The organism is Dyadobacter sp. Leaf189, assembly GCF_001424405.1.
Classification (GTDB): Bacteria; Bacteroidota; Bacteroidia; order Cytophagales; family Spirosomataceae; genus Dyadobacter.
Genome location: NZ_LMPS01000005.1, coordinates 576,715 through 634,385, shown reverse-complemented (window position 1 = coordinate 634,385; position 57,671 = coordinate 576,715). Strand labels below are relative to the sequence as shown.

The following is a 57,671-nucleotide window of genomic DNA, read 5'->3' as shown; positions in this document are numbered from 1 at the left end:
GGCTTTTACTACGATGTGGATCTGGGCGAACAGTCGATTTCCCAGGAAGATTTTCCAAAGATCGAGGCTAAAATGCTGGAACTGGCGCGCCAGAAAAATGAGTATGTCCGCAAGCCTATCAGCAAAGCAGAGGCGGTGGAATATTTTACCAAAAAAGGAGATGAATACAAGCTGGAACTGATCGACGGTCTCGAAGATGGTTCCATTACTTTATATGAACAAGGCGGCTTTACCGATTTATGCCGCGGGCCGCATATTCCGAATACCGGCTTTATCAAAGCAGCCAAGCTGACCAACATTGCCGGCGCATACTGGCGCAATAAGCAGGACAACAAAATGCTTACCCGCATTTACGGGATTACTTTTCCAAAGCAAAAAGAGCTGGAAGAGTATGTAACGTTAATGGAAGAAGCAAAAAAACGCGATCACCGCAGACTGGGCAAGGAGCTTGAACTATTTGCCTTTTCCGAGAAAGTGGGCCAGGGCTTGCCATTGTGGCTTCCGAAAGGCGCGATGCTGCGTGAGCGGCTTCAATCTTTCCTGAGCAAGGCACAGTCGCGCGCAGGTTACCTTCCTGTAATTACGCCCAACATCGGCAGCAAGGAACTGTATGTTACCTCCGGGCACTGGGACAAATACGGGAAAGATTCATTCCAGCCGATCAAAACACCAAATTTGGGTGAAGAGTATCTGCTGAAACCAATGAACTGTCCGCACCACTGTGAGATATACAAAACCTCACCTCGCTCCTACAAAGACCTGCCACTGCGATTCTCGGAGTTTGGAACTGTATATCGTTACGAACAAAGCGGCGAGCTGCACGGACTGACGCGCGTGCGTGGCTTTACGCAGGATGACGCGCACATTTTCTGCCGTCCCGATCAGGTGAAAGAAGAGTTTATCCGTGTGATCGACCTGGTATTATATGTTTTCAAATCGCTTGGTTTCGAGGATTACAGTGCACAGGTTTCGTTGCGCGACCCTAAAGACAAGGTAAAATATATCGGAAAAGACGAAGATTGGGAACGTGCTGAAAATGCGATTGTTGAGGCTGCGCAGGAGCGAGGGCTCAGTACCGTGACCGAACTAGGCGAAGCTGCATTCTACGGGCCGAAGCTGGACTTTATGGTACGCGATGCATTGGGCAGAAAGTGGCAGCTGGGTACAATCCAGGTCGATTATCAGATGCCAAAACGTTTCGGACTGGAATATACCGGATCTGACAACCAGAAGCACCAGCCAGTAATGATCCACCGTGCTCCTTTCGGGTCAATGGAAAGGTTCATAGCAATCCTGATCGAAAACACGGCGGGACAGTTCCCGCTTTGGTTATCTCCTGATCAGATAGCGATCTTGCCGATCTCAGAAAAGTTTGCCGATTATGCTGAGGAGGTATTTTTCAAATTGCAAGACAATGATATCCGCGGGTTTGTAGACCACCGTGACGAGAAGATCGGCAGAAAAATCCGCGATGCGGAAGTTACCAAGGTTCCATTCATGCTGATTGTGGGTGAAAAAGAAATGGCAGATGGGAAAATTTCAGTCCGCCGGAAAGGTGAAGGCGACCTTGGAAGCATGACAGTGGACGAATTTGCCAGCTATTTCAAGAAAGAAGCAGCACTGATTTGATGTTTTTCGGAATTTTTAGTATAATTCATTCAGGAAGGCACTATTTTTGTTGGCGCACTGTTACCAATTTCGATTTTTACACAAGAATACAAAAAACACCAAACCAAGTTATATGGCATTAAGACCCCCTAGTGGACGGTTAAGAGTTCCCGAAGAACCTTATAAAATAAACGAACGAATTGCAGCAAAAGAAGTGCGTCTGGTTGGAGAGAATATTGAGCCAGGCATAGTGGATATCAATACAGCCCGAGCTATGGCAAAGGCGCAAAGCCTTGACCTAGTTGAAATTGCACCTACCGCAGTGCCACCGGTTTGCAAGATTGTCGACTATTCCAAGTTTAAATACGAGCAGAAGAAAAAGCAGAAGGAGATCAAGGCGAAAGCTCAGAAGGTAGTCATCAAGGAGATCCGTTTCGGCCCGAACACAGATGATCACGATTTCGAGTTTAAGCTGAAACATGCTCAAAACTTCCTGAAAGAAGGTTCTAAGGTAAAGGCTTACGTGCATTTTGTAGGACGTACGATTGTCTTTAAAGAAAGAGGTGTGAATCTTTTGAATAAATTTTCAGAAGCGCTTTCGGAATTTGGCAAACTTGAAATGGAGCCAAAACTAGAAGGAAAGAGAATGACGATCATTCTGGCACCTGCTCCTGCAAAAAGTACTAAGTAACTCATTTACGAGGTTATATATAGATATTGAAGATCGTGTCCATGACGCTAAGTCGCGGACACGATTTTATTTTATAAACATTTTACCTAATTTTGCGCGCTGTTTTATATTTTATCAATTAACAATTCTTTGAATCATGCCTAAAATGAAAAGTGTTTCAGGTGCCAAAAAGCGTTTCAAGCTGACCGGTACTGGAAAAATCAAACGCAAACACGCGTTTCACAGCCACATCCTGACTAAAAAATCGAACAAGCGTAAGCGTGGTTTGGTTAAAACTGGTCTGATCGATGTGTCTAACCACAAGCAGGTATTGGCAATGCTTGGATAATATCCGAAGCCAATAAAAATTAAATAATTCAGGTTTCTTTGTTCAACCCGGTAAAAGGCTTTTAAGACTCAGCAGAGCGCCAATTATCAAAAACAGTTAAAACATGCCACGTTCAGTAAATCACGTTGCGTCACGTGCAAGACGTAAAAAAGTAATGAAGCTTGCGAAAGGCTATTTCGGCCGTCGTAAGAATGTATGGACAGTAGCTAAAAATGCGGTAGAACGCGGTTTGGCTTACGCATACAAAGGCCGTAAACAGAAAAAACGCAATTTCCGCGCATTGTGGATCCAGCGTATCAACGCAGGAGCCCGTGAGCACGGATTGTCCTATTCTGCTTTCATCGGCAAACTGAGTGCATCAGGCATCGAGCTAAACAGAAAAGTTCTCGCTGACTTGGCGATGAATCATCCGGAAGCTTTCAAAGCGATCGTTGATCAGGTAAAATAAAACAGCAATCCCGCCTCTCCGGCGGGATTTTTTTTGCTCCTCCCAGCCAAGTCCGGCATCTTCACAATTAAATAATCCTCCATAATAGCGAAAGCTTGGTACTTTAGCAGCCCTGTCCGGTATTACAGGAAAGTACTAACTCACCTACCCTATTCAATGGAGTCCAGAAGAGCATTTATCAAAAAGGCAACCATGCTGACCGGTGCCGCCGGGATGTTCAGCGTGTTGCCTGCCTCAATCCAGAAAGCCCTTGCTATAGATCCTCAAAAAGGAAGCACTTACCTCGACGCCGAGCACGTAGTGATCCTGATGCAGGAAAACCGTTCCTTTGACCATTCCTATGGTGCGCTCCGTGGTGTCAGGGGCTTCAACGATCCGCGCGCGATCCGTTTACCAAATAAAAACCTCGTGTGGATGCAGACCAATGCATTTGGTGAGACCCACGTTCCTTTCCGGTTGAATATGCGTGAAACCAACGCAACCTGGATGGGCTCGCTGCCGCATTCGTGGACCAATCAGGTGGATGCCAGAAACAATGGAAAATACGATCAGTGGCTGATTGCAAAGCAGCCGGGGCACAAGGATTATGCTAAAATGCCGCTTACGCAAGGCTATTACAATCGGGAAGATATCCCGTTCTATTACGCGCTCGCGGATGCATTTACCGTTTGCGACCAGAACTTTTGCTCGTCGCTTACCGGTACCACGCCCAACCGTCTTTACCTGTGGACTGGTACCGTGCGTGAAAACCCCGATCCGAAACATTATGCCAATGTCAGAAATGAGAACGTAAGTGACGATGCCGAAGCAAGCTGGACAACTTTCCCGGAAAGACTGGAAGACCACGGTGTGTCCTGGAAAATTTACCAGAATGAGCTGAGCATTCCCACCGGCCTGACCGGCGAAGAAGAATCGTGGCTGGCCAACTTCACTGACAATCCGATTGAATGGTTTACACAATATAATATCCGTTTTCACTCGGGATACCAGAAGTACCTGAAATCGCAGCTGGAAACTCTGCCGGGAGAAATTGAGAATGCAAAGGCAAAGCTTAAAAGCGCGGCGCCGGGTAAGGAAAAAGATACCATTGAAAAAGCACTTGCGGCAAAACAGTCGAGCCTGAAACTTGCGAAGGAGGAACTGATCAAATGGAGCCCGGAGAACTTTGAGAAGCTTTCGCAACGCAGCAAGAACATTCACCAAAAGGCATTTACAATTAATAAGAACGATCCGGACTACCGCAGGATTACAACTGTGAAGTATATGGACGGCGATATAGAGCATGAAGCAAAAGCGCCCCTCGGCGATGTGCTGCACCAGTTCAGGAGCGATGTGAATACCGGGCAACTTCCGGCAGTATCCTGGCTTGTGGCCCCGGAGAATTTTTCAGATCATCCTACTTCACCCTGGTATGGTGCTTGGTACGTTTCAGAGGTAATGGATATTCTTACTGCCAATCCTGAGGTTTGGAAGAAGACGATTTTCATTCTTTGTTATGATGAAAACGACGGCTACTTCGACCACGTACCACCTTTTTCTGTCCCAAATCCATACAAAGAAGACACCGGAGCAGTTTCGGCAGGGATAGATTGCAAGACGGAGTATGTAACGCTGGAACAGGATATGACGAAAAAGCCAGCGAAGGAAAGTCGCGAAAGCCCGATCGGACTGGGATACCGCGTGCCGCTGGTGATAGCTTCCCCTTGGAGCAGGGGTGGTAATGTATGTTCAGAAGTCTTTGACCATACATCCATTCTGCAGTTCCTGGAAAAGTTTGTTGCTAATAAAACCGGGAAGCCGATCAAGGAAACGAACATTAGTGACTGGAGAAGAACAATCTGCGGTGATCTTACTTCGACATTCCTTCCTTATAACGGTGAGCAGATCCAGTTGCCTACTTTCCTGGAACGCGACGAATTTATGGAGGGTATCTTCAATGCGAAGTTCAGGAAGTTGCCTAATGCGTACAAAGCTTTGTCCCAGGAAGAAATTGACAAGATTAATCAAGACCCGCTCGCTTCTTCTATTTTACCAAATCAGGAAAAAGGAACACGCCCCGCCTGCCCTGTTCCTTACGAGATCCATGCAGATGGCGCGATCAACTCTGACAAAACTGCATTTGAAATAAAACTGGAAGCCAAAAATGACATGTTCAAAGACAGGTCAGCTGGCGCTCCATTCATTGTTTATGCGCCGGGTAAATACAAAAATGAAGAGTTTAAAGTCTGGAACTACGCAGTAAAGGCAGGCGATTCACTGAAAGGCTCGTGGAAGATCAGCGATTTTGAAGGCGGAAAATACCATTTGCGGGTATACGGACCGAATGGTTTTTTCAGGGAATATACTGGTACCAAAGCTTCCGGCTCCGTAAAAGTGGGTACGCGCTATCAGCTGGACAGAAATAACAAATCCCATGCGTCACTTGCATTCAGCTTTGCCAATGGCGATAATGAAAACGATACTATAATCACCATCACGGATAATGCGTACGGCGCTGATAGCAAGACGATTGATATCCGGCATTTATCAGAAGGCAATGAGCTGCTCATACCCTTCGATGTAAGCAGCAGTTCCAACTGGTACGACTTCTCCATTACCCTTTCCAGCGACCGGGACTTTTTTCAGCGGTACGCGGGGCACATTGAAACAGGTACCCTCAGCGAGAGCGACCCATTTATGGGACAGGCTCTGAGCTAGCAATCCAACAAGTCAGGCTGGAACCCCAATGCAATTCCAGCCTGACACTTTGTCACTTCCATTTTCCCTTCTGTATTCTGGTACGGGGTTTTTAGAAAACCTCAGAGCGACCGCAATGCTGGTCACCAAGCTCAACAGAACGAATCAAATTATACTTAACTTTAATATAGAACAATGGGAAAAATTATTGGCATAGACTTAGGAACAACGAACTCCTGCGTGGCTGTCATGGAGGGTAACGAGCCGGTTGTAATTGCAAACAGCGAAGGTGCCCGTACAACTCCGTCTGTCGTTGCATTCATGGATAATGGTGAACGCAAAATCGGAGCACCGGCCAAACGTCAGGCGATCACTAATCCCAAGCATACTATCAGCTCCATAAAAAGATTTATGGGCAAAAAATACGATGACACAACCGGTGAAATGAAAACCGTTGCGTACAGCGTAGAAAAAGGACCTAACAATACACCGCGTATTCCTATCGGGGACAGGCTATATACACCACAGGAAGTTTCTGCATTCATTTTGCAAAAGATGAGACAAACTGCGGAAGACTATCTTGGTCAGGAAGTAACTGAAGCGGTCATCACGGTTCCTGCATACTTCAATGACGCAGAACGTCAGGCTACTAAAGAAGCTGGTCAGATTGCAGGTCTGGATGTAAAAAGGATCATCAACGAGCCAACTGCTGCTGCACTTGCTTACGGTCTTGACAAGCAGCACCAGGATATGAAAATCGCTGTGTTCGACTTGGGTGGTGGTACTTTCGACGTATCTATCCTTGAACTGGGCGACGGTGTTTTTGAAGTAAAATCTACTGACGGTGATACCCACCTTGGTGGTGACGACTTTGACCAGGTAATTATCAACTGGCTTGCTGACGAATTCCAAAAAGACGAGAACGTCGATTTGAGAAGAGATCCAATGGCGCTTCAACGTTTGAAAGAGGCTGCTGAAAAAGCGAAAGTTGAATTGTCGAGCTCAACGCAGACTGAAATCAACCTGCCTTATATCTTCCCTGTTGATGGTATTCCAAAACACTTGGTTCGTACCCTGACACGTGCGAAGTTCGAGCAGCTGGCTGATACATTGTTCCAGAGAATGATGGAGCCTTGCAAGAGAGCGATGAAGAATGCAGGCTACTCTAACAGCGATATTAATGAAGTAATCCTGGTGGGTGGTTCTACACGTATTCCACGCGTACAGGAAGAAGTTGAAAAGTTCTTTGGCAGAAAACCTTCTAAAAACGTTAACCCTGACGAAGCTGTTGCAGTTGGTGCGGCAATCCAGGGTGGTGTTTTGACAGGTGAAGTGAAAGACGTACTGCTTCTGGACGTAATTCCATTGTCACTGGGTATTGAAACGCTGGGTGGTGTATTCACCAAGCTGATCGATGCGAACACAACCATTCCAAGCAAGAAAACAGAAACATTCTCAACTGCTGCTGACAACCAGCCTTCTGTTGAGATCCACGTACTGCAAGGTGAGCGCCCGATGGCTACTCAAAACCGTACGCTTGGCCGTTTCCACTTGTCGGATATTCCGCCAGCACAACGCGGTACCCCACAGATTGAAGTAACATTCGATGTGGATGCAAACGGTATCCTGCACGTTTCGGCGAAAGATAAAGGAACCGGCAAAGAGCAGAAGATCCGTATCGAAGCTTCAAGTGGTTTGACTGACGCTGAAATCAACAGAATGCGTGAAGAAGCGAAAGCCAACGAAGCAGCTGATAAAGCGGAACGTGAGCGAATCGAAAAAGTAAACGCAGCTGACAGCCTGATCTTCTCAACTGAAAAACAATTGAAAGAATTTGGCGATAAGCTTTCAGAAGGAAATAAATCAAGCATTGAAGGTGCATTGGCTGAGCTGAAATCAGCACACCAGAACCAGGATCTTTCAGGAATTGATGCTGCAATGGAAAAGCTGAATGCTGCATGGCAGGCTGCTTCTCAGGAAATGTACGCACAAGGCGGCGAAGGTCAGCCAGGCGGCGCACAGCCGGGAGCAAATCCGGGCAGCCAGGGCGCAACTGACAACGGCAATGCCACTGACGATGTGACGGACGTCAATTTTGAAGAGGTCAAATAAGGCCCGCTCTTAAAAAATCCCCGTCTGTAAAGATGGGGATTTTTTTTACACCCAATAACGAAAAATGGGGCGCGTAAAACTCAAATTGAAACAGTATTCAAAATGAGCTAACTGGCACCAAATTTTAACTAAATACGATACACGAATTCATCAAATCAAAACCTGTTACTAAAATTCAAGCTAACATATGGACGCAAGGATCGCATTACCTGAACTGATGTACTTATCTCCTACTACCCGCGAAAAAGCGGTAGTGATTGCCCAGGAACTTCTCAGATCTCACAACATTTCACCACGCGACGCTGTAGCAAAAGCCATATTGATAGCTAAAAACTGGGCTGTCAAAAAGGTTAACCGCAGTGTCTGGCAAAAACTAAAATCCATCGAAAAAGAAATCATATGATTGGCAGCGAACTGAAATTCAAAGATCAGGTTGCTATTGTAACCGGTTCAAGTTCTGGAATAGGTAAAGCCTGTGCAGTTCATCTGGCAAGTTTAGGTGCGAAGGTTGTAGTCAATTACAGCTCTAATGCAGCAGAAGGCCAGAAAACAGTGGATGAAATCAAGGATAGAGGCGGAGAAGCAATACTTGTTAAGGCTGATGTAAGTCGCGAAGATGAGGTACTTGCCATGTTTCGCGAGACCATCTCCACGTACGGTCGACTGGATGTGCTGGTAAGCAATGCTGGCTTGCAGAAAGATGCACCGTTTCTTGAAATGACATTGCAGGAGTGGCAAAAGGTGATAGATGTAAACCTGACTGGTATGTTTTTATGCTGCCGCGCCGCTGCAAGACAGTTTCTTGCGCAGGAGAAAGAGGCTGGCGAGACTAATCACAGCGAGCTGTCTATTGGTAAGATCGTAATGATGAGTTCTGTACACGACATTATCCCATGGGCCGGACATGTAAATTATGCTGCTTCAAAAGGAGGTATCATGATGTTCATGAAGTCTATTGCTCAGGAACTTGCGCCTCATAAGATCAGGGTTAACTCGGTAAGTCCGGGCGCAATCAAAACGCCTATTAACAAGGAAGTATGGTCTGACCCCGGAAAATACGACGAGTTAATGAACCTGATTCCATACAAAAGAATAGGTACTCCACAGGATGTGGCTAAGGCAGTTGCCTGGCTCGCGTCAGATGAGTCTGACTACGTTAATGGAGAGACCTTATATATAGACGGCGGCATGACGCTCTATCCGGAGTTTTCGGATAATGGCTGATCTGTCACCAGAACGATTATACTTCATCCAAATGCAAAACGCGCGGTTTTCAACCGTGCGTTTTTTTGTTTGTAATAGCAACTTACCCGATAATACATTACATCTAAACGTTCCTACACCAATAGTCGCCACTTGCACATCGATAGCTACCGGCTGCACATCGACAATGTCAATAAGTTGCATTATGACTATATCTCATTGAATTTTTGGAATATTATACCGCACTTTGTTCATGCCACGAAGCTGTACAAATGAGTACTTCAGGAGGGCGGAATCTAACATGCTATGATAATGAAAATCAAGTTTTCAGTGCCCTCATTTTTAACATTAGCTGCATTCATTCTTCTTCTTAGTGCATGCTCTCAAAATGATTTATCAGAACCACCTTCAAACGAGAGAACGAATGACAAGAACAAGTTTTTCGTCGACCAGGATGAAGCGATCAGTCTGCTCTCTGGTGAAAAAGCTACGAAAATTGAACATAATGCCCGGACAAGTGCCGATGAAAGGCTGTATGTAAAAGCTATAAGGCGGTTTAATGACAATGCAGGCAAGACGATGTTCTACATCGTAGAATACGGAGAAGACCAAGGCTTTACACTCCTTTCTGCTGATAAAAGGATGAAGCCCATCCTGGCTTTTTCGGAGAAAGGCACCTTTAACGAAAAGACAGATAACCCGGGGATCCAGCTCTGGCTTGATATCATCAGGGAAAACTTTGAAGGTGTTCAAAAGCAGAAGGAAGCGCACGTTGACATTATCAATCTGTGGGAACAGCTCAGACAAAACCCAAACGGCAACCGAACCACAGAGGCACCTGTTAACACCCCGGAAGCGAGCTGCGAGTGGTTCGTAACCCATCCCCTTCCGGCGAATTCCACGATTGCGCATTTGACTCATAATCTGTCAAGGTGGAATCAAGGTAAGGGCTATAACGCATTTTGTCCAGCGGGAGTTAAAACCTTGAACTGTAAAACGAGCTATAAATGTGACAACGCACCAACAGGTTGCGGACCTGTGGCGGTAGCGCAAGTATTAAGATACCATCGAAAGCAAATCACTACCAATGGGCATACTTACTCGGCATCCATGTTTAATGCGATGCCCGTAAACGCGCCAGACAACTGCATTCCTGTGAATCCAAACCATATCGATTTAGCACATCTTTTGCGCGATACCGGCAAAGATTTGGATGCAGTATACAATACCGTAGTTCCAGCCCTAGGTATTCCACTTTCGGGTTCCGGCTGTCAGACATGGAATATTCCGGGACACATTGATAATTTCTTTTCAAACCGTGGATATACTTCTTTTGATACCGATTTCTTCACCAACATCGGGATGATAAGCTCCGAACTTCGAACCCTCAGACCAGTTATCGTATTCGGCTCTAACTGTGCCGCTTGTGCAGCTAATCAGCATATTTGGGTTATGGATGGGATTAGAGATTTGTATGCCATTTTCAATGATCAAAATGGCTTTTGCTATGAGAATCATTCAATTTACTACCAAATGAACTGGGGTTGGGGTGGATTGGAAAATGATATCTGGTTTGCTTACGACGGCATAGTCGGTGGCGGCACCCTTTATAACAGCTCGAATATGAGAGCTTACATTGTTAAACCATAATCCCATATAAACGTGAAAGCCTTCATCGCAACCTTAATTGCCTTACTCGCAACCGGATGTTTTCCTAAACAAAGATATCTGGAACCCTATGGAAGCCCGACCAATGGTGATAAACCAGGATATTGGAAACTAGTCAATTATAAAAGAAAAGGTCAGCGGGAAGCCCCAGCCAAAATCTCGGAGAGGGCGCTATTGGAAGTTCAATATCTTCTTGCTGAGAAAGACAGTTTAGAGGAGCCCCTGTATCACAAAGGAGCACCATACTACATATTTTCATTCTACAACACCGCGTTGCACAGGACAGATTCATTGCAAGCAGTTCAATACGGTAATAAGTACGATAGGAAGCACAAGATGAGCCAGTTTTGGTACAGTATCAATAAAGCATCCGGATTTGCGGCTTTCCTAAATGCCGAGCCGGGTGGTGATATGAAAACGTATAGCATCGAGCTCAGCAACATTATGAAAAGCGCAACCTACAAACCCGAGCTGGATTCATTGCGGTACATTTATGAGCCTACTGCAAAATTTAGATAATCCGGCATTTACAACCGTCCTTTAATCTTCTGGGGATAAACCTGTATAACTTGTTTTGATACATCGCATCTGGATTCGCGATAGAGACTTCTAATTATAAGGCTGATCCGTAACCAAAAGGATTATACTTCATCCAAATGCAAAACGCGCGGTTTTCAACCGTGCGTTTTTTTGTGTTTGAGACGATCTGCCGCCAAATTAGCTTTTGACATTTATCAAGAAATTAGAGTATATACGTCGCTCCAAAGCTCAGTTTGGCACATCTCACCCAAAATTTGTTGTATTATAAAATTATCAAATTGGATTATACGATTAATTTCTCTCACCTTTGTAGCACATCACAAAGTCTTCCGAACGGATCAGATAGGATGATGGAATCTAACACATACTTGTACCATGAGAAACAAATTATCACCTGCCAAGTGGCCCCTCCTCCTATGTTTGTCAATGCTCATCTTCTTTCAATGCCAAAGAGAAGAACCATTAAATACCCCTTCTTCCCCCATTGAGACTCAAAATGATCCGAATATATTGTCCCTTGTTGAAGCCACGCAGGTGGCCTCTTCTTCCCTTACTTCGATGAATCGGTTGAATGCAGATTCCACTGAGGCCAGGCCGACCGACAACAATGTGATTACAGACCAGCTTACGATCGCTGATTCTGTCAATGGGTCTCCCCTCCTTTACATCTTCCAAAAGAAACGAGGCTTTGTAATTGTAGCAGCCGATCTCCGTGTGATGCCGATCCTTGCATTTTCTGAGACTTCTAAAATAGATGTAAGAAATATCCCAAACGGAGTTTCTCTGTGGATTGATATGGCCAAGACGAAAGTGAGGGAAGCCAGACGCCTTGGAGGTGAACCTGATAATATCATAGCCAAAGAATGGCAGAAGTTCTTGTCAAGAAAACTTCGGGTTCAGCATACCAATTGCATTGAATGGTATCAATATGGTCAGTTTCAATGCAAGAACAAGATGACAATAGTCGGGCCGTTGCTATCGATAGTGTGGGGGCAAAGAGCACTGTCTACTACCAAACTCAGTACTGCGGGGGATTGTGATGGATGTGGGAGAAGGAGAGCTGGCTGTGGCCCGGTAGCAATGGCGCAACTTGAAGAATTTTACCACCCCGACCTGGCTCGCCCAAGAGAGTCGGACGTTACTTGTACTGCCTCCACTGCCGGTGAACATAGCCTTGGTTCGTTAATGAAAACTATGGGTGACAAGGCCAAAGCGAGCTACAACTATATGGGATCCTGCAATACATTTACCTGGCCGGGAGATGTGAAAAGCGGATTGCAAAGCTTCGGGTTTTCTAGCGGAGGGTCGGGAAATGAAGCTTATAATGTCACTCTAATCAAAACCGAACTAAAGACAAACCATCCTGTAATCTTTTGGGGGTCAACCTGCTTAACCTGTTTTGACAATTATCACATTTGGCTCTGCGAAGGATATCAAGTCAACGATTACAGTGAATTCGACTGCTCCACTAAGCAGTGCAAGGAATGGTCATTTACATATTTAAGAATGAACTGGGGTTGGGATGGAGACTGGAATGACTACTACGCTTTTGGTCAATATAATCCAAAAGGCGAAGATTATAACGGCAATATGCATGTGATAACTGGAATCAGACCTTAAATAAATATGAAAAGCTCCAAAACAACTTCTGTGGGTTTCACTTTGATTCTCTGTTTGATCTGTGCTTGTGACCGTGACGATGGTTGGGATGCGGGTGTGCCTTTTGAATCTCGTTTATTCGTTAACTGGAAATTAGAAAAAGTAGTTATGCCAACCCGCGTTCTGTCAGGTACTCAAATTGGATTCACGGAAATAATGAACATTACCAACAAAGATGGCTATAACATCGAAGAAATTTTCAGAAATGACACACTTTTCACTACATATTTTTGGAGAAGAGATCCACCCCCAATTGCGAAAACAAAGCAACAAACCGTATTGATAACGTACCGTTATGGCTTGAAACGCTTTTACAAACTTTATAGCACAGTCGGGCAGCCGTCAACTCTGGAAGCAACCGACTACTTGCCGGAACTCGGTGGCGATGCTGACACGGTCAAGTTCTACTACAAGCAAGTTTGGTAGTACAGTTATGCAAAACTTCAAAAGCTATGAAAAATGCAACCACATTCTCGGGAATTTTGATTTTCATGTTTTTACTAATCTGCGCATGCGAGCGGGATAATGGCAAAATTGGCGGTGAACCCATTTCAACAAGGCTCAAAGGAACGTGGAATTTAGAAAGAATAGAGACACCTACACGCTCACTGAGCGGATCACAGATAGGCTATTCAGAAGTGCTTAAAAGCTACCATGAAGTGGATGACGAGGTAGAACGAGTCTTTCGAAATGATACACTCCATGCCAAGCATATCTGGACGAGAGTTCCCGGCACCATTTCCAAAGTAAAAACTATGACTGTCTCAATTACCTACCGTGGGAGTGGGCTAAAACGCCTATACAAGATCATCGAAAAAGTAGGCGAGCTAACGAGATTGGAAGCCACCGACTACTTGCCGGAACTCGGTGGAGCAGCTGACTCGGTTAAGTTTTACTATAAGCAAGTCCGGTAGAAGGTAGTGAATGCAGTACAAACAATTTACCAGACAGCTGCATTGAAACAACTGGAATAACGGTGAAACAAGGCTAAATTTGGGCATCTTTTAATTGTTGCCTGAAAGTATGAAGCTCTTCGCCTCCCTGTTTAAACGTCCCTGGCTTGGCTGGTTCTGGACCCTATTGATTCTTGTTGCCTGCACCTGGCCTGGCAAAGATCTGCCGTCGGCTCCCACGGTGGGATTCGATAAGATTGTACATGCAGGGTTGTTTATTGTTTGGATAACCCTGTGGCTGCTGGTTTATCCGGAAAAAGCCCGCTTGTTTGTAATACTCGGAATGGCGTATGGACTCGGGCTGGAATTTTACCAGCAGCTTCTGCCATTCGATCGCACTTTTGACTGGTGGGATGCCGTGGCAGATGCTGCTGGTGTAATATTGGGGTATCTTTTTGTGACTTTCGTCTTCAACCGTTACCGCCAGCGCTTGTATTGATTGATAAGGCTGTTGGTTGAACTATCGTGGTTATTAACCGGCCAGTCATTTTGCAGTTCAGGGTAGATCTTGTTGGCAAGCTGTTTTCCAAGCTCCACGCCCCATTGATCAAAACTGTAAATATTCCAGATAATACCCTGAACAAAGATCTTATGCTCGTACATGGCGATCAGGCTGCCTAGTACCTTAGGAGTGATCTTTTTCACCAAAATCGAATTCGTTGGCCGGTTACCCGAGAATACTTTAAATGGTGCGATCGCCTCAATTTCCTCAGCAGATTTGCCGGACGCCTTCAACTCGGCACGTACTTCCTCGTTTGTCTTTCCATTCATCAATGCTTCCGTCTGCGCAAAGAAGTTAGATAACAGCATCTTATGATGGTCGCCCAGTGGATTGTGGCTGATAGCGGGCGCAATGAAATCGCAGGGGATCAGCTTGGTACCCTGGTGGATCAGCTGGTAAAATGCGTGCTGGCCGTTTGTACCCGGCTCTCCCCAGATCACCGGCCCGGTCTGGTAAGCTACCGCATTCCCGTCGCGCCCTGTGCTCTTCCCATTACTCTCCATATCTCCCTGCTGAAAGTAAGCAGCAAAACGATGCATGTACTGGTCGTAAGGCAGGATCGCCTGCGTTTGCGCATCAAAAAAGTCATTGTACCAAATGCCAATCAGGGCAAGTAGTACCGGAATATTTCTTTCAAATTTCGTAGTCCTGAAATGCTTGTCCATTTCATGCGCGCCTGAAAGCAGCTGCTCGAAATTTTGAAAACCCACATAGCAGGCAATGGAGAGACCGATCGCAGACCAGAGCGAGTATCTCCCTCCTACCCAATCCCAAAAACCGAACATATTCTCCGGATCAATGCCGAATTTTTCAACCTCTGTCCGGTTTGTTGAAATCGCTACAAAATGCTTTTTAACAAAATTCTCGTCTTTCGCTTTCTCCAAAAACCAACTGCGTGCACTGTGAGCATTTGCCATTGTTTCCTGAGTCGTGAAAGTTTTGGAAGCGATCATAAACAATGTCGTCTCCGGATTAAGCGACTTCACCGTTTCCGCAATATGCGTTCCGTCTACATTGGAAACGAAATGCACATTCAATCCCGGTTTGCTGTAAGCTTTCAGGGCTTCCGTCACCATGACAGGACCCAGGTCGCTGCCACCGATACCGATGTTGACCAGATCAGTGATCTCCTTGCCGGAATATCCTTTCCAGGAGCCCGAGCGGATTTTTCCCGAAAACTCCTTCATCTTGTCAAGTACCTCGTTTACATCGGGCATTACATCCTTTCCATCTACCATCACAGGATCGTTGGAGCGGTTTCTGAGTGCAGTATGCAACACAGCCCGTCCCTCGGTCACGTTGATCTTTTCACCGGTAAACATCTGCTCAATGGCCTCAGCCACGCCAGCTTCCTCAGCCAGCTGGACCAGGTAAGAGCGCGTGCGGGTGGAAATGCGGTTTTTAGAATAGTCAACCAGGATATCGCCAAAGCGTACCGAAAATTTCTTCGCACGCTCAGGCTCTTCTTCGAAGAGCGATTTAAGGTGTTTTTGCGAAATGGTTTTATGGTGCGTTTTCAGCTTTTTGTACGCGGGCAGTTTATCAAAGGGTACGTTACGGAGCATCGCTTGTCAGATTAGGTAAGATTCAAATCAATTCTGAGCTGCAAAAATAGGATTTTGTGACACTTAAAACCATTCAAACGCATTATACTGCATCACAAACCCCTTTGAAGTACCCGACGGACTCGGCTATTCCGGCAAGCGGATCTTTCATATCTTTCTCATATTCAAGCGCGCACACACCCGAGTATTTCACCTTGCGCAGCATCTTGACGAATGCAGGAATATCGATCACACCCCGGCCCAGCTCCGCTGCTTTTCCATCTTTTGTAGCAGCAGTTACGTTTTTAAGGTGCAGGTCGAAAATGCGTTTGGAGTATTTGTTAAGGTCGGCAATGGAATCCTGGTTGTCCCGGCGGTTATGCCCCATATCAAAGCAGATACCAACGCGTGGGTCCAGGTCCTTGATCAGGTTATTAATCGAAGCCGCATTCGGGTACAGCTTATCTTCCGGCCCGTGGTTGTGGATTGCGTATTTGATATCGTACTCCTTCACTTTTTGTTCCACGTATTTCAGGTCTTCATGATTAGGAATACCGATAATCAGCTTCACACCCACTCTTTTGGCATAGTCGAATGCATTGTCAATGTCCTTCGGAGTTTTTGTGTAAATCGGCCCGACAGCATAACCCGTCACACCCGACTCTTTCAACTTCTCGTGAAATGCGGTGATCTGCTCGGCTGTGCTGTTATAAGGAAGATGGAAATCCTTGATACACAAATAATGCACGTCAGTCCGCTTCATCATAGACAGCGCCTCGTCCAGCTTGAAGTTTACAAAGCTGAAACCGGCTATACCCAGCTTGAACGTATCTTCTTTTCTATCCAGAACACTGGCTGCCTGGCTCTCGCGGGTAACTGAAAGCAAGCTTCCGGCAACAAGGCCGGCTATTCCTTTTTGTACAAATCTTCTTCTTGAATTCATTTATCTGAAATTTTGATTAGCTCTACATCTATAAAGACGAGGTACTGCGGTTTTACCACCCACTTTATATTTTCAGTCTGATCCCGATGCGGTTGATCAGTCCGGTAATGATGATAACGAGCAGTGAAAAGCATAGCGATTTGACCAGTCCGACGATCCCTGTACGCAGGAACAAAGGCAGGCTAAAACTCAGCAGGGCGAGCACCGCGTACCAGATATAAGGTATCAGGTAGCAGGTCAATGTGGCTGTTCCGGCTGGTTTCAGGATGTTGGCCCAGCTCCTGACCTTTTTCAGGTCTACAAGCCAGAACATGAATGCAAAAGCAAGAAAGCTGATGCCGCTGCAAATCCCGACCCAGGCCGGAGTGGCGCGGATCTTGGATATTCCCCAGAATGGACGCGTACCAAATCCGTAAATCAGCGCCGCAATACCGAGCGCTATCAGAATCCATATGTAAGTTTGGCCAAGCCCGCCGCGCGCACCCAGCCCCCGGTAAATAACAGAAGCAGTCACGCCCGCCATCACAAAAGCCGGCATTGAGCCGCTGCCGACAATCCAGACGTACTTTCGCACCGGATCAAGAAAATCCAGCATTCCCGCGAACGCGGCCAGATTAAACAAGACCAGAAACAACCATCCCGCCACGATCAGCGGCAAATTGTCTTTCATCAAAAAATAAAGCACCGCGCAGATCAGGTACGACCAGCCGATCAGCCCCAGTATCCCGTACCAGTGTGTGCCCATCCACGAAGGATTTTCCAGGTCGCCTCCTTTGTATACCACAGCCAGGGCGGCAAGAATAATGTAGCCGAGTATTTTGTAGCTGGTAGTACGCACATCATTCTTACCGTACACATTCCAGATCAGGAAGAATGCGATCACCATGGCGATACTCCACACGTGCTTGCTCACCGGCATTGCACTGCTGAGAGCACTTTCCAGGTTGACCAGGTAAATGCCCATTAATAACAATGCGAAGGTTCGCTCGGCAATGTGAAACAGGATGATCCCGTTACTGTCACCTTTTTTCCTGCGGTTAGAAATTGCGAAGGGAATGGAGAGGCCGACTATAAAAAGAAAACACGGAAAAACGACATCAGAAAGCCCCATGGCATCTTCGCTACCTTTGCTGTGCTCCATCCATTGCGGTACGCCTTTCAGCGTCCAGAAATCGTTTACAAAAATCATCAGGAACATCGTCAGCGCTCTGAAAATGTCAATGGAATCCACACGTGCGGTGGCTGGGCTCGTAGTCATCGTGTAACAGGCAGGGGTTAGGATTCCGAATATATCACGAATTTGAACAAATACAGTGCATTTCACGCCGATAATCGCCTCAGAGGCACTTTTTTCGGTTTGGCCCCTCATTTTTTCCGGTTAGCACAATCAGTCTGGCATTGACTTTGCTGAGTAATTATTTTTATTCGAATTATCCTGCGCAGGCAGGTGATTCCTCAACGAAAACTCTCCTTCAGCTTTGAGACCGGAAACATTTCTGTTTGAAATTTCATGGGAAGTCTGCAATCAGGCAGGCGGTATTTTCACCTATATCAAGTCGAAAATCCCGACGATGGTCGATACTTACGACGATCGTTATATGCTGATCGGACCGTATTTTGCGGAAATGGCCGAAAGCCACTTCCGGCCTTTGCAGGAAATCGACCAGCCTGCCCTGGCGGAAGCAGTTGCATTTGTGCGCTCGCTTGGGTTTGAAGTCCACTACGGTTACTGGCTGCTCGACGAAGCCCGTCCCAAAGTGCTGCTGATTAATCCGGTCGTCAGCAGGAATGTTTTAAATGAGGTTAAAGGACGTTTCTGGCAGCGATTTGAAATATCTTCTCTCGAAACTGACGAACTGCGCGATCTGGTACTTGGCTTCGGCGAAGTAGCCAGGATACTATTGAAAAAGCTGGTAGAAAAGCTCGACGCGGACCAGGACGTGATCGCCCATTTTCACGAATGGATGTCAGCATCCTGCCTCGCCGACTTCGACTACGAAAAAATCAGGATTGCAACTGTTTTCAATGCGCATGCTACATTGCTGGGCAGGTACCTCGCTGCCAACGAAGAGCCGTATTTTCATCACATGCCGTACTACGACTGGCAGCAAAAGTCAAGAGAGTACGGGATCCTGCCGCGCGTAGCACTGGAACGCTGCGCAGCACAATCCGCTCACGTGCTGGTTACAAACAGCGAAGTTACCGCATGGGAATGCGAGCTGTTTTTATCAAGAAAGCCTGAGTACATTATCAGGAACGGAATTCACAGGAAACCGGAGGGTGGCCACGAGGTATTTGAGCTGCATCTCCAAAACAGACAGAAAATTGACTCCACTGTCAAAGCGCTGATCACGCCGAGTTACCCATTCAAAACAGATAACACGCTCTACTTCTTTACGTCAGGCAGATATGAATTTTATAACAAAGGTTTTGACATCACATTACGGGCAATTGCCAGACTAAACGAAATGCTGGCAAGCCAGGATACCGATATCTCCATTGTGTTTTTTGTTATTTCAAAACAGCCTTTTTCAAACATCAGACCTGACATACTCGAATCGCGTCAGCGTTTTCAGGACTTACAGAAAATATGCAAAAGGATCAGTAAGCAGCTTGGCCCTGACTTGTACTCCAATGTCATCAACAAGCAAAATGCCGCGTTGCCAAACCTGAACACGCTGATCGACGAAGATCTGCACGTCACGTGGCGTGAGGCTAAGGCGCAGTTCAGGCGCGACGGCTTACCTCCTGTCGTTACACACTTGCTCAACGAGCCTGACGAAATTTCCAATTTCCTCTCTGCCCACCAGCTGGACAACCGCGAGGAGAATAAAGTGAAAGTATTTTATCACCCTGATTACATCGAGCGCGCCACCTCGGTATTTTCAATGGATTACCAGGAATTTGTGAGAGGCTGCCATTTGGGGATTTTCCCGTCGCTGTACGAACCCTGGGGATATACCGCGATGGAGGCTGCATTGCAAGGTACACCGGTGATTACCAGCGATCTGTCTGGCTTTGGCAGGTACATTCAAACTGTCATACCGCCTGAGAGCGAAGACGGGATCAAAATGCTGTACCGCCGCTATCATTCCGACGATGAAGCAGTGGAAACACTCGCGAATATGTTACTGGATTTTGCCGACACGTTTGAGCGGGAACATTATGTGCCGAGGGTTACCCTGCCGAAAACGGTGGTAGATACCGTTTGCTGGACAGAGCTGATGCGCTACTACCGCGATGTGTACCGGCTGGCGCTCATGCGTCACCAGCCGGCAGGGGATTTATATTGATAATCAATGCGATCAGTTGGTCAGGTACCTGAGCGACAGCATGGTGATATCATCGAACTGATTGGCCGCGCCGATAAATTCGACCAGGCTTTCCAATGTAGCCTCGTTCATCTCCCGCGCCGAAGTTTTGGTCGAACCTTCGCCCGTCGTAAAGAAATCCTGCAGGTAATGCATACCGTAACGCGCGCCTGCGAGGTTGTTGGCGTCGGTTACTCCATCTGTATAAAGTACAAACTTATCTCCCTTGTTCAGTGTGAATGAATGCGATTCGTACTCAAACGACGGATCAAAGCAGAGCGCCATTCCACCCAGTTTGGGAACGAGCTCGGTAGTACCGTCTGCCCGGATGATGATCGGAGGCTCGTGGCCGGCGTCCACATATTCAACAACTCCCGTTTTTACATTCATAATGCACACAAATGCAGTAACGAACATATAAGTCGAGTTATCTTCACTTAGAAACTGGTTTACGATCTTCACCTTTTCACAAATACTGTCGTCGTTCCTGTTTGAAAACTGGCTTTTGAAGATCGCTTTACAGATCGCCATAAACAACGCAGCCGGCACTCCCTTATCCGAAACGTCACCGATCATAAAGAACAGGTGCTCGGAGTCCATCATGAAATAATCATACAAATCGCCGCCCACCGCTTTCGCCGGGTGGATAAATGCATGCAGGTCCACGCCCGCCTTGCCGATGTTGGCAGGTACCGTTTTGGGAAGCATCGACAGCTGTATCTCACGCGCCACACTCAGGTCATTCTGGATCGCAATCAGCTGTTCGCGGCCTTTCTCGAAATTGGCCAGCATTTCAATGTGCTCTACAGTTTTTGAAATGGTAATTTCAAGATCCTCAAAATTCACCGGCTTGGTTACGAAATCAAATGCGCCGCGGTTCATCGCCGTGCGGATGTTGTCCATATCCCCGTAAGCCGACACCATAATCGCCTTTAAAAGCGGGTTCTGCTTTTCATTGATTTTGGAAAGAAAGGTCAGCCCGTCCATTCCCGGCATGTTGATATCGGACAGGATCAGGGTAATATCCTCTGTTTCTTCAAGTTTTTGAAGTGCCTCAATCCCGTTGTTTGCAAATACGAATTCATATTTCTTGTCTCTGATCTGCTTTCTGAACAGTTGAAGAATGAGCATTTCCATGTCTTGCTCGTCGTCCACACTTAATATCCTGATGGCCATTTTTTAATGTTTGTTTTGGTAAAAATCCCGTTTAGGCAGGAATGAGTATTTTGAATTCTGTTTTTTCTCCCGGAACCGAAGTCACACTGATCGTCCCTTTATGCGTATCCACAATGCTGGTGTAAGTAAGCGATAATCCCAGTCCCGTCCCTTTTCCCTGCGGCTTTGTAGTAAAAAAAGGCTGAAAGAGTTTGGCTACAATTTCCTCGGGAATACCTATCCCGTTGTCGCACAGCAGTATCTCTACTTCATTGTCAATCCGCCGCGTGGAAATGGAAATCACAGGATCAAACCCCGCCACCTGTTGTTTACGCTTTTCATTAATGGCGTAGCAGGCATTATTGACCAGGTTCACGATCACGCGCCCGAACTCCCCACGCGAGATGCTGACATTCCCTACCGCAGGATCAAGCACATAGTTCAGTGTCACATTAAATTCCCTGTCCTCTGCACGCACGCTCTGATAAGCCAGCTTGCTATACTCTTCGAGCAGCTGGTTCAGGTCGGTCTTTTCGAAAACAGCACCCTCGGAACGCGCCTGTGCGAGCATACCCTGGATAATCCGCTCAATTCGCTTCCCGTTCTCGTTGATCTTCACCAGGTTTTTAGATAAAGTTTCCAACAACTCCCGCTCGTCCGCCACATCGTCCTCACTCAGCTCGTTCAGCGGCTTGCCTACCAGCTCACGCATTTCGTCGATCAGCCCGTTGGACAGGCGCGAGAAATTGTTTACGAAGCTTACGGGATTCTTGATCTCATGTAAAATACCTGCACTCAGCTGTCCGATCTCGGCTAGCCGGTTGAGTTCGATTATTTTCTGCTGATAAATCGCGATGTCCTTATCAGTAATTGCGGGCTCCATATTCGTGTCTATTAGTAGTACGGGTAACTGTCTGCGGGTTATTTGACAATGGGAAGAGAAATTTCAATCTCAGTAAAATCCCCTTCCTTTGAAGTTACCGACATTCTGCCCTTGTGAAATTCTATGATATCCTTGCTCATGTAAAGTCCGAGCCCGGTGCCTTTTGAAGTAGGTTTGGTGGTGAAGAATGGATTAAAAAGCTGTTCTGTTTCTTTCAAAGGGATACCCTTTCCATTATCCCTCACGAAAATCGAAATAGCTCCGTCTGCGCGCCTTGTCGAAATGCGGATTTCGGGTTCAAATACCTTGTCGAACTTTGTCTTTTCAATGACCGCATAACACGCATTGCTGATCAGGTTGGTGAGTACCTGTGCAAATTCGTAAGGCAGCAGACTGACGCGCACCGGCTCCGCATCCAATGCAAAAACCAGCTTGATCTTCGCGTCCTTATATTCCGCCAGCACTTCCTGGATCGCTGATTTCGACTTCGATTCCAGAAAAGGATTAAGATCTGTTTCAAAGAACTCCGTTGATTTCCCTTTGAGCAGCTTCTGCATATCCTTCACAATGCGCGTGGTACTGTTTCCGTGCTCGTATATCTTTTCCAGGTTTTTTTGCAGCATTTCAAAGCCGCTTTCCAGGTCATCTTTTTCATCTTCCGATAAAGTATCCTGATGTTTATCAGTCACTTCCGTAATTTCTTTCAACAGCTTGCCCGACGACTGCGAGAAGTTGTTGATGTAATTCAATGGATTGAGAATTCGGTCCACAATACCCTTTGTAAGACTACCCACAGAAGCCAGGCGCTCCTGCCGGATCAACTCTTCCTGTGTGGATTTCAGGTTTGAAAGTGTGTTTTCGAGATCTTCAAGAATGTTGGTTTTGATATAAGCCCCGATCAAATGCTCTTTCAGGTTCTTGACCATATTAAAGTCGCGCTCGCCGAATGCGTTTTCGCGATCCATATTTTCGAGGGTAATGTAACTTTTAACATCCCCATCCACCCGGATCAGGATACTGATCAGTGATTTGGGTGAGAATACCTCACTCACCGACCGGTTTGTATTCTGGTGCCTGAAATTGTTTTTCAAAAATATATCCTCGTAAACCTCGTCTGCACCGGCTACGTAGCGTTGTTCTGCCTCGGCTGCGGAAAGCTGTACATCTTCCACATCGGCACGCTCAATCACGCCGGCCAATGCGATAAACTGGTAACAGTCAGTGGCTTTATTGTATATCAATGCAGAAGCGCCGTCCACATTCTGGAACTCACAAAGTCTGTCGAGTACCAGCTGGAATAACTTTCCGGTATTTACTTCTCCATTGATCGACTTCACAAATTCATCAATCCTTTCCAGCTGATCATTCGTCGCAGACAGTTCCTCGGACTGGTGTTCGAGTTCTTCTTTCTGGCTCACCACTTCCTCCGTGCGTTCGCGGATCAGGTTTTCCAGTTCCTGCTTTTCACGGATTATGGCCCGCAGGCGCCAGCGCACGACATAGTAAATCATGACCGCAAATACGATGGCGTAAAGCGCGATCATGTACCATTGCCTGAACCAGGGTGTTTGTATAAATAAGGGAAATGCAGCCTCTTTGGAGATGTTACCATAAATATCCCGCGCCCGTACCTTGAAAACGTAGCTTCCCGAAGGCAGCCCGCTGTATTCCTTCCGCGCAATGGTGCTCCATTCTGACCAGCCTTTGTCATAGTTTTCGAGCAGGTACTGGTAAGATACTTCCTGGTTACTCTGGAAGCTGGGCAATGCAAATTCAAAAATGAGGCTGTTCTGCTTGTGGTCGAGGCTTAGCCTGTCCCGATCCGCGTCGCGGGCAATGGGCAGGTCGCCGTCTGGCGTACTTACATTTCTGATCAGCACGGGATAGTTGAGAAGATGCTGTTCACTCAGGCGCATATCGAGCCGGTACAATCCCTGGTCACCACCCAGCCAGGCTACCCCATTGTTATCGGGATAAATCACCTGGAACGGGATAGCGGCAATGGGCAGAAAAGGTTTTTCGATCAGCTCAAATGCATTGCTTTGTCCCTTTTTCCTGAAAAAAGTTACTGACTTCTTGTCTCCGCGCGTGGTCCAGATATTGCCTGCACCGTCGCCCTGCACCCGATCAAACCAGGCTTTTTCGGAGAGCCAGCCGGCGCGCACAAAGCGGTCTGCATTGGACTGGTATTCAAAAAGCCCATCCTTGTTGGTAACAATCAGCCGGTCTCCAAAAACGGCCAGCTTATTGTAAAGCGGGCTGCTGATACCCTGCGTGGCGGAGAACTTACGTGCCGAGCCCGTCGCGTAGTCAAATTTGAAGATCCCGTTCGAAAGCGTTTCTAGCCAGAATGTACCGGCCGGAAATTCAGTAATGCCGGTAATCTGTTCAGCAACCGACTTGATCCTTTCCTTTTGCCAGCCGCTGCCCGACTTTTTGTAAACAGCCAGTCCATCCTGCAAGCCTACAAAAAGTCTGGTACCATCCTGGGAAGCAGTTATAGTCAGCGAAAAATCATTGGATAACGTCGTCAGCGCGCCGGTTTTACTCAGCTGAAACAACCCTTTATTTGAGGCAATGTACAAATACCCGCCCGCCTCACTGAACCCCAGGCAGCTTCCCGGAAATGGAGTAAAATGTGTAACCCTGTTATTTTCAATGGTGTGGAGCCCATTCAATGTTCCTACGATCAGCTTGTTATCAAAGCGCGTTACCGCAGTCACGGAGCCTTTTAATCCTGAGTTACCGTCGAAAACAGATATGGGAGAAGGCAGATCGAAACGTGCAATTCCGTTGTTCAATGCAAGCCAGAGATTGTGCTCGCGGTCGCTGAACATAGCAGTAACCTGACTGTCTTCGATATCTCCGTAAGCATAAACCGGATATGCGATTGTCCCGTCCGGGTTAACGATCAGCATTCCGTTTGCCGCCATACTGATCGCGATCTTGCCGTCTTCCATCTTCACCGCGGTGGTGGCTTTGTTGCTGATCAAAACCGGGTTGGCGTTTCCGGCGATGTTTTCAATGCGGTTACCTTCCAGAAGATAGGCGCCCTGACTGGTGGTGAGCAGCATCGCCGAATTTGCGGTAAGCGGGACAACCGCAACCAGATCCAGCAATGCAGGTACGTCGGGCGCGATCGTCACCCCTGAAACTTTACCTTCATTCAATAACAGAAAACCCTTGTTTTTGGCGTAAATCACGGCACCCTCTCCAAACGCAAATGCGGATTGAATGGACAGCCCGTGTTTATAAGCTTTCACATTCCTGCCGTCCCAAAAAAAGTTGGTCTGATCGGAAATGAACCAGGCGCCGGCTTTTGCAGGCAGTATCTGTATGATCTGGCCGGGCTTATCTTTCAGTTTCGCAGAAAGGCTCACAAAGCGGTGCACACCCAGACTGTCATAAGCGAGGTACCCGAATTCTCCATTGGCACCCACGAGCACGCGGCCCCTTCTGTCGGTTTTCAGGGCAGATACCCGCGTCACATTTTCAGTTTGAATGGTGTTCCAGGAAACGCCGTCAAATTCCAGCACGCCGGCGAAATTGGCAAAATACATCATCCCGGTACTATCCTGCGTAATGCCGAAGTTCTGGTCGTGTGCGTGGTATTCGGAAGATTGGTAAAAGCCGAACATCGGCCGGCCTGTCTCCCGCATAGCCGCGCTTCCGCCCTGCGCCAGCACTGACACAGCACTCAGGCAAACCAGCCAAAATCCAAGCCATAAATTCTTCATCTGATCAAACCTTCGGTCCATGTACTTATTAATGCTAATCCGTTGCCTCCGTTATGCTGTTACTGTTTCCGGTGCCACGTGATGTCTAATGTTCAAATCTTTTAACAGATAATCTTCCACAATGTAAAACTCCGTCTCCTCCAACACATTAGGGATCATTGCCACGCCCAGTGCTTTCAGCTCGTCCACGCTCCTGATCTCACCTGCACCGATCACCCCGGCTTTCGAGAAGAGCAGCTTTCCGTAAGTAACCAGCACCGACAAGTCCGGCCGACTGGTATGTTTCCGTAAATCGATCACCTCCCCTTCATCTTCTTTAAAATACTCCGAATTGAGCAGTATCTTCTGCAATTCTCCATTGAGAAGCTTTTCCAGGCCCGGCGTATCCCGCAAGCGGCGCAGCTTGCAGATCAGCAGATCTTCTTCCGTAGCCAGCCATTCAAGCGGCTTCATAATCTGTAAATGAAACTGGTCATTGTCCCGTGTCATCACATGCATCACCGAGCGAAACCGGGGCGGATTAACGATCCTGAGCACGTAGAAAGCAGTTTCAGAGATTACCTTGGAATGTGAAACCGCATTGGAGACCAGTATATCCGTCACATTTCCGGCAGGAAAATGTTTCAGTTCTTTAATCGCAACCGCCTTTGTCCACCTTGAAATGCGTGTATAATCCTTGTTGATCACGTCCTTCAAACGCTCTTCGACGGTGAGCTGCGCCTGCGGGAAAATCTCGTTATACCTGCGGAACATCTCTTCGCGAGAGTCGCTGTCCAGATAAGGCAGCACCTTGTTCTTTACATTCTCCGGCAGCATTAAATCGGAAATCTCCGTGAGATAGTCTCGGGCGTCGGTAGCCTGCTCGCCTCTCAGCAAAGTAATGGCGTGAAATCTTGAACCAAATACCACTTCCAGCACCGTAAATGCCTTGAAAATAATGCGCTGCTTCTCACGTTCCAGGTTGTGCATCATTTGCGAAGACGCGTCATAATCCTGGTCAAGATCAGTTTGCGCGGCGAGCAGCCAGGTGAATGTTTTCAAATGCTCATCGAGCTCGTTCAGCAGGTATGTCCGCTCGGTGGTATTACATACATAATGCAGGTTGCGGAGCGAGTCGAGTACCTTATCTTTCACAAACCGGTTAGGACTTTCAAGATTTCTCCTCAAAAACCGCAAAGCCTCGGCATTGCCAAATTCTTCCACCAGCTTGATCAGGTGAAGCTGCCGGTACCGGTTGTCGTTATTGCTCAGAAAAGTCTTTTCAATGTATTTCAAAAGCGGCGTGCCCGATTTGGCCAGTGCCGTGAATGCAACGGAATAGTACCTGTCTATCTCCATTTGCTCCATCAGATAGGGCCACAACTCAGGCCTGCGTAACTCGCCCGCCGTGTAAATAGCCGCCTTGCGAACAGCAGGACTTGGGTCCTCCAACAGTGGGATCAGGTATTTATAAGACAAAAAACGATTAGACCCGCCGAACCCGACAGCCGCTTCAATCCGCTCCTTTTCATCTCTGGAAAAAACTTGCCTGATCAGCAGATCAAATGGCTTTTCCACTTCCTGTAGCTCAGGTTTGTATTCGGCTGTGCGCTTTGAACGCGTCGGGAATACGAAAGCTTTGTCACGCACTGCTTTCTTGTAAGCATTCTGGCCCGTGAATGAAGCCACTGCCCAACCGATTGCGACGATCAGGAATATTATGGAAAGCTGCAACGCACTCAGATTGGCGAAATTGACCAGTATCAGCAGCAATATCCCCGCCGCCAGTCCGCCGATTGCCTTGGCCCTTCCTTCGATCCTGCCCTGGATATTGAGCCTGAATTTGGCAGGAATGGGCTGGTACAATGACTGGTAAGCCGGCTCGCTGATCGCTTTCCGAATGGCGCTCATGAAAAATCTTGACAAAGCCACACAGGCGAAAAATATCCCGGCAGTATCGTAGCCGAGACCGTAGATCACGGAAACGGCAAAGCTGAAAACCAGGCTCGCGGGCAATATCAAAATACCCAGCTTCAAACCGAACTTGCTGATCAGGCGGTTATAAAGGAAGGTTTTTATAAAAAATTCGAGAATAGAAGATATACCGAAAAACACCCCGAGAAAGCTGGCAAGTGAACCTTTATCCGTGAAAATTGCCCGGGATTCTGTGAAAAAGATGTACTCCACATAGAACAGCGCAAAGACTGGCAGCAATGCAAGCAGGAAGATATTGCGGTAATAAGACGGGTCTACCGCCGCCTCGCCCGCCTTTTCGACGGTACTTGTCTCGGCAGGTTTTGTGCTTGCATTGGTTACGTATTTCTGATGGATTTTCCTGAGTAAAAAACTGCAAACGATCAGGAATGCGACGGCTACGACGAGCAGTGAGTCCGTAGGAATGATCTTAACCAGGCCAGGCACCGCCAGGTACATGATCACTGAGGAAAATACATCGCCTGTGTTAATCAGCGACGAAAGTCTTTTGGACTGTTGCAAATTAAACAGCTTCACAACAACCGCCCAGAAAGTAACCCCATTCACAAGTACAAAAACGCGGTTCCAGATGAAGAGTACAAAGAAAACCCACCTGCTGCCGGTTAAATGGTATGTAACCAGAAAAACGACAATCGAACTGATCAGGAAAAACAGCATTCTCTCGGCCAGCTTGTCAAATGCCATTAACTTTTGTAGCCGCGTCACACCCAGACCGAGCAGGTAAGTAAAGACGCCGCCGACAATGTACACCTGCGGCAGCATGAGCCGGTCGAAGCTGATCAGGAATGAGGAGGCTACTACCGTGTAAAACAAGGCAGTAGCCCCTCCCATGAAGAAAGAGTAAGCCATCAGTAAGGTGACCAGGTTGCCCTCCCCTTTTCTGACGTTGAGCATCAGCGATATGTCCGCCAGTCTTTTCAAATTAATGAACCAGTTCTTTGATCATGAAATAAATCTGCCGCTCCGGCATCTGAAAAAGGGGCTTGATTTTGCCCAGGTATATAAATCCAAGATCTTCCAGCGGTTTAATGCGCGACTCGACGGGTTGTGCAATGATCGCCCGCGCGCCTTGCGCCCTGGCAAATTCAATCCGCGTTTCATCGAGAATGGAAGAAAACCCATTGCCACGGTATCCCGGCGCAACTACCAGCCTGTTCAGCGAAGCAAATGGACCCTGCGCATAATCGCCGAGCAGCGCTTCATCGAACAGATTTGCATGGGGTACCGAACTATAATCTTTGTGAAAACTCAACCGGGCGGCCGCAACGATTGTTTTTTCGTGCGTAATAATCCAATGGTGTGCACGCAGGTCGTCGTCATCAAGCCAGGCTTTATGCGAGAAAAAATCCTGACTGATCCCTTTTTCATCTTTCCAGGCGAGCACGCGCAATGCGCCCATTTCATCCAGCCGCTCAGGGTAGTCCAGCTTCGTGAGCAGGAATTCTGAGTTTTTGATTTCAAACCTTGTATTCATTAAAAGAGGAGCGTTTACTATTGCATTCATTTGTTGAGTATCATTTTCGGTTTGTATCGATCAGCAAGCCAATAGAAAAAGTCCTGCGTTCCTGGGGATACCGCGACGCAGAGGTTACCCCTTCCGCCGCACGAATGCCAGGCACAAAATATTCGGTGTTCAACACATTGGATATCTGTACCTGCAAGCTGAGATGGTTCAGGATATTCTGGTAAGTAATTGCGGAATTGAGCAGGTATATCGCCGGAAAACGGGTGATCGGGTTGCTGCTGCCCGAAGTACCCGCGCCTGATTTCCGCGCGCTGATGTAATTGTTGGTAATGCTGATGCTCAGGTTTTTAACGGGCTCGTACACTGCGCCAAGGTTGGCCGACCAGGGCGCCACATCGCTGACCGGGATTTTCTGACCTTCCACCTTGCTGAGATCGCGCGGGTTGCTGTATGTGAAATTGCCCCAGATATTCAGGCTTTTTACATCATAACGCGCCTCCGATTGCAGGCCGATAATGCGCTGCTTGCCTAATGCCTGGAACTGGGTAGTACTTCCTCCGCCAGGCGCCTGAGCAGTTGCTAACCCCACCGCATTGCTGTAATTGGCAATGTAACCTGCGATGTTTGCTGAAAGCGCTTTGCTGAACCGGACTGCCACACTACCTTCCACATTCTTCACGCGCTCGGGCTGCAGCGTCGGGTTGTTGAGCAAGCGCTCGCGGCTTGTTGCGTATTTTTGAAGATAAGACGCGTCTTTAAATGCTTCTGCATAAATCCCTTTGAACACAAACATGCCCCGCGAATAGATAAGGCTCAGCCGCGGATTGAATACAAAACCGTAACCGCCATTCGATCGGATCTGGTTATAATCCAGCCTGCCGGCAAGTACCATTTTCAGGTGATCGGACCAGTTATAAGTCCCCTGACTGAATACGCCCATATCAAACACTCGGAAATTATCGCCGCCGGCCAGTGTCGAATCGGGCCTGCCAAATTCGTCGGCACCCTCCACCTGCGAGGTAATGTAGTTGGCCTGAATAATGCTGTTCCTGATTTCAATACCGCTGTTGATATCCAACTTAGGCAGCGGTGTCCAAAGCACACGGAACTCGTTCCTGAGCTGGTTGGAAACACGGTACCAGTATGGCGTCGCGTAAGTAGGTTTTCTTTCGTTCAAAAGGTCAATAATCCCATAGCTTCCATTGAAATACCCGCGGTAAGTCGGCAGGTTCGTCGCGCCATTCAGTTCATGAAGACGGTAGGAAGTCAGGTTCAGGATCTGGACTTTGTCAGACAGGTATTTGTTATAAGTCAATGAAAATGCCTTGTTGTTAGCTACCCACCTTGAAAGGTCTTTGGTAACAATACGGGAGCGGTTGGTGTACCAGGGAGTAGCACCTTCGTCTGTTTTCCACGTCAAAAGCGACAGCATGAAATCCTTGAACTCGATCTTTGCCCGCAGGTAGAAATTACGAGAATCATCATTGAACTCAACCGGATTCCCATTCACATTGGCTTGAAAAAGATACTGATTGTCCAGTGCAGCCGCTTTTGCCTTACCAGCCGACGTCAGGCTCAATGCGTTCACCGCGCCAGCTGCATCGGTTCCCACCTGGTACAAGTCGCTGTTCGGGAAAAGGGTCGATAGCTTGTTATTATTATAGTAGATCTGCGCGGCAGCGCCTGATAAATTTTGCTGACCGGGATAACTGTCCACTGTCCTCGGCGAATAATCCCATTCACGGTACTTACTGTAATCCAGCTCATTGGAAGAAAAATAACGCGACGTAACAGAAACTGCCACGTCCTTGGTGCGCATGGTCACCACACCATCTACAAGCTTTGTGTTTAAAGACCCGTACCGCAACTGGCCGGTGACCGAAACGTCCACTTTCTTGCCTTCCGGCATTTCCCTGTCCAGATACCGCTTTGTGATTAGGTTTATTACCCCCATAAATGCATTGGCACCGTACATGGTCGAAGCCGGTCCGTAAATGACTTCCACCCGCTCAATATCCGACAATGCATACTGACGTGAAATGGGGATATTGTCTGAATTCAGGTCGTTTTCTTCTACGCCGTCCACCAGCAAAATCGTGCGGTCGTTGGAAGTGGAGCGGTACCCGCGCTGATAAAATGTGACATAAGAAGGCCCATTGCCCCGTATCACATCAAAGCCCGGAATGTCGCTCAGCATCTGGGTCAGGTCCTTGTAACCTCTTTTGATAATGTCAGACTGCGTCAAAACTGTTACGGTTGCAGGTACCTGCAACAGGTTTTCCGCTTTTTTGGAAACCGACGTAATCTGGATAATGCGGTCCATCAGGTCTTTCTGCTGCGCCACCAGGTCTTTGAACTGTGGCAAGGCCGAGAACTCAGGTTCATAGTTCTGATTGGCGATCAGCAGGTTGCGTACAGCCTGTGCCGCCTGGGGAAGCGAGTCGAGCGCCAGGTAAGTCAATGCAATGATCTTGTAGCCCTGCACCTGCGCATTGGGCGAGAACTTTGTTTTAAGACAAGGGTTCAATATCTGAAATACCTCATCGAAATTGCCGGTCCTGTACTTCCTGTCGGCCTCCGGAACGATCACCGAAGCGTCGCAGTCCCCTTGCGCGAATGCACTTTGGGTAAGTGCCAGTAAGCCGGTAAAAATGAGTAGTAAAAATTGCTTCATCGCGTGCCTATCTGATATTTCGGGAAAGCTTTTCGTAAGGAATATCCTTGCCGATGTATTGGTCCCATTCTTCTTCTGTCAAATCCCTTTTCACTTTCCTGGAAACCTCGGCAAACAGGTCCGCGGAATTGATATCCCATACCCGGACCGTTTTGTCAGCACCGGTTGCCAGTAACTTATTCCCGTCGCCGGTAAATCGGATATCCATCACCCAGTAATCGAAATCGTTCAGTACCACCGGTTGCTGCTTCGAAAGATCTTCCCTCGTGCTCCAGATCCGGATCTTCCAGTCATAGCAGGCCGTTGCAATGCGGCTTCCGTCAGGGGTAAATGCAATTTTGGTGATCCCGGAAGTGTGCGTTCCCTGCGTTCCCGAAATCGAATTGGGCACAGGTTCGTCTCCCTGCATTCTTGCATTATAAAGCATTCCCGTACTTGTCCCGAAATACAGCTGCTTACCGTCGGGCGACAGTGCCATTGAAATCAGCCTGCCGCGCATATTGCCGGTATTGTATTCCGTGGGTTTTGCATCGGCCTTATCCAGGTCCAGTCGCATGATCTTACCGGTTCCCGTACCGAAAAACAGGTACGGACTGCCTGGCAATGCAGCCACGCAGGAAATCTCCGCACCCAGACTGATGTTTTTGATGATATCCAGCTTTTTGTCACTGATATCCCATATTCTCACCTGTCCCGAGGAGCTGGTAGAAATCAGGCGGGGCTTGCTGTTCACTTCCCTGTTTATCAATGAAAGAATGATCCCGTCGTGCGCCACCAGTGTTTTTGTAGGTGCGCTGCCGGGTGCAAAATTATCCCATCGGACAAGCTGCCCGTTTGATGAACCTGTAAATGCGGCTTTACCGTCGGGAGTGAGATAGAGAGAGCGGATACTCTTGAAAGTCTGCCGCGGGTTCCGGAATGTGACGGGCCTGGTGGCAGGTACGAGGTAGTTCCAGAGATTGACAACGCCATCGTCGCCCGCACTTGCAAAAGTCGGGTTTCCGGGCCGCGACTCGGCCACTACCCGCACAATATCATTGTGCCCGATCAGCGTAGCCTTCGCTCCCGCTGCTTTGGACAATGCATTAAAAATGTCCGGGTTTTCACGTTCACCGCCATTTTTCAAATTAAAATCATAAGCTTTCAATGCCAGCAATGCAGCCAGATCGTCGCCGGCCGGCATTTGGAAAGACTGAATGGCAATAAACCGCGCAACTGCTTTCGAGCGCTGTTTCAATGCGTCGTTACGTGAAGTTTCAGCTTCCTTTTGCGCGCGCTGCGCCAGTACTTTCTGGCGCTCCGATTCTTGTTGTGCAGTTACTGCATATTCCTTTTGTACTTCGGTTTCTTTTTGTGACTGAACTGCCGCACGTCGCGCATTATCCGCCTGTACCTTCTGTTCCTCAGCCACTTGGCGGGCTGCTTTGGCTGCAATACTTTCCTTTACTGCCTTCTCCTGCTCTCTTACTGCAATCGACTTTTGCTCCTCTGTCAATGCTTTCTGAAGTTCGGCAAATGTACCTTGCTGCTCTGCGATTTTCTTTTGGGAAATGGCTTCGCGAGTTTGGTCTTCGGCTCTTTTTCTTTCTTCCAGTGCCAGACTTTCCTTTTCCAGTGCCGTTTTCTCACTTTGCTGCGCCTGCGTCCGGAGTACCAATGCCACGATCAGGAACAACAGGGAAACCAGCGAGCTGATCCCCAGTACCGAGGCAAATACCCGCGCCTTCCGCAGTTCCCTTTTCTGACGGTCTTCTTTGAGCCTTACTTCAAGCTCATATTGCTTTTTACTATAATCGAGAAAATTAATGGCGCGCTCAAAAAACGGATCATACCGCTGCGCCCATTCCAGTGTAGGCTCGCTTTCTTTCAGCCATTTCAATCCCATTGCCAGCTCCGGGTTCACCCATAACCCAGTACGCCCTTCCTGGTAGAGAAGGGCTGAATAACTCAGTTGTTTGTATAGTTTGGCAGATTCCAGTTCCTCCTCAATCCACTTCCGGCACCTGTCCCAGAAGGTCAGGATCTTCTCTACGGAAACGTCGATAATGGAATCGTGATCAATTTTAACACCCGGTTTCGGGGTCAGGAACGAGACGCCGTTTTTCCTAAAAACCATGATCACATCAATGAGCAGGTAGTCGGGTATCCCGGTGATCTGGATAATTTCTTTTAACGCGGTCGGGTGCAGGGACGAAGTGTCACTCGGCCCGAGCACGATCAGCGATTTGAAAAGTTTTGCTGCCGCGATCCGTCGTTTTTCATCCAGTTGCTGGGTGAAAATTTCTTCCGCGTGCATGGTAATGGACTGCTGCATCGTCCCGATCGCCTCATAATCCGAGCGCGACACGGGTACTGCATTGGCTTTGGTACTACGCCAGCGCTCCCAGGTGCGCATCAGCGCATGCTGCAGAATGGGCAGGTAGTCGGGATTTTCGGCAAGTTCCCGCAGCAGAGTGGCTACTAGTTCGGGCTCGATGGTTGCGCCAAAAGCACTCACCGGACCTTCAATCACCTGCTGCAACTCGGCAGGGTTCATTTTCGGCAACAGGTAATAGCCCCTGTTGATTACTTCTGTCAACCCGTTAAACTCCGTGCAGTGATCGAGGTAGTCCGAACGCATGGTGATCACGGCGTGAATAGGCAATTGCCGCTGGTTTATCAAAGCCAGCAGCAATTGAACAAATGCGGCAGTACTGCTTTTGCCGGTGTCCTCATCGGCAAGCTCGTACCTGAAAAGCTCCTCAAACTGGTCTATAACCAGCAAAATCCTGCGATCGCGAATGGTCGAAAGCAGGTTAAGTGCTGATTGCGGATTTTTGGAAAACTCTTTTTCAAGCTGCGCAGGGTCCCGTTCGTCCCATTCAGGATCTTCGGTGCGCATGGCAGCTTTCAAAGCAAGCGCAAAGCTCCTGACCGGATTACCGCCCGGTCTGAAAATTACAACTTTCCAAAGCGAGCCACCCGCCTGACCTTCCAGGGAGGGAATAAGGCCCGCCTTGATCAGCGAAGACTTACCGCTGCCCGATGAACCGATTAATGCAAGAAACCGCCCATCCAGCAATTTACCTGTCAGCTCACGGATATGCGAATCCCTTCCGAAGAACAGCGCGTGATCTTCATAGTCGTAACTTCTTAAACCGGGAAATGGATTCGTGAGCGTAGACTTATCAACCATACTTACTCGGTTGCACCTATATTCATAACAAACTTATTTCGGTTCTTTCCATTCACATACTCATAGGAAAAATCATCCACTCCATTGATTGTGAGGAAAATACCCAGGCCGCCGATTTCGCGCTCCTCCAAGGATTTGGTAAGATCGTCGGAACCGGGCAGCTCTTTGGCCAGCGGATCGAAAGGCGCGGCAATATCTTCGAGGATCACGATCAGCTTACTTTCGGTTATCTCGCTCAGCACATCAAAGTCTGCTTCCAACCCTGCATTCTGGTATCCATACAGGATGATGTTGGTCGCGATTTCATCGATTGCCAGTTTGAGGGCGTAAGTCGGCTTTTTAGCCAGCCCCGCTTTTTCCGCAAGCTCACCTACATATCCCCGTAATGAATCCAGCGAATCCACATTGCCGGGAAAACTTTTCGACTCCATTTTTTCGGTTGTTAAACTGGATATTGATCAACAATTGTCACGCTGTGCTGCAGACCTGTTTTTGTCAGGGTATCTACAATCAGCTCCTGTGGTTTGACGATGTAGATAGCCAGTTTCGGACCGATCTTTTGTTTGGAGTAAATCAACACGCGCAAGCCCGCAGACGACATAAAGTCGAGCTCTTCCATATCGAGCACGAGTGAATCAATAGGCTGGTTAGCAATTTTCTCTATTTCAGTTTGAAATACACGCGCCGAAAGCGAATCCAGCTCGCCATGCAAAGTCAACCTCGCAACCTGATCTTCAATAACTGATTCTATTTGAAATGCCATTTTTTTGATGTTTTAAAATTTTGTTAAACTATGTGAATGTCGTGTAATGTTCCGGACTTTGTCACCCTGAGCGCAGTCGAAGGGCACTACCGGAAGGCATTGTCGCTCCTCCCTTTGACTGCCCGGCGGCCCGGTACGCTCAGGGTGACAAGGGTGGGGACGCTGGTGTTGTAATGGACCCGCTCTTCCCTTCGACCGCCCGGCGGCCCGGTCCGCTCAGGGTGACAAAAGGGACTTCGCTCATGGTGACAAAATGTTATCACTTCCCAACCAAAATCACCGTCGCCCTGCCACCTACCAGGAATCTTCCCTGATCGTCTAGCTTTGGCTCTTTGCCTATTTCGTAAATGTCCTGGCCTGAGGGCATGTCGGTGTTTACGGAGAGGTACCAGCTGCGGCCGTTTGGCAGTTGCGGGAGCTCGTAATAAAGCGCGTCCCAATAGGAATTAAGTGCAACGTAAATGGTATCGTCTACGATAGTACCACCTTTGGCGTGCGCGCCGTCGAGCATGAATGCAAGGCAGCGGCTTGATGCAGAGAAGTCTGCATGCCAGGCTTGTGTACCGTGGAAACTGATATCAGGATAGCCGCTTCCTACGTAGTCGCGGTGCTGGAAGTGCGTCCGGCTGCGTAGTACAGGGTGCGCTCTCCGGAAGTGCATGATGTGTTTTGAAAAATTAAACAAATCCGCATTCTTTTCCAACAAGCCCCAGTCTACCCAGTTCAGTTCGTTGTCGTGACAGTAGGTATTGTTGTTCCCGTTTTTGGTAACGCCCATTTCGTCGCCTGACAAAATCATCGGTACGCCCTGACTTACCATCAGGATCGATAATGCATTCTTGATCTGTTTGTGGCGGAGCTGATTGATGTTCGGATCATCCGTTTCACCTTCTACGCCGCAATTCCATGAATGGTTGTCGTTGCCGCCGTCGTTGTTATTTTCTCCATTGGCTTCGTTGTGCTTTTCGTTATAGGCGAAAAGATCGTAAAGCGTGAAGCCGTCGTGGCAGGCGATGAAATTGATACTTGCTGTTGGGCCGCGGTAGTAGTACAGGTCCGGCCAGCCCTGAATGCTCTGGGCAATATCGCCGATCATACCTTCATCCCCTTTGAGGAATTTGCGTACGCCGTCGCGGTATTTACCATTCCATTCAGCCCAGCGACCGTATGCCGGGAATGACCCTACCTGGTACAAACCGCCTGCATCCCAGGCTTCGGCCACGAGCTTGCATTTGGCAAGGATCGGATCGTAAGCGAGTGATTCGAGCAATGGCGGGTTGCTTAGCGGCGCGCCGTTTTGGTCGCGGCCGAGAATGGCGGCGAGGTCAAAACGGAAGCCGTCAATGTGGTAGTCAGCAGCCCAGTAGCGCAAACAGTCGAGTACCATGTTGCGCACCACGGGATTGTTACAGTTCAATGTATTCCCGGTTCCGGAGAAGTTGAAGTAATAACCTTCCGGGGTAAGCATGTAGTACGTTTTGTTGTCGATTCCTCGGAACGAAATCGTGTGTCCCCGGTGATCGCCTTCAGCTGTGTGGTTAAAAACCACGTCGAGCATGACCTCGATACCGTTCTTGTGCAGCTCTTTGACCAGCGTTTTCAGCTCATCCACCTGCATTCCAAACTTCCCGGTAGCAGCATAACCTGCTTTGGGAGAAAAGAAGTTGACAGTACTATAACCCCAGAAATTGACGATCAAACCGCCGGTTGCCGGGTTCTCACGGCTGTTTTCCCATTCGTCAAACTCATAAATCGGCATCAGCTCCACACAGTTGATACCCAACTCTTTGAGATAGGCTATTTTACTGCGGATCGCGGCGAATGTTCCCGGATTTTTGACATTTGATGAAGGGTGCTGGGTAAACCCGCGCACGTGCATTTCATAAATTACCAGGTCCTCAATGGGCGTTTCGAGCGGGTGGTCATTTTCCCAGTCGAAATCCTCAAAAACAAGCCTGGAACGATACGGATAAATGTTGTCCCAATTGGGTGTAGCCAGCCAGGTATCACGACCCGCGATCGCTTTCGCGTAAGGATCGCTGAGTATAATGTTTTTGTCAAAACGGTGACCTTCCTCGGGTTTGAACGGACCGTCCATTCTGTAACCGTATTCAAGCCGCTCGTAATCCAGATCAAAAACGATCATGGAATACACGTTACCTGTGCGGAACTCTTCCGGAAAACGGATCTCCGCGAAAGGCTGCGCTTCACCTCTTTCAAACAAAACCAGTGTACAATCGATTGCTTCACTGGAATAGATGCTGAAATTGATCCCGTTGGGCACCATGGTAGCTCCGAAAGGAAGCACGTGTCCCCTCCGGAATTTAATGCCCTGCTGCTCATGGGTCGGGTAATAGTCGATCCTGATATCTGTTGCCATAGCTTAGTCTTGTTTAAGAATGACAAGCGCTTCGTCCACCGTTTCAACGATCGTGAAAAAGTTGATAAAACCGGTAGTCGACATCACGTCCTGGATATCCTCGGAAACACCGACCAGTACCACATTCCCGTTCTGGGCGCGGATGTTTCTGTACACCATCAGCAGCACACGCAGCCCTGCACTCGACATAAATCCGACTTCCGTCAGGTCAATGGCGATCTTTTTACTTGAATCAGTCGCCGCACGTGCGTTTCTCTCAAACTCGGGAGCGGTCTTGCTGTCAATATCACCCGTTACCTGTAGTACCGTAATATCGTCCTGTTCGGTAATAGTTACTTTCATAGTTTGCAGCGGTTAGTTTTGGCTGTCGGCTTTCGGCAGTCGTTAATCAGTAATCAAAGTCTTTTATTCTCAAAAAAGCCGATGTCTGAAAGCCGATAGCCGAAAGCCGATACCCATTTACTTACTAGGACTGATTTGTACTTTCACCCGCAGACGCTCCTCTGTTTCCGGAAGTGTCACCGTCAATGCCTGTGCATCGAAGTTATCGTAAGGCTGATCATTGATAAACACTTCGCTGATGTAAATGCTGCCCTCAGGAAGGATATCCGGTGAAACGCGGAGGATATTGTCCGGCCAGCCGTTTGGATAAGGCTTGAAGTAGAAGTACGTAGGCTGTTTTGTGATCAACAGGTTAATGTAAACCGCTGACAGATAGCATAGTTCCGTACTGTGGTAAGCGCTCATTGAGTGGCTTCCCTTGAAACGCTCTGTACCCAGCAGGTAAGGCATTCCATTCGAAAGCACGTTGAAGTAAACACCGCCATCGTCATTATCAAGGAAGAATGCATTGTAGAATGCAGCTGCTTCGCGTGCTTGTTTTTCATATTCTTCGTCTCCCAGAACCCCGTACATGATCAGGTAAGCAAGGATCGCCTGCTCCTGCTGCCACCACGCTTTACGGTCGTGCCACACAAACTGGTGCTTTCCGCCGGTTTTTTTCACTCTTTCCACCACATCGTACCAGCCGCCGCGCTGCTGATCTGATCCTGCTTCCGGCATCAGGGAAGCGATCTTCTTGGCGAAGTCTACGTACTCATCTTTTGGTGTCAAAGACTGCTGACGCATCAGGTTCCATGCAATTTTGAGGTTGTGACCTACTACCGCACGGTTTTGCTGCCATCCCCAGGTCTGGTCTTTACTCCAGTCTTCGAAGAACTTCTCCTGAACGAACGGGCTATTCTCGTAATCCGGGAAATACTTTGTAATAGTATCAAAAGTATATTCCAGAAAGTCTGCATGCTTTTTCTCGCCTGTTGCCAGGTACAGGTTGATCAGGTACGCAGGCGCGTGGTCTCCTACCGAGTTCCAGTTTTTGCGCGCCCGGTTGTGCGCGAGCGATTCTTCATGCGCATCCAGTGTGATCGGGTGCAAGTGAGAGAAATAACCTTCCCCATTGTGGTCTTTGAAGTATTTTTCGAAAAGATCAATGGTCTTGTCGATATCATCGCGGATGCGCTGGTCACCCGTAATGCGGTAAGTTTGTGTTGGTCCTGCCAATGCGTAGATCTGCTCGTACATTGGAAGCGCGTCCAGATCGTCACCGAACTCGGAAGTAAGCAATTTCGTCTCCTTCTGACCTTCCACTTTCAAGCCGTGGTACCAGTATACGAGATCATCGTCCTGATCGAAGAAGCGCATGTGGTCACGCAGGTATTCGGTACCCAGCTCTGCACCTTCGAGGAATTCGTCTTTTCCTGTCAGAAGGTAAGCTGATGCGAATCCGTACACCATCCGTGAAATCGTATCGGTCTCCTGCAGGTAATCTCCTTTTTTAGAACCTCCCAAATGCAGCATGGTGCGGTAGTTCTTGTAGTTGATCTCCTCCTTAGGGTAGTCGAACTGCCATTTCAGATAGCTGGAAGCAATGGAGCTGATCTGGGTGATCCACCAGTTCTGCTCTTCGTGGCGGTAAACCTTAGGTTCTTTTCCAGGGAAGATCAGCTGCTGTGCTTCAAATGCAGCTTCGTTTTCACCTGCATTCGGATAGAATGTTCCGTAAGCGAATACATACTGTCCGTTTGTTGAAAGAAATGCAGTAATGTCGCCCGGATCCTGCCAGCCTTCTGTCAGGTTCTGAACACTGCGCGCATAAGTGGAGGGGATCAGATTTAACTTGAATGGTCTTTTGTCAGAAGTTTCCAACGTGAACCACCGTTCCTCTGCATTATATCCCGTGATATAACCTGCAATGGTATCTGAAAAAGTGAAATCTATATTCATGCTCAAATAGTTAAGGTGTTCTTATGATAACTTTGTAAAATGCGGGTCGCTCGTCCCTTCGACTCCGCTCAGGGTGACAAGGCGTTTTGTCACCCTGAGCGCACCGGGCCGCCGGGCGGTCGAAGGGTCAGGCGCCCACGCCTTCTTGATCGCGGTACCCTTGGGTAATCTCAATAATGTTTCCTTCCGGATCTTTCAGCCAGACTGTCTTCCAGCCTTCGATTACCTCGTCAAAATGAAGCGGGCCGAGTGTGATTACTGCATCATCACCCATTAACCTGAGTTTTTCGTCGATGTCCTCCACAGAGAATGCAATGTGGCGCAGGCCCGGATAGTGCGGACCGTCTGCTTCTGACATAGCGACCGGCCGCTCTTCTTCCGGCGGGAATATTTCGAGGTACACGTTCTTGTCGTTCTTCAGGAAAACAAGTTCAGCATCATCGCCCAGACTGATCGTTCTGGCACGTTTGAAACCGAAATGCTTTGCGTAGAACGCTTCAAACTTTGCCAGGTTTTTGACGGTCAATGCCAAATGGAAAAAAGTTGTGTCCATACTGATATCAGTTTGCAGAAAGGGTTTCGATGATCTTTTTGGCAAATAAATGGGCATGTCCGCCCGACCGTCCCGTAATCAGGTCACCATCCACGACTACGTCTTCATTCGTGTAAATGGCGCCGTAGGCTTTGGCGTCGCCGATCAGGTTGTTGTGGCAAACCAGCTTTCTGCCTCTCACGAGCTCGGTAGCAGGAGCTACCAGCCAGAGACCGTGGCAAATAATGCCTTTCAGGATACCCGGCTCAGCGAATACGCGTTTCAGAAATTCAGTAGCAGGCGGGATTTTCTCCACATCCTCCGTGTAACGCAGTCTGTCGGAAACCATTCCCGAGGGAACGATAATGGCATCATAAGTCCTGAGCTCTTCATCGCTCATGTTCTCGAAAGTCTCCCAGCAATCCACCGGAGCACGGTACTCGTGGCCCAGGAATGTCAGTTTGTCCTGGCCCCAGAGCCTGGAAAGGAAATGCACTTCTGCACCTTCCTCGGGGAACCTGAACTTGTAGTAGAAGATTTCGTTCTCAAAGAAGTCGGCTTCGAACAGAATACCGATCTTTTTTCCGGCAAGTTTCATAGAGAAACACGTTTAGAGGAGTTACGTAAAATTTAGATTTGGAAAAATCCAGATCCGCCAGGCTATTTAAGACCCGAATAATGTCTGATGATCTTTCCGTCTTTCAGCAACATCGCGTCATAGATCCTGGTTGGCCCGTTGACTGTGTCAATGGTTGCTTCAAACATGATACTGTCGTCGGTCGTCGCAAATTTTTCGGTTGAAATAAAGCCGCGGTACACATATTCAAGATAACCTGAGAAGAGGTTCTTGATCGCTTCCGCTCCTTTGGCAACAATGGGCTCTGGTCCGCTGAGCACCACCATTTCTGCATCTGCTGCATAGTGCTTGTCAACCAGTACTTCTGCATTGCGATCTGCCAGCAATGCTACCTGTTCGTCATAAAACGCTTTCATAGTTTTAGGATATAGTTGAGAATAATGTTCTGAATCAATCGGTTTTTCAGGCCAGTGTTCCGTCCGGATGCTGTACCATTCCTGCGAAGTGGATCGCTATCTTGCCATTTTCAAGTACCCAGCTATCTGCGAAACGCATTTCGCTCTTTTCGCCGCCCACTGTCATGGTGATCTGCTCGGTGATCATCAGCGTTTCAGGATTCTCGGTCTCAGCCCAGAAAACAATTTCAGTTTCCAGACCGTCAATCCCCAGAATGCCCTGCATATGCTCGTTCACCTGATCGCGGCCTTTGTAAATAACCGGTGATTTGGAGAAGCTGCTGATCAGCGTCGCGTCGTCTGTATATTGATCCAAAAGCGCATCGATATTCTTGTCCAGAATGTGCTGGATGTGCGCTCTGTACATTTTACCCAGCTTGGTATCAGGTACGTTCTTCATGAGGTGAAAAGGATAAGGGTATAAATGATCGTTTTAAAGTGTAGCCGAACCTTCGTGGTATTCGAGTCCGTCTACGATGTATTTGCTGATGATGACTTTGCCTGCATCATTCAGTTTCACTTCCCAGGTCTGGAAAGCATCGCACTTAATGCGTTTGCTGAAAGGCTCAGGTGCATTCCATACACTTGCCTCCCACTGCACTACTACTTTCACGGTAGCCTTATCACCCGAAATCTCCGACTCGACACTTTTCACAGTATGTACTTCATCGAAGAAAATGCGGATTACGCGCTGGAACCAACCTTCAAAGCCGGCATATCCGTACACGGTCGCTTCGGGAAAAACCATTTCCAGCTCTGCATCTGCAAGCAGGGGCAATACTTCCACCATAGGAACATGGACGTCCAGTTTCTTGTACCAGTCGATAGCCAGTTCTTTAATCGCTTCTTGTGTCAACATTGTATTTGAATTGAGGTTATGGGTCTTTTTGTAAATCAATGCGCTGCCTTTCGAGTAGTTCAGCGTTCTGCGAGGATCATTTCGGCTGCTTTTTCACCGATCATAAAGCATGCTGCTACTGTATTTCCGCTGGTAACTGTGGGCATAACCGACGCATCTGCCACGCGCAGGTTCTGTATCCCGTGTACCCGCAGCTGCGGATCTACCACTGCCATTGCATCGTTTCCGATTTTGCAGGTACCGGCCGGGTGCCACAATGTGGAGCACTGGCTGCGGATATAACTTTCAGGATCTGCATTGCCGGGCACCATCTCGCCTCCGTTAAGCGGTTCAAACTTGGAGGTACCAGCTATTTTTCTGACGATTTCAATTGCTTTAATAAGAACCTGCACGTCGGCCGGCTCACTCAGGTAATTGGGATTAACAACTGCCGCGTCCCGGATATTGGAAGAGCGCAGCGTCACTTCTCCCCTGCTCTCAGCTTGTACAAGGATTGGCAGGAAAATGCAAATTGGTCCGCCGAAATCAGGTAGCAAAGGTGCGAGTGGCTGCGGGAGGCTGGGTGTAAAGTTGATTTGCAAATCGACCTGCCCTCCCTCCTCTTTTGTACACAGGAAAATGGCATTGCCCGTCAGTAAGGTTGTATTCGGCATTGGTATCCTAGACCGGAAAATCATTGGAAGCTGCAAATGGTCCTGCAAATTCTTTCCTACACCAGGTAAGTCGGCGATCACCGGGATTTGAAGCGCTTCCAGTTCAGCGGCGGGACCAATGCCCGAGAGCAGCAGCAGCTTGGGCGATGCTAGTGCGCCGCTGCTGATAATGATTTCTTTTTCGGCAAGTGCATTCCAGGTAAGCGCTCCGGCTTCAAACTCAACCCCAAATGCTTTTTTTTGTTCAATCAAAATTTTGCTGACCAGCGCATTGGTAAGGATAGTCAGGTTAGGTCTTGATTGAATGGGATCCAGAAAAGCAGATGCGCCATTGTCCCGGCGGTTGTTCTTGTCGATATGGAACTGCAAAAGGCCGGCACCGTTTTCCTGGCGCTCTCCATTGTAATCCAAGTAGGGTCCGTCGTAGCCGAGTTCCGTTGCGCCTTCCAGGAAATGCGTGGAGCGCATTACTTCGTCGGGACAGTCACGGATGCTGAGCTCTCCGCCGGTGGAATGGTATTCAGAAGCGCCGTTTTCGAAGTTTTCCGATTTTTTGAAAAACGGTAAAACATCCTTGTAAGACCAGCCTTCTGCGCCAAGTTGCTCCCAGAGATCGAAGTTGGCAGGATTACCGCGCACATACATCATCGCATTGATCGATGTACTGCCGCCCAGCACCTTACCCTGATTGATGGTAATACTGCGACCACCCAGACCAGGCTGCGGCGTAGTTTCCAGTTTCCAGTCCATTTCGGAACCCCAGAGACTAACAAAGCCTGCCGGCTCTTTGATTGCGGGATTTTGATCACTGCCGCCTGCCTCTATCAACAAAACCCTGTTAGCCAGATCGGCACTTAACCTGTTGGCCAACACACTTCCGGACGCGCCGGCTCCCACAATGATGTAATCGTAAACTTGATTATTCAACATTTTACAAGTGGAGGTTTAGGTAATCGCTTATTGTGAACAGTTCACTTTCACCCAGTCAGATTTGTGGTCACCTTCCAGGACGAGGTCAATCAGGAATGGCTTATCATCTGCCAGCATGCGTTCGATTGCCGGTAAAATATCTTCTTCTTTCTCAACACGAACTGCCTCTACGCCCATTGACTGCGCGAGAATGTCAAAACGGATTGCCGGATAAGAAAGGTCGAATGGAAGCGGGAATGGATGTTTATCAATTTCGCGCTCCTTCCAGTATTGGTCGATATTGAGCTGTAAAAGCTTGTAGGAACCGTTGTTGCAGACTACGAATTTGGCACCGGCATTGTGACGAACAGCCGACCATAATGTCTGAATCGTGTACATACTGCCGCCGTCGCCGGAGAAGCCGATCACCGTTTTTTCAGGGTTTGCAAGCTTCACTCCGATAGCGCCCGGAAATCCTACGCCCAATGATCCTCCGCGGGTTGTAAAATACTGTCCTGCTGCTTTTTGAGGAATGTATCTGCTTACAGCGGGCGAGCTGGTGAGGGCTTCGTCGAAGATAACGGTCTCGTCCAGGTTCAGCTTCTCTGCAAGTACTTTCGAGAACTGCGCCATACGCAGCGGCGATCCTGAATATTGCTGGTCAGCTTCTTTCTCCTTCGCTATCTTTTCACTCTTCGCGGTACCGATCTCCTCTATACGCTGAATTACTTCGGCCATTTGGTCCGTCGAGATCATCGCTTCAAGTACCTCGGCGAGTTCCGCCAGCGAGAGCTTGGGATCACTTACCACGCCCAGGTCAACCCGGTGGTTTTTGGCGATCTCGTATGCATTCAGGTCAAAGTGGATCACTTTCGCTTCGGGTGCATAAATGTCACCGAGCTCAGGGAAAACTTCGGGTACCATATAAGTACCTACGATGAGGTTCACATCACCTTTCGTTGTGATCGGGTGGCTGTAAGATCCGAACATGTGACCGGTGGTACCCTGGTAAAGCGGGTGCGTATTATCCATCACCACGTCGCCGAATTCCACGCCGTAAACTTCTGCGCCGAGCAGCTCTGCCACTTTGGTAAGCTCAGGAATCGCGTCGGAATAAGCTACGCCGTCGCCGACGAAGATCATGGGCTTTTCTGCATTGAGCAATATCTCGGCAGCTTCGCGGATCAGGTCTGAATGTGGTAAAACGCGGGTTGATGGAATGCAGCTTGGAAATACCGGCTCATCGTTGAGCTCGTCCAGCACGTCCATAGGCAAACACACATAAACAGGCCCCATTGGTGCAGTAGTAGCAATCTTGATCGCCCTGCGTAATGTTCTCAGCAGTGATTTGGACGAAGTTGCCATGGTAGCATACTTGGTCACAGGTGCCATCATTGCCACCAGATCGTTGGCCATTTGTGCATCCATATTCATGTACTGCACACCGGCGTCAGACCCGATTACAACAAGCGGCGCGTGGCCTCTTTTTGCCTGGTAAATCGCTCCTACTGCGTTTCCGATCCCGGGCGAGCTGTGCAGCTGCACCAGGGTTGGTTTCTGTGTAGCCCTTGCATATCCGTCGCCCATCATTACTGCGATGGTCTCCTGCAGGGTAAGTATATACTTCATGTCCGGATATTCGGCCAGTGCGTCAAGGAAACCCTGCTCCACTGTACCCGGGTTCCCGAACATGAAGTCCATTCCGTCGGCCAGGAACTGTTCAATAATCTTCTGATTTCCGGTTTTACCAGCCATAACGGGTGAGCCCTTTATCCAATACGTTTACAAACTGTTCTCCGAACTCAAATGAGCATTGCAGCGAGCGCGCGGTAATAAATGGATAGTCGACGATAACAGAAGTTTCCTTACCGAAATTGCCGTGGTACTGTCCGTTCGGCCCTACTGCATCTGTCAGGATGTATTCAAGGACATATGGTGGGGGCCCCATGTTCAGGTCTGTGTGCAGGAAGCCGGTACCGTCGTGGTAATCGTATTCAATGCAGTGACCAGTTACGTGCTTGCCGTTGATGATCGATTTTCTTTCGTTGAAATCCCTTGCGAAAACAAGTGGTGCCACGCCGTAGCAAATTCCTGCCACAGGCATTTTCTTGTTGTAAAAAGCAAGGGTCAGGTCGTGTACGCGCTGGTTGTTGACCATATCGATGATCGGCCCGCTGCCGCCTACGAGCAGCAATGCAGCATACTCTTCGGTTACATTTTCCTGGGCGGTTTTCAGGTCAGCATAGTACTTCTCGAATGCTCTCAGAAAGTCGGGAGTTGAGAAATACGGACGTTGTGGAATTACTTCCGACAGGTTAAGCCTGTTTTCAAGTCTGTTGCTTGCTTCAAACGCTTTTACTTTTTCAGCTGCGATTGGTGTCGTTACACAAACACCTAGAGGAGGGTCTACATAAGTAGTGTCATAGCTTGGCGGAAGGGCTTCTGCCTTTTTGCCATTGGGGGTGATGAATTCAACAGTGTAACCTGCTTCTTCCAGCTTTTCGAGCGGTCCAACCAACTCAATACCCCAATATCCGTATTCTGACAGGACGGCAAGTATTTTTTTTGACATAGATAATGAGTGTTTTTAAGGGTAGTTGTATTAAAACAAAAAAGGAACGTTGAGTAAAATAGTAGCGGCGTGTGTGCTTTCGGTGTACAAATATGTCGACACGGTTAGCGAGCAGGATTCAAATAATAATCGAAACTGAAAAATACCACGGTGAACCGGTTGATTCCAGACCTCAAACCGCCGGGTATTTGCTGAACCGTTTAAATCGATATCTGAACCTTCTGAAAAGTCTGCGAAGCCGAAAAGTAAAGCATTGAAGAAAAAAGAAGCATTTTGGAGAATTGACTTTTTGCCGCTTTTTTGTGTGGTTATCCGTGAAAACAATAGTAATATTTCTACCTTTATCAGTATACTTGCAAAACACTAGTTTGCTGCGCACTGCGTTGTAAACTGACAGCCCCCACACTTGAAACACACGCACCGGGAAAAATCAGACCTTCATCAAGCGAACCCGGTAATTCTCAGACCGGTACGATTTTGAGAAGATTCAGGCGCGATTGCCAATACAATCTTAAAGAATACACCTTGCTCTAAGTTATGAAACCTTTGAACCTCCTGATCGTTGCCATCCAACGCGAGTGGCTGAATCTCCTGGAAGATTCCCTGAGCTATGCCGGTTACCAGTTTCAGATCAAAAAGGTAGATTCCAAACAATCGGCGATCAAAGCATTCTACGAAGCCAAATACGACCTGCTTATATCTAATTGCGTACTGCCCGACGGTAAGATCACCGACCTGGCCGACCTGCTTGGCAGCCAGCTGCCCTGCCTCGTGATGTCGGAAACGCATTGTCCGGTTACCTCACAGCTCACGCTCGCTGTAACTGACACCAATTATTACATGAACTGTTACGATAAGCTCGGCTGGATCCCGGCTTTGGAAAATACATTGGCCAAATGGCGCAGCAACGCAGAACAGAAGATCAGCCAGCATTTACAGAGCAACGATGATCTTTACAGAAAGGTACTAGCCCGCTGCGCCGAGCTGCTCGACAGTCCGGAGCTGACTGCCTCCGAAGCTGCTACCAGCACATTTGAACTGGTGACAGAAGTAATGAGCCTGGGCAGAATGTACCTGTGCGTGGCGCAAAATGCCGGCGACGGCGGATTGCATATCGTAAAAAAAGCAGAAGCTGCGGGTTCGGGCGTCTCTCTCAAACATTCGCTTTCCCAAAGCCCCCTTGATATCCCCTACTTTTCCAGGTGGCGGCCCCTGTTTGAGGCGGGTAACGTAGTTACTGAACTGGTATCCGAACTGCCAGTAAGTGAAAGCAAGTGGCTGAGCCGCCATGATATTCAATCGCTGCTGGCTGTACCGCTGACGCTGGAAGGCAAATGGATCGCCTACATCGCAGTGGAAGATACATTTGATCTCAGGATCTGGTCAGAAGCCGAGATGGAATTGATCGTTCGTCTCGCCGCATTGATCCAAAACAGTTTATTTACATCAAGAAAATCAACTTTGTCGGCAGCAGCAATACTTAGCAACGTGGCATGACCCCCGACATGAATTACCGGAACGGGATGTCTTTGGGCTGGCGTCTCTGTTTCATTTTAAGTCTTTTTGCCACAATTCCCCGGCTGATATTCGTGTGGCCGGCGCTCTTCAATCCTGCGCGGATTGGGAGTGGTCTTCTCGACATCTGCATTCAGTTCATCATCAGCTTCGAGTTCGCCTGGATTTTCATTTACATCTGCCTGCATTACACCTATCAGAAGCCGAGCTGGTTTAACCGGCAAAGCAAGTGGGTACAAGCCGGGCTCCTCGTCTTACTATTCTTTGCGATCAACGAGATTCTCTTTCAGCTCAAACTCGCGCTGGACGAGGATAATACCAATATGATCATTTTCAGGGTAGTTTATTACCTCTATCATATATTATTGCTGCTCGCGATCCTGGGTTACCGCAACTTCTTGCTGACCACCCAGGCAAACCATGAGATCGGGCTGGAAAATGAGCAGCTCAAACGGGAGCAGCTTAAAGCGCAGCTCGAAGCATTGCGCAACCAGCTTAATCCGCATTTCCTTTTCAATGCATTAAACATCCTGAATATCTCCATTGCCACCAATCCCGACCTGGCGCAACGCATTGTACTCGACTTGTCGGATATCCTTCGTTACAATCTGAAAGTACAAAACCAGGGACTTGTGCTGCTTACCGACGAGCTGGCGGCGGCGCGTGCTTACCTCGACCTGCACAAGGCGCGCTTTGGCGACAAAATGGCTTTCGACTTCATTGACACCGAAACGGGAAAGGAATGGTATGTGGTCCCATTGTCCCTGCAGATATTGATTGAAAATGCGATCAAGCACAATGTGATTACAAGTACGCAGGTCCTGTTTATCGAAATCCGGCTGAACGAGCAGGAAAAGCAGGTGATTGTAATGAATACGATTAACAAAAAAGCCAATTCGGGAGGAACGGGCATCGGATTGCAAAATCTCGACAAGCGCTATAAGATACAGACCGGCCAGAAACCCTCCCTGATTGAAGACGAACAACAGTTTACAGTAAAAATTCCTCTGATTGAAGCTCCATGACAAGAATCCTGATCATTGAAGACGAACAACCCGCAGGGCAATACCTGACACAGCTGATCCAAAAGATCGATCCGAAAACTGTAATCCTGGATATCCTGGAAAGTGTTGAAACGGCTGTAAACTGGCTTAGCAACAACATTGTACCCGACCTGATCTTCCTGGATGTACAGCTGGGCGACGGTACCTGCTTTCAGGTTTTTGAACAAATATCAATCGGCTGCCCGGTAATTTTTACTACCGCACATGACGAATATGCATTGCGCGCATTCAAGCTCAACAGCATCGATTACCTGCTCAAACCCATCAGGCAGGAGGCATTGAAATTCAGTCTTGACAAGTACTACCAGCTCAATGAGGAGAATGCGATCAACAAGGTGAAGTATCTTGAAGAATTAATGCATACCCAAATCCTGAACCGGCGAAACCCTCGCAAGAGCTTCCTGGTCCCCTATCGTGACAAGCTGATCCCGCTGCGCGATGTGGATTTTGCGTGGCTTACAATCCGTAACAGCGTGGTAGTAGCTACCCTGCATGACGACCGTAATTTTGTCATAGACAAATCCCTCGAAGAACTCGAAAATCAACTGGACCCCACCAACTTTTTCCGTGCAAACCGCCAGTTTATCATCTCACGACAATGTATCCAGGAAATTGAGCTATACTTCAATGGAAGGCTGCTTCTGCGCACAAACCCGGTTTCGCCGAACCAGATCCTGATCAGCAAGGAACGCGTTCCGGTGTTTAAAAAGTGGTTTGAAGACTGATATAAGGATACAGGAAGCCCGTTTTACACTTGCAATTTGGCTGTTTGATTTGCATTATTTCCGCTTCGCCCAGAAAGTCGGCTCGGCTTAGGAGAAAAAGGGAAAGATTTGCAGCATTACAATTTCTACTAAACTACCATGTATACTGCCCGCGAGATCAAGCTGGGAATCGTCCTTTCCTTCGCCTGGAAAACCCTGGTGTTCTTTTTCCTTTACGCCTCCGCACTTTGCGCGATAAGCTATTTGTCGGGCCACACGCTCGGCGTTTCATTTGTCCCGATTGGTCTGATCGGTACCGCGGTTGCCTTTTACGTGGGTTTTAAAAACAATTCGTCTTACGACCGGCTGTGGGAAGCACGCCGCATCTGGGGCGCGATCGTAAATGCGAGCCGCACTTTCGGTGCAACAACTTGTACCTACATTCAATCCGAAGGGACGGGTAAAGGATCAGTGAAGGCGCAACTGATCCACCGGCACATTGCTTACGTTAATGCAGTCCGCATTCAGTTGCGGTCTAAAAGCGTTTGGAACGATCCGGGCGCGACGGCCAATGCAGTCGTGGAAGAACAGCACATTCCCGCCGACCAGTCGATGCCGGATATGCTAAACCGCTTTTTACCTGCCGACGAAGCCGCCTTCTACCAGACCCGCAAAAACCCGGCGACCCATATTATGAAAGCGCAGGCGAAGCAGCTCGACGACGAGTTCCGGGCGGGGCGGATCAATGAGCTGTTTTACTTTCATATGATGAACCTGGTGCAGGAGTTTTACAACCAGCAGGGCGCTGCCGAGCGGATCAAGAACTTTCCTTTTCCCCGCCAGTATGCATATTTCAGCAAAGTGTTCGTGTGGCTTTTCATTCTTGCCCTCCCATTCGGGCTGATCAATGAATTTGCCAAGCTGGGCGACGGATTGATTTTTCTGGCGATACCAAGTTATGTCCTGATCGCGTGGGTTTTCCATACAATGGAAATTGTGGGAGATACAAGCGAAAATCCCTTTGAAAACGCGATTAACGATGTCCCTATGACGTCAATCTGCCGCACGATCGAGATCGATTTGCGTGAAATGCTAAATGAGACTTCCATTCCCGCGCCTATTACGGCGGTGAATAATATTTTGATGTAGTTCGTTGTGCCAAGAAATCAAAAAGCCATTTCATTACCTGAAATGGCTTTTTGATTTCGATTTAGATCAGGTTCTCTCTGCTGTTACTTCTTTACGTGAAGGGTGAACTTACCATAATCCACAGTTTGGTCTGCGTAGATTACATAAGATCTGATATACATTTCATTGAGAGCAGGCTCTGTAATCGCTAGCTTGACTCCCAGGAGCATTTCGTTTTTTGGAGCTAGTATGTTTGCCATTGTGGCATTTTTATGATCAGCCACAGTCGGAGCAGGATTTATCGCCTGATTAGCGGCAACATTGTACGAATAAACTAGTCCATATTCCAGTATTACCTTGCTTCCTATGTCCTTGACAATATATCCGGTGTTATAAGGCTTGTTAAGTTCAGGGCTTCCGAACACTTCTACTACCGCCTTTCCCCCAAGGTCCGGGCTATACTTCATCACGTTTCCGTAAACAGTTTTTCCATTGCCTAACATTGCATAGGCGCGATAGTATAATGCAAAAAAGCCCTTAGGCGCAGTTGCCGCGGAATTGCTTAGGTTTCCAAGCGCGGGACTTCCTGTAAACTCTTGCTTTTCATAATCTATCGTAGGCATCTCCGAATATGATAAGCTGAGATCGTAGAATGCTGGCGAATAAGCTATACCATAGGACGTGATTTGGACATTTCCCAAGTTCTGGAATGCCATTCTGAGATTCAGCTTTCCTCCGGCTGAAATATCCATAGGCAATGTCGAGAGAACCGGCACTATTTCCGGCGTTTGAGGCACCACGTGGTCTTCACATGAGAAGCTAAAAAGGAAGAGCATCGTCAATAATGCTGCAAATTGAAGGGAGATTTTTTTCATAACTGCGCCATTTTGGTTGATTTTGGCACAAGTATAAAGTTCAAGCGGATGTTACAAATTACATGTTGGCCCACCCACTATTTAACGGTTTCATTCTAATTATTATTCGGTCTCATCTTTTGTGTATGACTATTAAACGTCAAAGCTCATTGCAAAAAACAATCGCTTTTTCCAGGTCTCCTGCTGATTCGAAGTTCACCTGGTTTTCCCGGAGGTATTTGTTAACTGCGCTCTTTTTTGATGGGAAAACTTTCAGGAGATTGTTCCGGTTGGCAACATATAATATGTTGTTTTTATCAATAAAGAAAAAGACTGCGCGCCTGGCGAGCATTACTCTCTCGTTGACATTCAAAAACTGGTATTCACCAGTTGAGTTTACAAAAGTAGAGTAGCTGGAAATCGCGGACGTAGACGAGTACTGCCCGTAAGCAGCATTTTTTTCGTGATCCATTTTGGCAAGAAACTCCTTTCTGCCCAGCTTCACATCACCGAGATCGCGTTCGAGTCGCACGTGTCCGTGGCCCTTCTGATAGTAGAAAATGTCGTTTGCAATCAAAATGTGATTGATGTAATCTGCGTTGGCGAAAAGCATGGTGTCACGCGCCGGACTGATAAACATCACTTCTCCGTGCACCCTGTTGTAATTCATCTTTGCCCTCGAACTATTACCATTCCTGAAAAATACCTCCCCGTCGCGAAAGTCGGGGAACTGGTACCGGCCTTCGTAGGGTATCACCTTATTTGCGTCATTTCCTGTTTTTACCTGGTAAGTGTTTTTGCCGGATTGTGCATTTGCGGAAACAGCCAGCAATGTAGTAAACAGAAAAAGCGGGAGGTACTTCATGGCAGCAAGTGACTGGCTATATGAATATTTACGTTTAAATTTAAATAAATCCGATAAACTTTTCACGCAGCGAGCCGGCTACAACCCGACATTTTCTTATTCTTCCCAGTTGTCAATCACCGAACCTTCCTGTGTTTTAACAGAACTCTCGACGGCCGCATTGATTTCCGCCATTTCCTCCTCAGTGAGATCGCGCCACTTACCTACCGGCAGACCGTCAAGTGTCACATTCATTATACGCACTCTTTTCAATTTAGTCACCTGGTACCCCAGGAATTCGCACATTCTGCGTATCTGCCGGTTAAGTCCCTGTGTAAGAATGACCCTGAACACGAAGCTACCCTCCTTTTCTACGACGCACTTCCGCGTGACCGTTCCGAGTACCGGAACGCCTGCGCCCATTCTTTCGATGAACCCGTCGGTAATGGGCTTGTTGACCGTCACCACGTATTCTTTCTCGTGGTTATTGCCGGCGCGCAGGATTTTGTTGACGATATCTCCGTCGCTGGTCAGGAATATCAGCCCTTCCGAAGGTTTGTCCAGTCTGCCGATCGGGAAAATGCGTTCCTTGTGGCGGATATAGTCAATGATGTTACCTTTTACATTTTTCTCCGTAGTACAGGTAATTCCCACCGGCTTGTTGAATGCGATGTACACTCCTGCCTTTTTCGCTTTCAGGAGTTTTCCATTCACACGTACATCGTCAGCTGCCGAAGCCTTGTCGCCTAGCACCGCCACTTTCCCATTTAATGTAACCTTTCCCTGCTCAATCAGCTTGTCGGCCTCGCGGCGTGAGCAGTAACCTGTCTCGCTGATAAACTTATTTATTCTTGTTAATTCCAATTTGTTGCGGATTTGAATCAAAAAACAACTTCGGTTGACAAAGCAAATTTGGGTTGATTTTGAAAAATTATCATCGTTCAGACAAAGAATTCGTGGTTTTGCAACTTTACCCTTCATCTCTAAATCTATTTACAAATAAGAAAGATCATTTATTATTCTATGAAAAATCGTCTCCTGCTCTGCCAGCTTTTCTTTTGGCTAACCGTCCTGACACTTCAGGCACAGCCCGCGCGCCGGCCCGTGGAAGTAATTGTGAGTACCAATCATGAGGACTGGACTTACAAAACGGGCGAAAAAGTGCAGTTCACCGTACAAGTCCTGAGAAATGGATTTCCGGTCAAAAATGCGCAGCTGCGATATGAAATTGGGTTGGAGAAGATGGACCCGACTATTAAAGAAAGCAAAACTGCTGCCGATGGAAAACTGACCATTGACGGCGGCACATTGAAAGCACCCGGTTTTCTGAGGTGTATTGTTTGGGCCAATGTAGACGGAGGCGAGTTCCGCGGTCTGGCTACTGCCGCATTTGAACCACTGAAAATTCAGCCGACGGTTTCAAACCCGGAAGACTTCGATACATTCTGGGCCAATGCAAAAAAGGAGCTGGCTGCTGTACCAATGGATGCAAAAATGACGCTGCTGCCTGAGCGCTGCACAGAAAAAACAAATGTGTATCACCTTAACCTGCAAAATAACAGACCAGGTGTAAGGGTTTACGGTATTTTGAGTATCCCGAAAAAGGAAGGTAAATATCCTGCATTACTGCGGGTACCTGGTGCGGGAGTCCGTGGCTATTATGGTGACGTCGCCACTGCTGATAAGGAGATTATCACACTCGAAATCGGCATTCACGGGATTCCGGTCACAATGGACCCGTCGGTTTACATTGATCTTGGACAAGGTGCTTTGAACGGGTATCCTGCTTACAATCTTGACGACAGGGACAAATTCGTCTATAAAAAGGTATATCTCGGTTGCGTGCGTGCCAACGATTTCCTTGTTAGTCTGCCGCAGTTCGACGGCACCAACCTTGCGGTTACCGGCGGCAGCCAGGGTGGCGCATTGTCAATCGTAACAGCCGGTCTCGATCCCCGCGTAAAATGGCTGGGCGCATTTTACCCTGCATTGAGTGATGTAACGGGTTACCTGCACGGCCGGGCAGGCGGCTGGCCTCATTACTTTGACAAAAACGGAGTTAGTGTCAATAATACGAATGCGAAAGTGGCGACTGTGGGCTACTATGATGTGGTTAATTTCGCAAGACGCGTAAAAGTGCCTGGATTGTACATATGGGGTTTTAACGACGAAACCTGTCCGCCTACTTCCATGTATGCTGCCTACAACGTAACCACCGCGCCCAAAGAACTGAAACTGTACCAGGATACCGGCCACTGGACTTACCAGGAAGAGAGAGATATTATGAATAACTGGCTGGTGGAGAAGTTGAAGGGGAAGCAATGAGAAATGATTGAATGAGTGAGCATCTTCCAATCCCAACAAACGATATTATAAAATTATGGATCGCAGGAGTTTTATTGAAAAATCTGCATTGGCGGGAGCGGCGTTTTCTTCGCTGCCGTTATTAACTGCCCTGAGGAGAGCATCTCCGTACAAAACTGCATTGATCGGTGCGGGCTGGTGGGGTACCAATATCCTGCGTTGCGCCATGCAGGCAGGCGAGTCAAAGCTGGTGGCGCTTTGTGACGTAGATCAGAACCAGCTGAAAACGTGTGCGGAAGTTTTTTCCAAGCTCTCACCAGATAAGCCGAAGCTGTACAGGGATTATCGTGAAATGCTGGCGAAGGAAAAGCCCGAGATCGTGATCGTTGCCACGCCGGACCATTGGCACGCACTCTGCTGCATTGCGGCAATAGAGTCAGGTGCGCACGTGTACGTGGAAAAACCCATTTCGCACACCATTAAAGAAGGACGTGCAATGGTAAACGCCACGCGCAAACACGGCAGAATTGTGCAGGTAGGTACGCACAGGCGCGTCTCGCCTCATAATGTTTCAGGAATGCAGTTTCTGAAATCCGGGAAAGCGGGCAAGATTGGAATGGCGCGTGCATTTGTTCATTATGGCGGAGGCCCGGGACAGAAAACGCCCGATCAGGAGCCGCCACAAGGTCTTGACTGGGACTTTTACTGCGGACCTGCGCCTTTGGTACCTTATAATAAGACGATCACACCAAGAGGGTTTCGTAATTACCTCAACTTTGCCAACGGTACGCTGGGCGACTGGGGAATTCACTGGCTTGATCAGGTTTTGTGGTGGTCGGAGCAGAAGTACCCGAAGAAGATATACTCCACCGGAGGTCGCGCAATTCGCCAGGATAATACGGACGCGCCCGATCACCAGGTAGCTGTTTACGATTTCGACGGCTTTACGCTGGAATGGGAACATCGTAATTTTGCCGCAAACAATGCGGAGAAAACCCACCCTCAGCAAGCTGTTGGCGTTTATTTCTACGGAACGGAAGGTACTTTCCACATGGGCTGGCTAGACGGATGGACATTCTATCCGACTGACCCGAAAAAGCCCGTTATCCACGAAGATGCGAAGCTGAATAAGCCCGACGATCAGAATATCCAGGAACTCTGGGCCAATTTCCTGAATTCAATTAAAACCAACAAGCCGCCGATCTGCGAGATCGAGGTGGGCCAGCGTTCGACAAACGTGGCGCTGCTGGGAATGCTGTCTTACAAGCTCGGCAGAAGTATTGTGTGGGACGGAGAAAAAGAAACGATCGAAGGCGATGCAGAGGCAAACAAGCTGCTAAGCCGGGAGTACCGCGGGGAATGGAAGTATCCAGAAGTGTAGAGTTTTGTTTTTGTCATTTAATGACACTTCAATGACAAAACCTGACTATTAACAAACCATTCAAAATCCCAGGATGCACAAAAAACAGGTGACGCTCCTTAGAGAAGCGCCACCTGTTTGCATTTCAATTTGGTCAGTCAATTTTCACCACTTCTGCGGGAATGTTGTACTGGTCAATGATCTCACGTGTGAAACGTACGTGCCCGCGTGGCGCCATAAGATACAGCTTTGCCCCTTTCATTCCTGCCAATTCACTCAGCAGTTTCCATTTGGAGATATTGCCTCTCATCTGATCGCTCTTGATAGAGACTTCCAGGTAGTGTCTGTTGAACATATTCACTCCCGTAACGTCAGGAGTAAACTTAGCATTGTCGGCTGCCCTTTCATAGGATTTCGGGGTTTCGTAGCCTTCTATATTAGCCTGAATGTCCTTAAATCCGTGGGCTTTGGCCCACTTTACTACTTGTGGTATAAACAGTTCTTTTTCCATAATGCTGTGCATAAGTAAATGTCTCTCCCGGTGACCTACAAGGAAAGCTATTTTAAAAAATCGGGCTAAATATTGATGAGGAAGAATTATAAATGCCGGAGAGTCGCTGGCAAAATATAGAACTATACACGAATATAGCGCATTTTAGGGCATTT

At 48.0% G+C, this 57,671-nt stretch carries 48 protein-coding genes (1 of these 48 running past the window's edge); 21 read left to right on the top strand and 27 right to left on the bottom strand.

The window, feature by feature from the left end; all coding sequences use genetic code 11:
• The 14 genes from thrS to ASG33_RS16995 all read left to right on the top strand — a co-directional run.
• A protein-coding gene (thrS, locus tag ASG33_RS17060; protein ID WP_056287774.1) for a threonine--tRNA ligase crosses the window boundary here: on the top strand, positions 1-1,629 show its 3' portion. It extends 315 nt beyond the left edge of the window; 1,629 of the gene's 1,944 nt are visible here — the last part of the coding sequence; the start codon falls outside the window, past its left edge; it ends in the stop codon at positions 1,627-1,629.
• 112 nt (positions 1,630-1,741) lie between these two features.
• Positions 1,742-2,299, top strand: a complete 558-nt coding sequence (gene infC / locus ASG33_RS17055; RefSeq protein ID WP_056287771.1) for a translation initiation factor IF-3 — start codon at positions 1,742-1,744, stop codon at positions 2,297-2,299.
• Between the two features lie 136 nt (positions 2,300-2,435).
• Positions 2,436-2,627 (top strand): 50S ribosomal protein L35, encoded by a 192-nt coding sequence (gene rpmI / locus ASG33_RS17050; protein WP_056287769.1) that lies wholly within the window; start codon positions 2,436-2,438, stop codon positions 2,625-2,627.
• Between the two features lie 103 nt (positions 2,628-2,730).
• Positions 2,731-3,075 carry a 50S ribosomal protein L20 gene (gene rplT / locus ASG33_RS17045; protein ID WP_035333345.1) on the top strand — a complete coding sequence of 115 codons (345 nt, stop codon included), beginning with the start codon at positions 2,731-2,733 and terminating at the stop codon, positions 3,073-3,075.
• Between the two features lie 156 nt (positions 3,076-3,231).
• Positions 3,232-5,772 carry a phosphocholine-specific phospholipase C gene (locus ASG33_RS17040; protein WP_056287767.1) on the top strand — a complete coding sequence of 847 codons (2,541 nt, stop codon included), beginning with the start codon at positions 3,232-3,234 and terminating at the stop codon, positions 5,770-5,772.
• Positions 5,773-5,946: 174 nt separating this feature from the next.
• Positions 5,947-7,863, top strand: coding sequence for a molecular chaperone DnaK (gene dnaK / locus ASG33_RS17035; RefSeq protein ID WP_056287765.1), 1,917 nt, complete (start codon positions 5,947-5,949; stop codon positions 7,861-7,863).
• 187 nt (positions 7,864-8,050) lie between these two features.
• A complete protein-coding gene (locus tag ASG33_RS17030; protein ID WP_056287763.1) occupies positions 8,051-8,266 on the top strand; it encodes a hypothetical protein in 216 nt (71 codons plus the stop codon).
• Complete coding sequence (locus tag ASG33_RS17025) at positions 8,263-9,087, top strand: SDR family oxidoreductase (protein ID WP_056287761.1); 825 nt, start codon at positions 8,263-8,265, stop codon at positions 9,085-9,087. Before ASG33_RS17030 ends, ASG33_RS17025 begins: the two co-directional genes overlap by 4 nt.
• Before the next feature lie 291 nt (positions 9,088-9,378).
• Positions 9,379-10,716, top strand: coding sequence for a C10 family peptidase (locus tag ASG33_RS17020; protein WP_056287759.1), 1,338 nt, complete (start codon positions 9,379-9,381; stop codon positions 10,714-10,716).
• Positions 10,717-10,728: 12 nt separating this feature from the next.
• Positions 10,729-11,253 (top strand): hypothetical protein, encoded by a 525-nt coding sequence (locus ASG33_RS17015; RefSeq protein WP_056287758.1) that lies wholly within the window; start codon positions 10,729-10,731, stop codon positions 11,251-11,253.
• Between the two features lie 531 nt (positions 11,254-11,784).
• Complete coding sequence (locus tag ASG33_RS17010; protein ID WP_162242755.1) at positions 11,785-12,894, top strand: Spi family protease inhibitor; 1,110 nt, start codon at positions 11,785-11,787, stop codon at positions 12,892-12,894.
• A 6-nt stretch (positions 12,895-12,900) separates the two neighbouring features.
• Positions 12,901-13,359, top strand: a complete 459-nt coding sequence (locus ASG33_RS17005; protein WP_056287753.1) for a hypothetical protein — start codon at positions 12,901-12,903, stop codon at positions 13,357-13,359.
• 26 nt (positions 13,360-13,385) lie between these two features.
• Positions 13,386-13,847 carry a hypothetical protein gene (locus ASG33_RS17000; RefSeq protein WP_056287751.1) on the top strand — a complete coding sequence of 154 codons (462 nt, stop codon included), beginning with the start codon at positions 13,386-13,388 and terminating at the stop codon, positions 13,845-13,847.
• A gap of 109 nt (positions 13,848-13,956) precedes the next feature.
• On the top strand, positions 13,957-14,325 hold the full coding sequence (locus tag ASG33_RS16995; RefSeq protein ID WP_157474825.1) for a VanZ family protein: 369 nt from the start codon (positions 13,957-13,959) through the stop codon (positions 14,323-14,325).
• Here the strand turns inward: ASG33_RS16995 and pgi are convergent.
• The 3 genes from pgi to ASG33_RS16980 all read right to left on the bottom strand — a co-directional run bounded on the left by pgi (position 14,304) and on the right by ASG33_RS16980 (position 18,133).
• Positions 14,304-15,953 carry a glucose-6-phosphate isomerase gene (pgi, locus tag ASG33_RS16990; RefSeq protein WP_056287747.1) on the bottom strand — a complete coding sequence of 550 codons (1,650 nt, stop codon included), beginning with the start codon at positions 15,951-15,953 and terminating at the stop codon, positions 14,304-14,306. The genes ASG33_RS16995 and pgi overlap by 22 nt on opposite strands.
• A gap of 82 nt (positions 15,954-16,035) precedes the next feature.
• The gene (locus tag ASG33_RS16985; RefSeq protein ID WP_056287745.1) at positions 16,036-16,875 is read right to left on the bottom strand and encodes a sugar phosphate isomerase/epimerase; all 840 of its coding nucleotides are present in this window, start codon (positions 16,873-16,875) and stop codon (positions 16,036-16,038) included.
• A gap of 64 nt (positions 16,876-16,939) precedes the next feature.
• Positions 16,940-18,133 carry a DUF5009 domain-containing protein gene (locus ASG33_RS16980; RefSeq protein WP_056288605.1) on the bottom strand — a complete coding sequence of 398 codons (1,194 nt, stop codon included), beginning with the start codon at positions 18,131-18,133 and terminating at the stop codon, positions 16,940-16,942.
• Positions 18,134-18,353: 220 nt separating this feature from the next.
• Between ASG33_RS16980 and ASG33_RS16975 the strand changes: the two genes are divergently transcribed.
• Positions 18,354-20,168: a glycosyltransferase gene (locus tag ASG33_RS16975; RefSeq protein ID WP_056287743.1), complete on the top strand. Its 1,815-nt coding sequence runs from the start codon at positions 18,354-18,356 to the stop codon at positions 20,166-20,168.
• A gap of 12 nt (positions 20,169-20,180) precedes the next feature.
• On the opposite strand, the gene ASG33_RS16970 is transcribed toward ASG33_RS16975, so the two are convergent.
• The 20 genes from ASG33_RS16970 to ASG33_RS16875 form a co-directional block, all read right to left on the bottom strand.
• Positions 20,181-21,362 carry a PP2C family protein-serine/threonine phosphatase gene (locus tag ASG33_RS16970; protein WP_056287741.1) on the bottom strand — a complete coding sequence of 394 codons (1,182 nt, stop codon included), beginning with the start codon at positions 21,360-21,362 and terminating at the stop codon, positions 20,181-20,183.
• 31 nt (positions 21,363-21,393) lie between these two features.
• On the bottom strand, positions 21,394-22,224 hold the full coding sequence (locus ASG33_RS16965) for a sensor histidine kinase (protein WP_056287739.1): 831 nt from the start codon (positions 22,222-22,224) through the stop codon (positions 21,394-21,396).
• 38 nt (positions 22,225-22,262) lie between these two features.
• The gene (locus tag ASG33_RS16960; protein WP_056287737.1) at positions 22,263-25,982 is read right to left on the bottom strand and encodes an ATP-binding protein; all 3,720 of its coding nucleotides are present in this window, start codon (positions 25,980-25,982) and stop codon (positions 22,263-22,265) included.
• A 30-nt stretch (positions 25,983-26,012) separates the two neighbouring features.
• Positions 26,013-28,856, bottom strand: a complete 2,844-nt coding sequence (locus tag ASG33_RS16955) for an MFS transporter (protein WP_056287735.1) — start codon at positions 28,854-28,856, stop codon at positions 26,013-26,015.
• Between the two features lies 1 nt (position 28,857).
• Positions 28,858-29,409: a GNAT family N-acetyltransferase gene (locus tag ASG33_RS16950; RefSeq protein ID WP_056287733.1), complete on the bottom strand. Its 552-nt coding sequence runs from the start codon at positions 29,407-29,409 to the stop codon at positions 28,858-28,860.
• Positions 29,410-29,449: 40 nt separating this feature from the next.
• A complete protein-coding gene (locus ASG33_RS16945) occupies positions 29,450-32,074 on the bottom strand; it encodes a TonB-dependent siderophore receptor (protein ID WP_056287731.1) in 2,625 nt (874 codons plus the stop codon).
• Between the two features lie 7 nt (positions 32,075-32,081).
• Positions 32,082-35,249, bottom strand: coding sequence for a WD40 repeat domain-containing protein (locus tag ASG33_RS16940; protein ID WP_056287729.1), 3,168 nt, complete (start codon positions 35,247-35,249; stop codon positions 32,082-32,084).
• A gap of 2 nt (positions 35,250-35,251) precedes the next feature.
• On the bottom strand, positions 35,252-35,680 hold the full coding sequence (locus ASG33_RS16935) for an ATP-binding protein (protein ID WP_056287728.1): 429 nt from the start codon (positions 35,678-35,680) through the stop codon (positions 35,252-35,254).
• Positions 35,681-35,691: 11 nt separating this feature from the next.
• Positions 35,692-36,012: an STAS domain-containing protein gene (locus ASG33_RS16930; RefSeq protein ID WP_031528067.1), complete on the bottom strand. Its 321-nt coding sequence runs from the start codon at positions 36,010-36,012 to the stop codon at positions 35,692-35,694.
• A 259-nt stretch (positions 36,013-36,271) separates the two neighbouring features.
• Positions 36,272-38,392, bottom strand: coding sequence for a glycogen debranching protein GlgX (gene glgX, locus ASG33_RS16925; RefSeq protein ID WP_056287725.1), 2,121 nt, complete (start codon positions 38,390-38,392; stop codon positions 36,272-36,274).
• Between the two features lie 3 nt (positions 38,393-38,395).
• Complete coding sequence (locus ASG33_RS16920) at positions 38,396-38,734, bottom strand: STAS domain-containing protein (protein ID WP_056287723.1); 339 nt, start codon at positions 38,732-38,734, stop codon at positions 38,396-38,398.
• Between the two features lie 117 nt (positions 38,735-38,851).
• The gene (locus ASG33_RS16915) at positions 38,852-40,675 is read right to left on the bottom strand and encodes an AGE family epimerase/isomerase (RefSeq protein ID WP_200942796.1); all 1,824 of its coding nucleotides are present in this window, start codon (positions 40,673-40,675) and stop codon (positions 38,852-38,854) included.
• Between the two features lie 127 nt (positions 40,676-40,802).
• A complete protein-coding gene (locus ASG33_RS16910; protein WP_056287720.1) occupies positions 40,803-41,228 on the bottom strand; it encodes a VOC family protein in 426 nt (141 codons plus the stop codon).
• Positions 41,229-41,235: 7 nt separating this feature from the next.
• Positions 41,236-41,805, bottom strand: a complete 570-nt coding sequence (locus tag ASG33_RS16905; protein WP_056287718.1) for a DJ-1/PfpI family protein — start codon at positions 41,803-41,805, stop codon at positions 41,236-41,238.
• Between the two features lie 62 nt (positions 41,806-41,867).
• Positions 41,868-42,200 carry a hypothetical protein gene (locus tag ASG33_RS16900; RefSeq protein WP_056287716.1) on the bottom strand — a complete coding sequence of 111 codons (333 nt, stop codon included), beginning with the start codon at positions 42,198-42,200 and terminating at the stop codon, positions 41,868-41,870.
• Positions 42,201-42,246: 46 nt separating this feature from the next.
• Positions 42,247-42,639 (bottom strand): nuclear transport factor 2 family protein, encoded by a 393-nt coding sequence (locus ASG33_RS16895; protein WP_056287714.1) that lies wholly within the window; start codon positions 42,637-42,639, stop codon positions 42,247-42,249.
• A 33-nt stretch (positions 42,640-42,672) separates the two neighbouring features.
• Positions 42,673-43,098 (bottom strand): hypothetical protein, encoded by a 426-nt coding sequence (locus ASG33_RS16890; protein ID WP_056287712.1) that lies wholly within the window; start codon positions 43,096-43,098, stop codon positions 42,673-42,675.
• A 59-nt stretch (positions 43,099-43,157) separates the two neighbouring features.
• The gene (locus tag ASG33_RS16885) at positions 43,158-44,681 is read right to left on the bottom strand and encodes a GMC family oxidoreductase (RefSeq protein ID WP_056287710.1); all 1,524 of its coding nucleotides are present in this window, start codon (positions 44,679-44,681) and stop codon (positions 43,158-43,160) included.
• A 27-nt stretch (positions 44,682-44,708) separates the two neighbouring features.
• Positions 44,709-46,415 carry a thiamine pyrophosphate-binding protein gene (locus tag ASG33_RS16880; protein WP_056287709.1) on the bottom strand — a complete coding sequence of 569 codons (1,707 nt, stop codon included), beginning with the start codon at positions 46,413-46,415 and terminating at the stop codon, positions 44,709-44,711.
• Positions 46,405-47,232, bottom strand: a complete 828-nt coding sequence (locus ASG33_RS16875) for a type 1 glutamine amidotransferase domain-containing protein (protein ID WP_056287707.1) — start codon at positions 47,230-47,232, stop codon at positions 46,405-46,407. Before ASG33_RS16875 ends, ASG33_RS16880 begins: the two co-directional genes overlap by 11 nt.
• Positions 47,233-47,769: 537 nt before the next feature.
• On the opposite strand from ASG33_RS16875, the gene ASG33_RS16865 reads away from it, so the two are divergent.
• From ASG33_RS16865 to ASG33_RS16850, 4 genes are all read left to right on the top strand, one after another.
• On the top strand, positions 47,770-48,729 hold the full coding sequence (locus tag ASG33_RS16865) for a GAF domain-containing protein (protein WP_056287704.1): 960 nt from the start codon (positions 47,770-47,772) through the stop codon (positions 48,727-48,729).
• Positions 48,726-49,772 (top strand): sensor histidine kinase, encoded by a 1,047-nt coding sequence (locus ASG33_RS16860; RefSeq protein ID WP_056287702.1) that lies wholly within the window; start codon positions 48,726-48,728, stop codon positions 49,770-49,772. The genes ASG33_RS16865 and ASG33_RS16860 overlap by 4 nt, the downstream gene beginning before the upstream one ends.
• The gene (locus ASG33_RS16855; RefSeq protein ID WP_056287700.1) at positions 49,769-50,536 is read left to right on the top strand and encodes a LytTR family DNA-binding domain-containing protein; all 768 of its coding nucleotides are present in this window, start codon (positions 49,769-49,771) and stop codon (positions 50,534-50,536) included. The genes ASG33_RS16860 and ASG33_RS16855 overlap by 4 nt, the downstream gene beginning before the upstream one ends.
• 138 nt (positions 50,537-50,674) lie before the next feature.
• Entirely contained in the window at positions 50,675-51,664 is a 990-nt protein-coding gene (locus tag ASG33_RS16850; RefSeq protein WP_056287698.1) for a bestrophin family protein, read from the top strand.
• An 83-nt stretch (positions 51,665-51,747) separates the two neighbouring features.
• Here ASG33_RS16850 and ASG33_RS16845 read toward each other — a convergent pair whose 3' ends face one another.
• The 3 genes from ASG33_RS16845 to rluF form a co-directional block, all read right to left on the bottom strand.
• A complete protein-coding gene (locus tag ASG33_RS16845) occupies positions 51,748-52,518 on the bottom strand; it encodes a hypothetical protein (RefSeq protein ID WP_056287697.1) in 771 nt (256 codons plus the stop codon).
• A 139-nt stretch (positions 52,519-52,657) separates the two neighbouring features.
• Complete coding sequence (locus tag ASG33_RS16840) at positions 52,658-53,362, bottom strand: hypothetical protein (protein ID WP_056287695.1); 705 nt, start codon at positions 53,360-53,362, stop codon at positions 52,658-52,660.
• A 96-nt stretch (positions 53,363-53,458) separates the two neighbouring features.
• Positions 53,459-54,205 carry a 23S rRNA pseudouridine(2604) synthase RluF gene (gene rluF, locus ASG33_RS16835; protein ID WP_056288601.1) on the bottom strand — a complete coding sequence of 249 codons (747 nt, stop codon included), beginning with the start codon at positions 54,203-54,205 and terminating at the stop codon, positions 53,459-53,461.
• A 159-nt stretch (positions 54,206-54,364) separates the two neighbouring features.
• Here rluF and ASG33_RS16830 point away from each other — a divergent pair, with 159 nt between their 5' ends.
• Both ASG33_RS16830 and ASG33_RS16825 read left to right on the top strand, forming a co-directional pair.
• Positions 54,365-55,666 (top strand): acetylxylan esterase, encoded by a 1,302-nt coding sequence (locus ASG33_RS16830; RefSeq protein WP_056287693.1) that lies wholly within the window; start codon positions 54,365-54,367, stop codon positions 55,664-55,666.
• A 55-nt stretch (positions 55,667-55,721) separates the two neighbouring features.
• Positions 55,722-57,026: a Gfo/Idh/MocA family protein gene (locus tag ASG33_RS16825; protein ID WP_056287691.1), complete on the top strand. Its 1,305-nt coding sequence runs from the start codon at positions 55,722-55,724 to the stop codon at positions 57,024-57,026.
• 133 nt (positions 57,027-57,159) lie between these two features.
• Here the strand turns inward: ASG33_RS16825 and ASG33_RS16820 are convergent, their stop codons facing one another.
• Complete coding sequence (locus ASG33_RS16820) at positions 57,160-57,516, bottom strand: hypothetical protein (protein ID WP_056287689.1); 357 nt, start codon at positions 57,514-57,516, stop codon at positions 57,160-57,162.
• Between the last annotated feature and the right edge of the window lie 155 nt (positions 57,517-57,671).

What these genes read in the sequence shown, in the direction of transcription:
- infC (WP_056287771.1), top strand. Translation starts at nt 1,742, where the DNA reads ATGGCATTAAGACCCCCTAGTGGACGGTTAAGAGTTCCCGAAGAACCT.
- rpmI (WP_056287769.1), top strand. Translation starts at nt 2,436, where the DNA reads ATGCCTAAAATGAAAAGTGTTTCAGGTGCCAAAAAGCGTTTCAAGCTG.
- rplT (WP_035333345.1), top strand. Translation starts at nt 2,731, where the DNA reads ATGCCACGTTCAGTAAATCACGTTGCGTCACGTGCAAGACGTAAAAAA.
- ASG33_RS17040 (WP_056287767.1), top strand. Translation starts at nt 3,232, where the DNA reads ATGGAGTCCAGAAGAGCATTTATCAAAAAGGCAACCATGCTGACCGGT.
- dnaK (WP_056287765.1), top strand. Translation starts at nt 5,947, where the DNA reads ATGGGAAAAATTATTGGCATAGACTTAGGAACAACGAACTCCTGCGTG.
- ASG33_RS17030 (WP_056287763.1), top strand. Translation starts at nt 8,051, where the DNA reads ATGGACGCAAGGATCGCATTACCTGAACTGATGTACTTATCTCCTACT.
- ASG33_RS17025 (WP_056287761.1), top strand. Translation starts at nt 8,263, where the DNA reads ATGATTGGCAGCGAACTGAAATTCAAAGATCAGGTTGCTATTGTAACC.
- ASG33_RS17020 (WP_056287759.1), top strand. Translation starts at nt 9,379, where the DNA reads ATGAAAATCAAGTTTTCAGTGCCCTCATTTTTAACATTAGCTGCATTC.
- ASG33_RS17005 (WP_056287753.1), top strand. Translation starts at nt 12,901, where the DNA reads ATGAAAAGCTCCAAAACAACTTCTGTGGGTTTCACTTTGATTCTCTGT.
- ASG33_RS17000 (WP_056287751.1), top strand. Translation starts at nt 13,386, where the DNA reads ATGAAAAATGCAACCACATTCTCGGGAATTTTGATTTTCATGTTTTTA.
- ASG33_RS16995 (WP_157474825.1), top strand. Translation starts at nt 13,957, where the DNA reads ATGAAGCTCTTCGCCTCCCTGTTTAAACGTCCCTGGCTTGGCTGGTTC.
- pgi (WP_056287747.1), bottom strand. Translation starts at nt 15,953, where the DNA reads ATGCTCCGTAACGTACCCTTTGATAAACTGCCCGCGTACAAAAAGCTG.
- ASG33_RS16985 (WP_056287745.1), bottom strand. Translation starts at nt 16,875, where the DNA reads ATGAATTCAAGAAGAAGATTTGTACAAAAAGGAATAGCCGGCCTTGTT.
- ASG33_RS16980 (WP_056288605.1), bottom strand. Translation starts at nt 18,133, where the DNA reads ATGACTACGAGCCCAGCCACCGCACGTGTGGATTCCATTGACATTTTC.
- ASG33_RS16970 (WP_056287741.1), bottom strand. Translation starts at nt 21,362, where the DNA reads ATGGCCATCAGGATATTAAGTGTGGACGACGAGCAAGACATGGAAATG.
- ASG33_RS16965 (WP_056287739.1), bottom strand. Translation starts at nt 22,224, where the DNA reads ATGGAGCCCGCAATTACTGATAAGGACATCGCGATTTATCAGCAGAAA.
- ASG33_RS16960 (WP_056287737.1), bottom strand. Translation starts at nt 25,982, where the DNA reads ATGGACCGAAGGTTTGATCAGATGAAGAATTTATGGCTTGGATTTTGG.
- ASG33_RS16950 (WP_056287733.1), bottom strand. Translation starts at nt 29,409, where the DNA reads ATGAATACAAGGTTTGAAATCAAAAACTCAGAATTCCTGCTCACGAAG.
- ASG33_RS16945 (WP_056287731.1), bottom strand. Translation starts at nt 32,074, where the DNA reads ATGAAGCAATTTTTACTACTCATTTTTACCGGCTTACTGGCACTTACC.
- ASG33_RS16940 (WP_056287729.1), bottom strand. Translation starts at nt 35,249, where the DNA reads ATGGTTGATAAGTCTACGCTCACGAATCCATTTCCCGGTTTAAGAAGT.
- ASG33_RS16935 (WP_056287728.1), bottom strand. Translation starts at nt 35,680, where the DNA reads ATGGAGTCGAAAAGTTTTCCCGGCAATGTGGATTCGCTGGATTCATTA.
- ASG33_RS16930 (WP_031528067.1), bottom strand. Translation starts at nt 36,012, where the DNA reads ATGGCATTTCAAATAGAATCAGTTATTGAAGATCAGGTTGCGAGGTTG.
- glgX (WP_056287725.1), bottom strand. Translation starts at nt 38,392, where the DNA reads ATGGCAACAGATATCAGGATCGACTATTACCCGACCCATGAGCAGCAG.
- ASG33_RS16920 (WP_056287723.1), bottom strand. Translation starts at nt 38,734, where the DNA reads ATGAAAGTAACTATTACCGAACAGGACGATATTACGGTACTACAGGTA.
- ASG33_RS16915 (WP_200942796.1), bottom strand. Translation starts at nt 40,675, where the DNA reads ATGAATATAGATTTCACTTTTTCAGATACCATTGCAGGTTATATCACG.
- ASG33_RS16910 (WP_056287720.1), bottom strand. Translation starts at nt 41,228, where the DNA reads ATGGACACAACTTTTTTCCATTTGGCATTGACCGTCAAAAACCTGGCA.
- ASG33_RS16905 (WP_056287718.1), bottom strand. Translation starts at nt 41,805, where the DNA reads ATGAAACTTGCCGGAAAAAAGATCGGTATTCTGTTCGAAGCCGACTTC.
- ASG33_RS16900 (WP_056287716.1), bottom strand. Translation starts at nt 42,200, where the DNA reads ATGAAAGCGTTTTATGACGAACAGGTAGCATTGCTGGCAGATCGCAAT.
- ASG33_RS16895 (WP_056287714.1), bottom strand. Translation starts at nt 42,639, where the DNA reads ATGAAGAACGTACCTGATACCAAGCTGGGTAAAATGTACAGAGCGCAC.
- ASG33_RS16890 (WP_056287712.1), bottom strand. Translation starts at nt 43,098, where the DNA reads ATGTTGACACAAGAAGCGATTAAAGAACTGGCTATCGACTGGTACAAG.
- ASG33_RS16885 (WP_056287710.1), bottom strand. Translation starts at nt 44,681, where the DNA reads ATGTTGAATAATCAAGTTTACGATTACATCATTGTGGGAGCCGGCGCG.
- ASG33_RS16880 (WP_056287709.1), bottom strand. Translation starts at nt 46,415, where the DNA reads ATGGCTGGTAAAACCGGAAATCAGAAGATTATTGAACAGTTCCTGGCC.
- ASG33_RS16875 (WP_056287707.1), bottom strand. Translation starts at nt 47,232, where the DNA reads ATGTCAAAAAAAATACTTGCCGTCCTGTCAGAATACGGATATTGGGGT.
- ASG33_RS16865 (WP_056287704.1), top strand. Translation starts at nt 47,770, where the DNA reads ATGAAACCTTTGAACCTCCTGATCGTTGCCATCCAACGCGAGTGGCTG.
- ASG33_RS16860 (WP_056287702.1), top strand. Translation starts at nt 48,726, where the DNA reads ATGACCCCCGACATGAATTACCGGAACGGGATGTCTTTGGGCTGGCGT.
- ASG33_RS16855 (WP_056287700.1), top strand. Translation starts at nt 49,769, where the DNA reads ATGACAAGAATCCTGATCATTGAAGACGAACAACCCGCAGGGCAATAC.
- ASG33_RS16850 (WP_056287698.1), top strand. Translation starts at nt 50,675, where the DNA reads ATGTATACTGCCCGCGAGATCAAGCTGGGAATCGTCCTTTCCTTCGCC.
- ASG33_RS16845 (WP_056287697.1), bottom strand. Translation starts at nt 52,518, where the DNA reads ATGAAAAAAATCTCCCTTCAATTTGCAGCATTATTGACGATGCTCTTC.
- ASG33_RS16840 (WP_056287695.1), bottom strand. Translation starts at nt 53,362, where the DNA reads ATGAAGTACCTCCCGCTTTTTCTGTTTACTACATTGCTGGCTGTTTCC.
- ASG33_RS16830 (WP_056287693.1), top strand. Translation starts at nt 54,365, where the DNA reads ATGAAAAATCGTCTCCTGCTCTGCCAGCTTTTCTTTTGGCTAACCGTC.
- ASG33_RS16825 (WP_056287691.1), top strand. Translation starts at nt 55,722, where the DNA reads ATGGATCGCAGGAGTTTTATTGAAAAATCTGCATTGGCGGGAGCGGCG.
- ASG33_RS16820 (WP_056287689.1), bottom strand. Translation starts at nt 57,516, where the DNA reads ATGGAAAAAGAACTGTTTATACCACAAGTAGTAAAGTGGGCCAAAGCC.